Origin of the sequence: Serratia marcescens, from assembly GCF_006715005.1 — a bacterium.
In the GTDB taxonomy this organism is placed as follows: domain Bacteria; phylum Pseudomonadota; class Gammaproteobacteria; order Enterobacterales; family Enterobacteriaceae; genus Serratia; species Serratia montpellierensis.
Genome location: NZ_VFMJ01000001.1, coordinates 4,837,057 through 4,894,727, shown reverse-complemented (window position 1 = coordinate 4,894,727; position 57,671 = coordinate 4,837,057). Strand labels below are relative to the sequence as shown.

Sequence of the window (57,671 nt, the reverse complement as noted above, 5' to 3'; positions counted from 1 at the left end):
GTGCTGAAAACCGCTCAGCACGTCCGGGCGGATCCCCGGCCACTCATCGCGGGCGGCAAAACAGGGCGAAGAGGCCACGGTGATAAGCCCACTGACGCGCTGCGGCTGCATCAGCGCCGCCTGGCTGGCCACCAGCCCGCCGAGCGACCAGCCTAGCCACCAGGCCTGAGAGGGGGCAGCCGCCAGCACGATCTCCGTCATCTGCTCCAGCGAGAGAGCACCGAACCCCTGGCTGCGGCCGTATCCCGGCAGATCGACCAAATGCAGGCGAAAATGCGGCGCCAGTCGCGCCTGAATGCAACTCCACACTTCAGCGTTCAATCCCCAGCCGTGCAGCAGCACAAGATCGCGTTCGCCTTCACCTATTGTTTGCCAGTACAGCGCTGTCATTGGTTATTGTCCTTTCATGCTTACCCGTCTCGGAGTCTCTATGCTATCAATCCGCAGCCGCTGTTGGCTATGCCGACAGCCGTTGAGCCTGATGCGTCACGGCATCTGCAGCTGCTGCCTGCGCCATCTGCCGGCCAACCCACCGTGTTGCCCACGCTGCGGATTGCCCGCCGGGGAGACGCAAACGCCCTGCGGCCGCTGTCTGCAACGGCCGCCACCCTGGCAGCGGCTGGTGTTCGTCGGCGACTACGTAGCACCGCTCAGCCGGCTGGTAAGAAGGTTCAAGTTTCACCGCGCGCCCGAGCTGGCACCGACGCTGGCGCGCCTGATGCTGTTGCGCTGGCAGCAGGCGCGCAGAGAGCAGTATCTGAACAGACCCGACCTGATTTTAGCGGTACCCTTGCATGGCTCACGCTGCTGGCGCCGTGGCTATAACCAGAGCGATCTGCTGGCCCGGCCGCTGGCGCGCTGGCTGGGCTGTGCCTATCGGCCCGCCGCCTTGCGCCGGGTACGCAAGACCGCCCTGCAACAGCGGCTGAGCGCCGGAGCGCGCAGGCGCAATCTGCAGCGTGCGTTCGTCTGCACCGTCTCGGTCGCCAACCGGCATATCGCCCTGGTGGATGACGTGGTGACCACCGGCAGCACCGTCGCGGAGATCGCGGTGCTGCTGCGGCGGCAAGGCGCCGCCTCGGTGCAGATATGGTGCGTTTGCCGCACGTTGTAGTGCCACGGCAATGGGCGTATTATAACCGACTATAGAAGTCAACTATTGAGCTAATGCTATGATCCGTATAACAGATGCTGCACAGGAACACTTTGCCAAACTGCTGGCAAATCAAGAAGAAGGCACCCAAATCCGCGTATTCGTGATCAACCCGGGCACGCCGACGGCCGAATGCGGTGTCTCTTATTGTCCGCCGGACGCGGTAGAAGCGACGGATACCGAACTGAAGTTCGACAAACTGTCCGCCTATGTCGATGAGCTGAGCGCGCCGTATCTGGAAGACGCCGAAATCGACTTCGTGACCGACCAGCTGGGTTCCCAGCTGACGCTGAAGGCGCCGAACGCCAAAATGCGCAAGGTCGATGACAACGCGCCGCTGATGGAGCGCGTGGAATACGTGCTGCAGTCGCAGATCAACCCACAGCTGGCGGGCCACGGCGGCCGCGTGACGCTGATGGAGATCACCGACGACAACATGGCGATCCTGCAGTTTGGCGGCGGTTGCAACGGCTGTTCGATGGTCGACGTCACGCTGAAAGAAGGCATCGAGAAAGAGCTGCTGCAGAAATTCCCGGAGCTGAAGGGCGTGCGTGATTTGACCGAGCACCAACGCGGCGAGCACTCATACTACTAATCTCCGGCGCTCGCACCGCGGTAGAGAACACAATGCCGGAAGGGAAAACCCGTTCCGGCATTGTCGTTTTCACCCCACCGACACCTTGCGCCGCCGTTTGTCCAAATCCTTCAGTAAGCGGTTTATGTGCGGGTCGGCAAACATCTCCTCCAGCGTCTGAGTCAGCTTGCGCCGCCAGTTAGGATACTGATCGCTGGTACCGGGAATATTGACCGGATCGGCCATATCCAGCCAGTCTTCCGGCTGCAGGCCGAGCAAAGCACTGGCACTGTCGGCGACATAGCGCTGCAGGCCGCGGTTGAGCAGCGGGCTCATGCCGAGCAGCGCCGCCTTCTTGCCCACCTTCTGCGGCACGCAGCCATAGCGATGCAACCCATCCAGCAGCCCCTGCTTGGCGCGTTCCCGATCGGCAAACAGCGCCTGCAGGATCTCCGCGTCCGGGTAAAGACCCAGCCGGTTGCCCAGCGTCAGATCGTCGCTTTGCCAGTAGCCGCGCAGCGTCGGCAGATCGTGGGTGGTGATGGTCGCCATCGCCTGCACCGGATAGGCCTGCGGCGCGCGGAAATGGTGTTCGCCGTCGCTTTCGAAATACAGCACTTTGTAGGAATAGACGCCGCTGTCGCGCAGCTTGCCGACGATCTCCACCGGCACCGTGCCGAGATCTTCGCCGATCACCATGCAGCGGTGGCGCTGACTTTCCAGCGCCAGCACCGCCAGCAGATCGTCCACCGGGTATTTGACGTAGGCGCCGCGATCGGCGGTTTCGCCATAAGGGATCCACCACAGCCGCAGCAGCGCCATGACGTGATCGATACGCAGCGCGCCGCAGCTGGTCATGTTGGCGCGCAAAAGATCGATGAACGGCTGATAACCGCGCGCCGCCATCACATGCGGATCCATCGGCGGCAGGCCCCAGTTTTGCCCCAGCGGCCCCAGGATGTCCGGCGGCGCCCCGACCGACGCTTTCAGGCAGTACAGCTCGCGGTCGCACCAGGTTTCCGCCCCGCCTTCCGCCACCCCGACCGCCAGATCGCGATACAGGCCAATCGGCATCCGCTGCTGCCGGCTCTGCTCAAAACACTGCGCAAACTGCATGGCCGCCAGCCATTGCAGCCACAGGTAAAAGCGGACCGCGTCCTGATGTTCGGCGCAGAACAGCCGCACCGCTTCGCTCTGCCCCTGCCGATAGCGCTCTGGCCAGGCCGGCCAGCCCCACTGGTGGGCATCTTTGGCCGCCAGATGGGCATGCAGCGCGTCGAACGCCGCCTGCTGATACAGGCTGTCGCCGCCCTCAGTCACGAACTGTTCGAACGCCTGACGCTGCCCGTCGTTCGGCTTGCGCGCCTGAAACAGCGGAAACGCCAGCTTCAGCGCCGCCAGCTTCAGCTGCATCACGGCGGTGTAATCCACCCACTCCGCGGCGCGCGCCTTGGCCAGCTGCTTCTGCGTCGCCGGCTTCTGCCACCAGCGCTGTGCCGCGTCGCTGCGCTGAAAATCCTCCACCGCGTTGACGTCGATATACGCCAGATTCAGCCAGCGGCGCGACGAGGGGCTGTAAGGGCTGGCGCTCTCCGGGTTGGCCGGATACAGCGCATGGATCGGGTTGAGGCCGACGAAGGCGCCGCCGCGCTCCCCGACCTGCTCCACCATCAGGCGCAGATCGCCGAAATCGCCGATGCCCCAGTTGCGATCGGAACGCAGCGTATACAGCTGAACGCAGGCGCCCCACAGTTTCTTGCCGGTCAGCAAGGCGTCCGGCTCGAAGCAGCGCCTCGGCGCGACGATCACGCGGCATGGCCACTGCTGCGCGCCCTGGCTCAGCGTCAATTGGTGGTAACCCGCCGGCAGATCGCCGGGCAGCGTCAGGGTCTTGCGCGCCCCGACGCGCCCCTGCAGGCATTCGCCGTCTTCACGCTGCAGAGCCCACAGGTACTCGCCTTCGCCCGCCGGGGTCAGTGCCAGCGGCGCGCCCTGATAGAACACCTTGACCGCCGGTAACGGTGATGCGGCCCCTTCCTGCGCGGCATCGGCCCGGTTCATGGCCGCCAGCAGTTTGCGCTTGGTCTCCGGCTCAATCGCCTGCCGCTTGCCGTGGGCATTGATGAAATCGGCAGCGATCCCCGCCTGCGCTGCCGCCTGATCGATACGCTTACGATCCATTCGCTCTCCTTAACGTTTGGCTTGCCAGATGCGCTGCTGGTAATCGCGAATCGAGCGATCCGAGCTGAACATGCCGACGCGCGCAGTGTTAAGGATAGTCCGCCGCGTCCATTCGTCCCGATCGCGGTACAGTTCGTCGACCCGGCGCTGCGCCTGGCAGTACGAGGCGAAGTCCGCCAGTACCAGATAAGGATCGCCGCCTTCCAGCAGGCTGCGCAGCATCATGTCGAACGCGTGCTTGTCGCCGTGGCTGAACGCGCCGCTCGCCAGCTCGTCCAAAATCGCCTTCAGGTGCTTGTCTTTCTTGCGGTAGCTGAGCGGATCGTAGCCCTTCGCCAGTATCGCCTTCACCTGCTCCACGGTATTGCCGAAGATAAAGATATTGTCTTCGCCCACCTGCTCGGCGATTTCGACGTTGGCGCCGTCCAGCGTGCCGACCGTCAGCGCACCGTTCAGCGCCAGCTTCATGTTGCCGGTGCCGGAGGCCTCTTTACCGGCGGTGGAGATCTGCTCGGAGATATCCGCCGCCGGGATCATCAGTTCGGCCACCGACACGCGGTAGTCGGGAATGAACGCCACTTTCAGGCGATCTTTCACCAACGGATCGTTATTGATCTTCTCGGCCGCCTGGTTGATCGCGTAAATGATGTTTTTCGCCAGATAGTAGCCCGGCGCCGCCTTGGCGCCGAACAGGAAGACGCGCGGCACGATGTCCAGATTCGGGTTGTCGCGCAACTGGCGATACAGCGACAGGATGTGCAGCAGGTTCAGGTGCTGGCGTTTGTACTCGTGCAGACGCTTGATCTGCACGTCGAAAATCGCGTCCGGGTCGAGCGTCAACCCCATCACGCCGTGCACGTAATGGGCCAGCGCCACCTTGTTGTCGCGTTTGATCTGCTGATAACGCTGGCGGAACGCCGCGTCGTCGGCGAATTTTTCCAGCCCGCGCAACGCGTCGAGATCGTTCGCCCATTCCACCTTCAGCGTCTCGTCGATCAGGCCCGACAGCGCCGGGTTGCACTGTTTCAGCCAGCGGCGCGGCGTGATGCCGTTGGTGACGTTATGGAATTTGTTCGGCCACAGCTGGTGATATTCCGGGAACAGATCCTTCACCACCAGATCCGAGTGCAGCTGCGCCACACCGTTGACCGCAAAGCCGCTGACCACGCACAGGTTGGCCATGCGCACCTGCTTGTTGTAGTGCACCGCCAGTTTGGCCCACACCGCCTCGTCGCCCGGCCAGTGCTTATCCACCAATTTTTTAAACCTGGCGTTGATCTGTTTGATGATGGAGAAATGGCGCGGCAGCAGGCTGCGCACCAGTTTTTCATCCCAGCACTCCAGCGCTTCCGGCATCAGGGTGTGGTTGGTATAGGCGAAGGTATTGCTGGTGATCGACCAGGCCGCCTCCCACTCCAGCTGGTGTTCGTCCAGCAGAATGCGCAGCATTTCCGGAATGGCGATGGTCGGGTGGGTGTCGTTCAGCTGGATCACTTCGTACTTCGGCAGCTCTTCAATCTTGCGGCCGGCCTGATGGTGCTTGCGCAAAATGTCCGCCACCGAGCAGGCGCACTGGAAATACTGCTGCATCAGGCGCAGGCGCTTGCCGGCCTGATGGTTGTCGTTCGGGTAGAGCACCTTGGTCAGCTTGTCGGCTTCTACGCCCTGCTTCTCCGCCTGCAGGAATTTGCCGTCGTTGAAATCGCTCAGGTTGAACGGATGCTGATGGGTCGCCTGCCACAGGCGCAGCGGCTGCGCCACGCCGTTGCGATACCCCAGCACCGGCAGATCCCAGGCTTCGCCGCGCAGGGTGAAGGCCGGGCGCCACAGTTCACGGCCATCGGCCTGCTTTTCCAGCTTGCCGCCGATGCCCACGTCCACCGCCAGCGCGGCATTGTGGCGGAACCACGGGTAGCTCTCGCGCTGCCAGTTATCCGGCGCCTCTTGCTGCTGCCCGCCCTGGAACGACTGGCGGAACAGCCCGTACTGGTAGTTCAGCCCATAGCCGGTGGCCGGTTGCTCCACCGTCGCCATCGAGTCGAGGAAACAGGCCGCCAAGCGCCCCAGCCCGCCGTTGCCCAGCGCCGGATCGGTTTCCTGCTCCAGCAGATCCGCCAGCTTGACGTTCTGTTCGGCCAGCGCCTGCTCGACGGTGTCGTACCAGCCCAGGTTGATCAGGTTGTTCGCCGTCAGCCGGCCGATCAGAAACTCCATCGAGATGTAGTTCACGTGGCGCAGCGGTTTGGCGCTTTTGCGCGGCGCCGGCTGCGCGGCCAACTGCTCGGCCAGCGCCGCACTGACGGCTTCCCACCATTGATGCTGCGTCATCTGTTGTGCGGAACTGAGGCCGAACCGTTGCCACTGGCGGGCGAGCGCCGCCAGAAAAGCATCCTTCTTGAGCGTAGGCTGTGACATAAGGAAAACTCTCTATCCAGTAAGTGGGTCAAATTGCCGCTATCGTGCCGGTGAGAAAGCCTGACGGCATCATCCCGCCTGGGGATTAGCTGGGGAGGAGGATTGGGGCGTAGCTGGAATTGTGATCTCAGGCACTTTTTGACTCCCTTGCAACGATGCAAAAAAGCCCGCCAACGCGTGCGGCGAGCACTGAGAACGTTAACCATGACGTTAGCACAAGTATTCGCACTGCTGAAGTTTTGTCCATGGCCGGAAATGCGATCTGCAACCGCATCGCCGCGCACCGGCGCCAAACGTAAAAAAGTGTGATCGATAGCAACTTAACTCCAAGCCGATGCGGAAGCTTGTTGCAATACGTTTAGGGTTGGCAGAAGTTAGGGGGAGCTATTAATTACGAACCATAAAATAATTAGCGCCACTCCAATCCCGGCGGGAACCGCGATTTATACCCTGGAATACTATGCTGATCCCATCAAAACTGAGCCGCCCGGTACGGCTGCAAAATACCGTGATCCGCGATCGCCTGCTGGCCAAACTGGCCAGCGCGGGCAACTATCGCCTGACACTGGTCAATTGCCCGGCGGGATACGGGAAAACCACGCTGATCGCCCAATGGGCGGCCGGCAAGGCCGATCTGGGCTGGTATTCGCTGGATGAGAGCGACAACCAGCCGGAGCGCTTCGCCAGCTACCTGATCGCCGCGCTGCAGCAGGCCAGCGGTGGCCGCTGCGTCAAGAGCGAGGCGCTGAGCCAGAAGCATCAGTACGCCAGCCTGTCGGCGCTGTTCGCCCAGCTGTTTATCGAGCTGGCCGACTGGCATCAGCCGCTGTACCTGGTGATCGACGACTACCACCTGATCACCAACGACGCCATCCACGAAGCCATGCGCTTTTTCCTGCGCCATCAGCCGGAAAACCTGACGCTGATCCTGCTCTCGCGCACCCTGCCGCCGCTTGGCATCGCCAACCTGCGGGTGCGCGATCAGCTGCTGGAAATGGGCACGCAGCAGCTGGCGTTCACCCACCAGGAAGCCAAACAATTCTTCGACTGCCGCCTGGCGGCACCGATGGAACAACAGGACAGCAGCCGCCTGTGCGACGAAGTCGAAGGCTGGGCCACCGCGCTGCAGCTGATCGCGCTGTCGGCCCGCCAGTCCGCCTCGTCGGCCCAACTGTCGGCCAAGCGCCTGGCGGGGCTGAACGCCAGTCACCTGTCCGATTACCTGGTAGACGAAGTGCTGGATCACGTCGATGCCGATGCGCGCGCCTTCCTGCTGCGCTGTTCGGTGCTGCGCTCGATGAACGACGCGCTGATCGTGCGCCTGACCGGCGAAGATAACGGCCAGCAACGGCTGGAGGAACTGGAACGCCAGGGGCTGTTTATCCACCGCATGGACGACACCGGCGAATGGTTCAACTTCCACCCGCTGTTCGCCTCTTTCCTGCGCCAGCGTTGCCAGTGGGAACTGGCGCTGGAGCTGCCGGGATTGCACCGCGCCGCCGCCGAGGGCTGGCTGGCGCTGGGGTATCCGGCGGAGGCCATTCACCACGCGCTGGCGGCCAGCGACGTCAGCATGCTGCGCGATATCCTGCTGCAACACGCCTGGTCACTGTTCCACCACAGCGAGCTGGCCCTGCTGGAAGAGTGCCTCAACGCGCTGCCCTATGAGCGCCTGATCCAAAACCCCAAGCTGGCGCTGCTGCAGGCCTGGCTGGCGCAGAGCCAGCACCGCTACGGCGAGGTTAACACCCTGCTGGAGCGCGCCGAGCGCACCATGCGCGAACAGAAAATCGAGATAGACCAAACGCTGCACGCCGAGTTCGACGCCCTGCGCGCCCAGGTGGCGATCAACGCCGGCAAACCGGAAGAGGCCGAACGGCTGGCGACCGAAGCGTTGAAATTCCTGCCGCTGTCCAGCTATTACAGCCGCATCGTCGCCACCTCGGTGACCGGTGAAGTGCACCACTGCAAGGGCGAACTGGCGCGCGCGCTGCCGATGATGCAGCAAACCGAACAGATGGCGCGTCGCCATCAGGCCAATCATTACGCGCTCTGGGCGCTGCTGCAGCAGAGCGAAATCCTCATCGCCCAGGGCTTCCTGCAGGCCGCTTACGAAACCCAGGATAAGGCGTTCGAACTGATCCGCGAACAGCATCTGGAACAGCTGCCGATGCACGAGTTCCTGCTGCGCATTCGCGCGCAGATCCTGTGGTCGTGGTCGCGTCTGGACGAAGCGGAAGACGCGGCGCGCACCGGGCTGAAAATCCTGGCGAACTACCAACCGCAACAGCAACTGCAGTGCATCGCCATGCTGGCCAAATGCTCGCTGGCGCGCGGCGATCTGGACAACGCCAATACGCATCTGCAGCGCTGCGAAACCCTGCTGCACGGCGCTCACTATCATCGCGACTGGCTGACCAACACCGACAAATCGCGGGTGATCCAATGGCAGATGACCGGCGACACCGCCGCCGCCGCCCAGTGGCTGCGCCACACCGAAAAACCCGGCATGGCGGACAACCACTTCACGCAGGGCCAATGGCGCAACATCGCGCGGGTGCAGATCCTGCTCGGCCAGTATGACGAGGCCGGCGTGGTGCTGGATGAATTGAACGAAAATGCCCGTCGCCTGCGGCTGGTGAGCGATCTGAACCGCAATCTGCTGCTCAGCAACCAGCTGTACTGGCTGCAGGAGCGCAAGGGCGAAGCGCAGCAGGCGCTGATCGAAGCGCTGTCGCTGGCTAACCGCACCGGCTTTATCAGCCATTTCGTCATCGAAGGCGAAGCGATGGCACAGCAGCTGCGCCAGCTGATCCAGCTCAACACGCTGCCGGAGCTGGAGCAGCATCGCGCCCAGCGCATCCTGCGCGACATCAACCAGCATCATCGACACAAGTTCGCGCATTTTGACGAGAACTTTGTCGATAAGCTGCTGACCCACCCGCAGGTGCCGGAGCTGATCCGCACCAGCCCGCTCACCCAGCGCGAATGGCAGGTGCTGGGGCTGATCTATTCCGGCTACAGCAACGACCAGATCGCCGGCGAGCTGGACGTGGCGGCCACCACCATCAAGACGCACATCCGCAACCTGTACCAGAAGCTCGGCGTGGCCCATCGCCAGGAGGCGGTGCAGCAGGCGCAGCAGCTGCTGAAGATGATGGGGTACGGCGCCTGAGAGTCAGCGCTGGCCGTAATAGGCGCCGGCACCATGTTTGCGGCAGAAATGCTTCGCTAACAGGTGCTCATCGATCCGCCTCAGGCCGGGGTTAATACCCCGGCTAATCCACGCCATTTTCGCCACCTCCTCCAGCACCACGGCGTTATGCACCGCCTCATCCGGCGAGCAGCCCCAACTGAACGGACCATGCTGATACGCCAGAATACCGGGAACGTGCAACGGTTCACGTCCTTTCAAGGTTTCGATAATCACCCGACCGGTGTTCAGTTCATATTCCCGCGCCACCTCTTCCGCCGTCAGCGCGCGGGTACAAGGAATGTCGCCGGAAAAATAATCGGCGTGGGTGGTGCCGAACGCCGGTATCGCCTCCCCCGCCTGGGCCCAAGCAGTGGCATGGGTGGAATGCGTATGCACGACACCACCGAGCTGAGGAAATGCCCGGTATAGCGCCAAATGCGTCGGCGTATCGGATGAAGGCCGCAGCTGCCCCTCAACAACCTCTCCTCGCAGATTCACCACCACCATATCCTCAGCCTGCATCGTTTCATAAGGTACGCCGCTGGGTTTGATCACCATCAGCTTGCTGGCCCGATCGATGCCGCTGACATTGCCCCAGGTATAAGTCACCAGCCCGTGTTCAGGCAACGCCATATTGGCTTTGTAGACCTGCAATTTCAGTTGCTCCAGCATGCTCCCCCCCTATTTCCAACCCGGCCTCAGCCATACGTGCAACCACCCAAGCGCGTGCCTCCCGTACCGCTTGCAGAGGATCGGGTGCTTTCTCGCTCCACATTTCGAGCAGATAGGGGCCGCGATAGCCGCTCGCAAGCAACGTTTCGAAGCAGCGCGTGAAATCGACCACGCCTTCGCCGAACGGCACATTCTTAAACTCCCCCGGCCGCGTATCCTTAACGTGTACCGCCACGATATGTCCGCGCCCGGCCATGAGCTCCATCGGCACATCGTTGTCCCAGGCAGACAAGTTGCCGATATCCGGGTACAGCTGAAACCACGGGTTATTCAGGTAGTGGGCATAGCCCAGCGCCTTGCTGATCGAGTTCATCAGCGGATAGTCCATGATTTCCATCGCCAGCATGACCTGTGCACGGCTGGCCATCTCTACCGCCTGTACCAATCCGGCGCGGAACCGGGCGCGGGTCTGCGCAGTAGACTGCTGGTAATAAACGTCATACCCGGCCAGTTGGATCACCCGGATGCCGGTATCCTGCGCCAGCCGAATAGCTTTTCGCACGATCTCCAGTCCCCGGTCGCGCGTCGTGTCGTCTTCACTGCCCAACGGAAAACGCCGGTGGGCGCTGAGGCATAAAGAAGGGACGCGCACACCGCTGGCGGCAACGGCGCCGATCAGCGCCAGTCGCTGCTCGCTGTTCCAATCCAGCCGCGCCAGGCGGCCGTCGCTTTCATCGATCGACATTTCAACGAAATCGAATCCCAACTCACCCGCCAGTTGCAGGCGCGTCAGCCAATCCTCGCCCGGCGGCAACGCTTTCTCATAGATGCCCAACGGCACGGATTTGTGCAACATAACCGCTCCTCAGCCCCACCGCTGGGCGATGACACGTTTAAATTCCCGCGCCGCCGCGACCGGATCGGCGGCATCGCGAATGCTGCGTCCGGCGATAAAGACATGGATGGGGATCCCCTGGAACAGAGGCAAATCCTCCAGCGCCAGTCCGCCGGTGACCGTCACCTTAAAACCCATCTCGCTCAGGCGACGAACCGCGCGGATATCGTCATCGCTCCAGGATATCCCCGCCGCCTGCGCGTCACGGCTGCGGTGATACACCACCTGACCAATTCCCGCTTCACGCCACGCCTGCGCCTGTTCCCAGGTCCAGAACCCCGTCAGTTCTATCTGCACGTCACCACCGAACTCATGCGCCACCTGCAGGGCTCCCTTGGCCGTATTGATATCGGCACAGCAGATCACCGTGATCCAATCGGCATTCGCCTCGAAGCACATGCGCGCCAAAATTTGACCCGCATCGGCGATTTTTGCGTCCGCCAACACGATGCGATCCGGATACAGCGCTTTTAAATCGCGTACGGCTCGCACGCCTTCCGCCACGCACAAAATAGTGCCGACTTCGATGATGTCGACTTCGGCCGCGATCAGGCGAGTCGTGTCGTAAGCCGCAGCCATGGACAGATTATCCAGCGCCACCTGCAACATCGGTAAATGCGTGTTCATTGTTTGTCTCCTTCAATTCGCCGCCGCCGTAGACGTTTTGTCGATCAACGCCAATACCTCGCTCGCGTGGCGACAGGCCCGCAAGCGATCGAAATTCGCCTCTTCTTCAAACAGGTTCACCACTTGCATGATCCCCACCTCCTGATGCGTTTTGGCGTCCACCGCCGCCATAGTGATCAAGATATCTATCGGATCGTTGTCCTCATCGCCGAAGCACACCGGCGTTTTCAAGGTGACCAAGGCGAAGCCGGTTTTCAGCACCCCTTCCTCCGGCCGACCATGCGGCATCGCCAGGCCGGGCGCCAACACGAAGTAAGGGCCGTGCCGTTCGACGCCGGCCAGAATGGCGTCGAAATAGCGAGGCTCCACCACGCCGGCGGCCACCAGCAGATCGACCCCCAGCCGCACCGCCTGACGCCAGTCGGCAGCCTCCGCCTGCAGGTGAATAGCGTTGTTCTGCGCCAACGAATCGCTCAGCTTCATGACTCGCTCCTCACTGCTTCAAATCTTGCGGAAAATGCGCGCCGATGACGTCCATCAGCTTCGGACCGAAGTCCGCCGCCGAGAGCATATTGCGTACCCCGACCACGTATTTGTTGCCGCTGACGACGATTTCATCCGCGACATGGGTGGAAGCGATGATGATGTCAGCCCCATTCAGCTCGGATTTGTATTCCCCCACCGCACAGCTGTTGACCGAATGATCCACGCCTTGCTGCGTTAAAAATTGGTCGACTTTCATTTTCATGATCATGGAGCTGCCTTGTCCGCAACCGCACACCGCCAGGATTCGTACCGTCATAATCTGCACTCCTATTAACGTGACGCCGATTCAACCGATTGTTTTTCAGCATCTTCTTCCGCACGCAAGGTGCGTCCGGCGAAGAACATGTACAGCAGGGCGATAACGATCACCACGCCCATAAACCACAGGCCCAGACTCAGCCCTTGCATCAGCGGCGGCGCCAGAATCGACCAGTCCGCCATGCCCATCCAGGCGCTTAGCCCAGTCAGTTTGATGGCCCACACGCAGCCGAAGATCTCTATCATTCCCATCACCAGACAGATCTTCATCGCCGCACGCCAGCCACCAAAGTGGTTAGCGAATACGCCGATGGTGGCGTTAGAAAAGAACATGGGAATGAAACCGGGAATAATCATGATGGAAGAGCCGAGCGCTAACAGTATGCCGACGGCGATCAGTTGGCCGATGGTGCCCCACATAAAGCCCCATACCACGGCGTTGGGCGCGAAGCTATAAATGGCGGCACAGTCGATGGCCAGTACCGCGCCGGGGATCAGACGTTGGGAAATGCCGTTAAAGGCCTCGGTCAATTCGGCGACGAACATGCGCACGCCTTGCACGATGATGAAAATCGCCACCGCGAACATCAGCCCGGTTTGCAGGATATAGATGCTCCAGTGGGTTTTACCGGCCATCGCCTGCAGAGTGTCCAAGCCGAACGAGCACAGAATGATGCCGAAAAACAGCGTCATCACGATGGCGGTAGACACGATGTTGTCATGGAAAATGTTCAGCCACCCGGGCAGCTTCAGATCTTCCACGCTGTCCTCTTTTTTACCGAGATACGGTGCGGCCTTATACGCCAGCCACGAAGCGAACTGCTGTTGGTGCCCGATCGAGAAACCGCTGTTTTCCGTTACCGCCTGCGTCGGTTTGAACATCATGTTGGAGGTGATGCCCCAGTACAGTGAAGCCAAGAGCGCACTGCACAATACCGTCGTCCACATGCCGTAACCCAGAATGTAGAAAAATACCGCGATCAGCCCAACCTGCTGAAACATGATGTGGCCGGTGAGCATAATGGTACGAATACCGGTAATACGCCGCAGCAGTACGTAGAGAATGTTCAGCGCCAATGCCAGCAATACCGCGTAGCCGACCCAGCTGTAGGCGTCCCCCATACGTTCGATGGTGGCCATCATCGAAGCATAGGTGTCCGAAATCGCCCCGTTGATGCCGTATACCTCAGACAACTTCGCCACAACGGGTTTGAACGTGCCGGTCAGGATGCCGGAACCGGCTTGCAGCAACATGAAACCGATAATGGTTTTGATCGTGCCTTTGATAATGACCGCCGCGCTTTTGCGCAGCAACGTGTAACCCAGCAGCGTAACCAGCCCCAACAGCAGCGGCGCATTGGTCATCACCTGGTTAAAAAAGACAGTGAAGATGGTGTAAAGAGTTTCCATACGGCTCTCCCGAAAAGGTTGGCATGCAGGTAACGCCTTCACCATACCAATCACAAGAAATCACAAAAAGATCATTAATGATTATTTGTGAACAACCTCGCAAGTTAAAAATCAATTCCACTAACATTCAATGAATTAGACAGCTTACATTTCATTACTCATTGAATTTAATAGCAGTTAATCAAACAAAAAGGAGATAGAAGGACGGCGCAGCACGTAAATCCGGCGGTGTTAACGTGTATTTCGATCGTTGTCAGTTGAAAAAAACGGTGCTAGATTCGATCAAAACAAATCACATAAAATCTTTAAATGATTATTTGTGATTGCATTATCACCGCCAACGAGGAACGACCCATGAGTAAAGTCAACGACATCACCCGCGAATCCTGGATATTGAACACCTTTCCCGAATGGGGCACCTGGCTGAACGAAGAGATAGAGCAGGAGAACGTCGCGCCCGGCACTTTCGCCATGTGGTGGCTGGGCTGTACCGGCATCTGGCTCAAGTCTGAAGAAGGCGCCAACCTGTGCGTCGATTTTTGGTGCGGCACCGGCAAGCAAAGTCACGGCAACCCACTGATGAAAACCGGCCATCAAATGCAGCGAATGGCAGGGGTGCGCAAGCTGCAGCCTAACCTGCGCACTACCCCATTCGTACTGGATCCCTTCGCAATTACCCAGCTCGACGCCATCTTGGCCACGCACGACCACAACGATCACATCGATGTGAACGTCGCCGCGGCGGTGTTGAAAAATTGCGCCGCCACCGTTCCGTTTATCGGACCGCAAAGCTGCGTGGATATCTGGATTGGCTGGGGTGTGCCGCCTGAGCGCTGCATCACCGTCAAACCTGGCGACGTGATAAAAATCAAAGACATTGAAATTCATGCGCTGGACGCCTTCGATCGAACGGCGCTCATCACACTGCCGGTGGAACAAAAAGCGGCGGGCGTCCTGCCGGACGGCATGGACCTGCGGGCGGTCAACTACCTGTTCAAAACGCCGGGCGGCAACCTTTATCACAGCGGCGATTCCCACTACTCCAACTATTACGCCAAGCACGGCAACGATCATCAGATCGATGTCGCCCTCGGTTCCTACGGCGAGAACCCGCGCGGCATTACCGACAAGATGACCAGCGCCGACATCTTGCGCATGGCGGAATCGCTGAACGCCAAGGTCGTTATCCCCTTCCACCATGACATATGGTCGAATTTCCAGGCGGATCCGCAGGAAATTCGCGTGCTGTGGGAAATGAAGAAAGACCGGCTCAAATACGGTTTTAAACCGTTTATCTGGCAGGTTGGCGGCAAGTTCATCTGGCCGCAGGATAAAGACAATCTGGAGTACCACTACCCGCGCGGTTTCGATGATTGCTTCACCCTCGAACCCGATCTGCCCTTCAAGTCTTTCTTGTAATCCACCGGTGTTGCATACGGATGCGCGCTTTTGAACGGGAATGATTCAAATCGTCAAACGGCGCGCATATAATCATAGGCAACGACGTTTTCTCTCTCCGACGGAGCCCGCATGACAGAGTCCCAACGCCACAACGCCATTCTCGATCTCTTGCAGCGCAAGGGGCAAATCTCCGTGGCGGACGTCATCGCGGCGTTTGACATCTCTCCGGCCACCGCGCGCCGGGACATCAACAAGCTGAATGAAATCGGCAAATTGCGCAAAGTACGCAACGGCGCCGAAGCCACACAAACTCCGCGTCCGGCCTGGACGCCACTCAATATCCACCAAACCCAGCACCTCGATGAAAAAATGCGCATTGCGGCGGCCGCGGCACAGCTCTGTCAGCCGGGTGAAAGCGTGGTGATCAACTGCGGCTCCACCGCATTTCTGTTGGGCCGTGAAATTTGCGGCAAGCCGGTTCAGGTGATCACCAATTATCTGCCGCTGGCCAATTACCTGATCGCTCAGGAACACGACAGCGTGGTGATCATGGGAGGCCAGTACAACAAAACCCAGTCGATTACTCTGGCGCCTCAGGAAGGCGACGCAACCCTGTACGCCGGGCACTGGATGTTCACCAGCGGTATCGGCCTCACCGCTGACGGTCTGTATAAAACCGATATGCTGACCGCGATGGCAGAACAGAAGATGCTCAACTACGTCGGTAAACTGGTGGTACTGGTCGACAGCAGCAAAGTCGGCCAACGGGCCGGCATGCTGTTCAGCCGCACCGAGCAAATTGCCATGGTGATCACTGGCCGGGCCGCCGATCCCGCCATCGTTGAGCAACTGCGTCAGCAAGGCGTTGAAGTGCTGCTGGTGTGACAAAACCACAACCTTACTCTGGTCTTAAACGCCGCCGAGTTGGTTACAATAGCGGCGTCCCCCAATTACGAGGCAGTCAGCAGTATGGAACAGTTCGAAGCGATCAACGTTGAGCAGGCGTACACCCGCTGGAAAGAGGGCAGCGCCGCCCTGGTCGACATCCGCGATCCGCAAAGTTTTGAAGCCGGGCATACGCCGGGCGCCTTTCACCTCACCAACGCCACCTTGTCGGCCTTTATGCAGCAAAACGACTTCGAGCGGCCGGTGATGGTGATGTGCTACCACGGCAACAGCAGCCGCAGCGCGGCGCAATACCTGCTGCACCAGGGGTTCGACGCGGTCTACAGCATCGACGGCGGTTTCGAAGCCTGGGCCCGCCAGTACCCGCAAGACGTGGAAACCTCTGCCTGATCCCCGCCGCCCGCTGCGCATCGGCGGGCTTTCCCTTCGATTTTATGCGCGTTTTCGCGGGTTTTTCGCAGATCCGTTTGCCAGCGCTCAGGATTTCGACGTTATAATCGGCCGTCAGGGTCATCGGCGAGCAAGCCGCGGCCAAAATCATTCACTTACGACGGAAGAGCAATGGTTAGAGTAATCGCCATATCCAACCCGCGCCTGGCGCTGGCCTTTGTCGACTATATGGCGACCCAGGGCATCCGGCTTGAGCTGCGCAACAGCGGCGAGGCGGCGGAAATCTGGCTGGCCGACGACAGCCACCTCGAGCAGGTGCAACACGAGCTGCAGCAGTTTCTGGTCGATCCGCTCAACCGCCGTTATCAGGCCGCCAGTTGGCAGACCGGCCATACCGACGCCGGCCTGCACTATCAGAGCGAATCCTACCTGCACACCCTACGCAGCAAGGCCGGGCCGCTGACGCTCGGCGTGATGGTACTGTGCATCGCGGTCTACATCCTGATGCAGGCGCTGGGTGACGATACCGTGATGTACTGGCTCTCCTGGCCGCAAGACAGCAGCCAATACACGCAGCTGTGGCGCTGGGTCAGCCATGCGTTCCTGCATTTCTCCCTGCTGCATATTCTGTTTAACCTGATGTGGTGGTGGTATCTCGGCGGCCAGATGGAAAAACGCCTCGGCGCCGGCAAGCTGTTCGTGCTGGCGGTAGTGTCGGCCTTCTTCAGCGGCTGGGCACAGTCGCTGTTCAGCGGCGCGCTGTTCGGCGGGCTTTCCGGCGTGGTCTATGCGCTGATGGGCTATGTGTGGCTGACGGGGGAACGGGCGCCGGAGCGCGGCCTGATGCTGCCGCGCGGCCTGATGGTGTTCTCGGTGCTGTGGCTGGTGGCCGGATATTTCGATATTTTAGGAATGTCGATCGCCAACGCGGCACACGTAGCTGGTTTAGTGTTAGGGTTATTGATGGCATTTTGGGATACGCGTCATCGCGCGCACAACGAACAATAACAGCCGGGAGCTGTGTCCAGCGGGCATAGCGGGCGTTTTAGGGGATTATCGTGAAGCAAACACAGCGTCATGACGCAATTATCGAACTGGTGCGCCTGCAGGGTTACGTCAGCACGGAAGAGCTGGTCGAACATTTTGACGTCAGCCCGCAAACGATTCGCCGCGATTTGAATGACCTGGCCGACCAGAACAAGATCCAGCGTCACCACGGCGGCGCGGCGCTGCCTTCCAGCTCGGTCAACGCTGCCTATAACGATCGCAAGGTAATGTGGTCGGAAGAGAAAGCCCGCATCGCGCAGCGCGTCGCCAGCCAGATCCCGGACGGCGCCACGCTGTTCATCGATATTGGCACCACGCCGGAAGCGGTGGCCCATGCGCTGATGAACCACAAGAACCTGCGCGTGGTCACCAACAACCTCAACGTCGCCACCCTGCTGACCGCCAAGGAAGACTTCCGCCTGATCCTGGCCGGCGGCGAAGTGCGCACCCGCGACGGCGGCATCATGGGCGAAGCCACCCTGGACTTCATCTCTCAATTCCGTCTCGATTACGGCATTCTCGGCATCAGCGGCATCGATATGGACGGCTCGCTGCTCGAATTCGACTATCACGAAGTGCGCACCAAACGCGCGATTATCGAAAATTCCCGCTGTGTGATGCTGGTGACCGACCACTCCAAATTCGGCCGCAACGCCATGGTCAACCTGGGCAACATGAATCTGATCGACTACCTGTTTACCGATCAGTTACCGCCGCCGAGCGTGATGAAAATCATCGAACAGTACGACGTGCAGCTGGAACTGTGCTGATCCGCTGTTAACCTGCGGGGCGCGCCGCCGCCCCGTTTCCTGCCCGTGCCCCCCTTATCGACAGCCGTTTGCGCGCTCGCGCCATATCCATATCATTTATGTGACTATCATCACCAAACTGTTACCTCTATCACGCCTAAATGTTTTTGTTTGGTTAAGTCTTGGCTTGCCTGTTGGTTTTTGATTACAATCATGAGCGAAAACGAACATGAAAGAGCTATTTCGAACATCTGGAGGAAGATGACGTGGAAACCAAAGACTTGATCGTTATCGGTGGCGGCATCAACGGTGCCGGCATCGCGGCGGATGCTGCCGGGCGCGGGCTGTCGGTACTGCTACTGGAAGCGCAAGACTTGGCCTGTGCTACGTCTTCCGCCAGTTCCAAACTGATCCACGGTGGCCTGCGCTACCTGGAACACTACGAATTTCGTCTGGTGAGCGAAGCGCTGGCCGAGCGTGAAGTGCTGCTGAAGCTGGCGCCACACATCGCGTTCCCGATGCGTTTCCGCCTGCCGCACCAGCCGCACCTGCGTCCGGCCTGGATGATCCGTATCGGCCTGTTCCTGTACGATCACCTGGGCAAACGCACCAGCCTGCCGGGCAGCAAGGGTTTGCGCTTTGGACCAGAGTCGGTGCTTAAGCCAGAACTGAAGCGCGGTTTCGAATATTCCGACTGCTGGGTTGACGATGCTCGCCTGGTCGTGCTGAACGCGCAGGAAGTGGAAAAACGCGGCGGCGAAGTGCGCACCCGCACCAAAGTGACCCGCGCATGGCGTGAAAACGGCCTGTGGATGGTGGAAGCGGTCGATATCGACAGCGGCAAAACCTTCACCTGGCGCGCCAAAGGCCTGGTGAACGCCACCGGCCCGTGGGTGAAAAACTTCTTCGACGACGGCCTGAAGCTGAAATCGCCTTACGGCATCCGTCTGATTAAAGGCAGCCACATTGTGGTGCCGCGCGTGCACGATCAGCCGCAGTCTTACATTCTGCAGAACGAAGACCACCGCATCGTGTTCGTGATCCCGTGGAATGACGAGTTCTCCATCATCGGTACCACCGACGTGGAGTACAAAGGCGATCCGAAGGACGTGAAGATCGACGAGAACGAAATCGCTTATCTGCTGAAAGTGTACAACGATCACTTCAAGAAGCAGCTGGGCCGCGACGACATCGTCTGGACTTACTCCGGCGTGCGTCCGCTGTGCGACGACGAATCCGATTCACCGCAGGCGATCACCCGCGATTACACGCTGGACGTGCACGACGAACAAGGCAAGGCGCCGCTGCTGTCGGTCTTCGGCGGCAAGCTGACCACCTACCGCAAGCTGGCCGAGCATGCGATGGAAAAACTGGCCCACTACTACCCAGGCTGCGGCCCGGCGTGGACCAAAAACGCCACGCTGCCGGGCGGTGACATCGAAGGCGACCGCGACAGCTACGCGGCCAAACTGCGCCGTGCGCACGGCTGGCTGCCGGAAGCCCTGGCGCGCCGCTATGCCCGCACCTACGGCAGCCAGAGCGAGCTGATCCTGGCCGGCGCCAACGGCCTCGCCGATCTGGGCGAAGATTTCGGCCACGGTCTGTATGAAGCCGAGCTGCGCTACCTGACCGAGAAAGAGTGGGTCGTAGAGCTGGCCGACGCCATCTGGCGCCGCACCAAGCTGGGTATGTGGCTGGACGAAGCGCAGCAGGCGCGAGTGAAAGCCTGGCTGGCAGAACACGCGAAAACGAAAGCGCTGTCTCTGGCTTCCTGAGCCGCAGCGTAACGAAAAAGGGCCGGTTATCCGGCCCTTTTCTTTGCTTTTCCCCGCACGTTTACAGCTTCACCGGCTTAATGTGCCAGATTTCATCCGCGTATTCCTGAATGGTGCGATCGGATGAGAAGTAGCCCATGTTGGCGATATTCAGCACCGCGCGCCGCGTCCATTCGTCCTGATTGAGATAGACCTCGTCCACCTTATCCTGCGTGTCCACATAGCTGCGGTAATCCGCCAACAGCTGATAGTGGTCGCCGAGGTTGACCAGCGAGTCGAACAAATTGCCATAGCGTTTCGGCTCTTCCGGGCTGAACACGCCGGTGGCGATCTGCGTCAGCGCCTGATGCAACTCTGGGTCTTGCTCATAGTACTGGCGCGGGTTATAACCGTTGCGGCGCAGCTCCTCGACCTGCTCGGCGGTATTGCCGAAGATAAAGATGTTCTCCTCCCCCACGTGCTCGCGCATCTCGACGTTGGCGCCGTCCAGCGTGCCGATGGTCAGCGCGCCGTTCAGCGCGAACTTCATATTGCTGGTGCCCGAGGCCTCGGTGCCCGCCAGCGAGATCTGCTCCGACAGATCCGCCGCCGGGATAATGATCTGCGCCAGGCTGACGCCGTAGTTCGGAATGAACACCACCTTCAGCTGGGTATGCACACGCGGATCATTGTTGATCACTTTGGCCACGTCGTTGATCAAGCGAATGATCTGCTTGGCGGCATAGTAGGCCGAGGCCGCCTTGCCGGCGAAGATCACCACCCGCGGCACGCGCTCGATCTCCGGATCGTCCAGCAAACGGTTATACAGCGTGATGACGTGCAGCACGTTGAGCAGCTGCCGTTTGTACTCGTGGATGCGCTTGATCTGCACGTCGAACAACGCGTCCGGGTTGACCACCACGTTGAGCGTTTTAGCGATGTACAACGCCAGCCGCTCCTTGTTCTGCCGCTTGGCGCGCTGTACCGCCTGCAGGAAGCTCGGGTAATCGATATTGGCCTGGATCTCGCTCAGCTGGCTGAGATCGGTGCGCCAGGTTTGGCCGATGCAGTCGTCCAGCACCGCCGCCAGCGGCGGGTTGGCCAACGCCAACCAACGACGCGGCGTCACTCCATTGGTTTTGTTGCAAAAACGATTGGGGAACAGCCGGGCGAAGTCGGCAAACAGCGACTGCACCATCAGTTCGGAATGCAGGGCGGAAACGCCGTTGACCTTGTGGCTGGCCACCACCGCCAGCCACGCCATGCGCACCCGGCGGCCGTTGGTTTCGTCGATAATCGAGACCCGCGCCAGCAGGTCGTTGTCGCCCGGCGCCACTTCCTGCACCATCTTGAGGAAGTGATCGTTGATTTCGAAAATCAGCTGCAAATGGCGCGGCAAGATGCGGCCTATCATGTCCAGCGGCCAGGTTTCCAGCGCCTCGCTCATCAGCGTGTGGTTGGTGTAAGAGAACACCTGCTCCACCACTTCCCAGGCATCGAGCCACTTGAATTTGTGCTCGTCGATCAGCCGGTGCATCAGTTCGGGAATCGACAGCACCGGGTGAGTGTCATTGAGGTGAATGGCGATCTTGTCCGCCAGGTTGTCGAAGGTTTTGTGCATCAGCCAATGGCGGTTGAGGATGTCCTGCACCGTGGCCGACACCAGGAAATACTCCTGCCGCAGCCGCAGCTCGCGCCCGGAGGAGGTCGAGTCGTCCGGATACAACACGCGCGACACGTTCTCCGAGTGGTTTTTATCCTCCACCGCGGCGAAGTAATCGCCCTGGTTGAACTTACCGAGGTTGATCTCATTACTGGCCTGCGCACTCCACAACCGCAGGGTGTTGGTGGCGTCGGTGTCGAAGCCGGGGATCACCTGATCGTAAGCGATGGCCACGACCTCCTCGGTCTCCAGCCAGCGCGCCTTGGCACCCTCCTGCTGCACGCGGCCGCCGAAGCGCACCTTGTAGCGGGTGTTATGGCGCGGAAACTCCCACGGATTGCCATACTCCAGCCAGTAGTCCGGCGACTCCATCTGTTGGCCGTTGACGATGTTCTGCTTGAACATGCCGTATTCATAGCGAATACCGTAGCCGCGCCCCGGCAGCGCCAGCGTGGCCAGCGAGTCGAGGAAGCAGGCCGCCAGCCGGCCCAGACCGCCGTTGCCGAGGCCGGGGTCGTTCTCCTCCTCCAGCAGCTCCGCCAGGTTCAGCCCCATCTCGTTGAGCGCGTTGTCGATATCCTGATAGATGCCCATCGACAGCAGCGCGTTCGACAGGGTGCGGCCGATCAGGAACTCCATCGACAGGTAATACACCTGCCGCACGTCCTGCGACAGCTGGGCGCGGTTGGAGCGCAGCCAGCGCTCCACCATGCGATCGCGCACCGCGAACAGCACGGCGTTCAGCCAATCGTGCCGGTTGGCGATGGCCGGATCCTTGCCGACGATAAACATCAGCTTATAGGCGATGGAGTGTTTCAGCGCTTCCACACTGACCGTAGGTGAGGTGTAACTAAACGGTGAAGTCATGGCTTTTTAATCCCTTGTAGGGAGCCCCGCCATTCGCCGCGGAATAGCGGGCTCCGCTGAACATGGACGCGGTACGCCGCGCCCCGACAATCTACCCTTACGGCTGCCCGCCGTGCGTCAACCCGAGACGCGAAACGCGGGCTACAAACGTTGATAAAGCGACAGATACTCTTTCGCCGCCACCGGCCAGCCAAAGTCCACGCTCATGGCGTGACGCTGAACGTGGCGCCAGTGTTTCGGCCGGCTCCACAGCACCATGGCGCGGCGGATGGCGTTGCCCAGCGCAACGGCGTCGCAATCGTCGAACACGAATCCGCTGGCGGTGCCGTCGGCCAGGTTCTCCAGCGCGCAGTCCACCACCGTGTCCGCCAGCCCGCCGGTGCGGCGCACCAGCGGCAGCGTGCCGTACTTCAGGCCGTAGAGCTGCGTCAGGCCGCAGGGCTCGAAGCGGCTCGGCACCAGAATCACGTCGGCGCCGCCGATGATGCGGTGGGAGAAGGATTCGTGGTAACCGATCTGCACCCCAACCTGTTCGGGATAATCGGCTGCGGCGGCCAGAAACGCCTGTTGCAGCACCGCGTCGCCGGCGCCCAGCAGCGCCAGCTGCCCGCCCTGCGCCAGCAGTTCAGGCAACGCCTGCAGCACCAGGTCCAGGCCTTTTTGGCTAGTCAACCGGCTCACCACCGCGAACACCGGCAGCGATTCGTCCACCTTCAGCCCCATGGCCTTTTGCAAATGCAGCTTATTTTTGACCTTGCTTTTCAGATCGTCGGCGTCGTAGCGGGTACTCAGCCGCGGGTCGTGGGCCGGATCCCAAATCTTGTCGTCCACCCCGTTGAGGATGCCGCTCAGCCTCCCCTGCCGCTGCCGTTCCTGCAGCAGCCCCTCCATGCCGTAGCCGAACTCCGGCCGGGTGATCTCGCGCGCATAGGTCGGGCTGACGGCGGTCACATGGTCGGCATAAAACAGCCCGGCCTTGAGGAACGACATCTGGCCGTAGAACTCCAGGCCGTAGACATCGTAAAACGACGCCGGCAGCCACAGCTCGGTCACGTGATGGCCGGAGAACAGCCCCTGATAGGCCAGGTTGTGTACGGTGAACACCGAACGCGCCGGGTGGCCGTTGGCGGCCAGATAGGCGCAGCTCAGGCCGGCGTGCCAGTCGTGGGCGTGCACCAGCTGCGGGCGCCAGTAGCGATCCAGCCCCTTGGCCAGCTCGCAGGCCATCCAGCCCAACAGCGCAAAGCGTCGGTGATTGTCGGGGTAGGCGTACATGGATTGGTCGTGGTACGGGCTGCCCGGCCGGTCATACAGCCAGGGCGCATCGATCAGGTAAATGCCCACGCCATGATAGGTGCCGTAACGCAGGCCCACCCGGCCGGCGAACGAATCGATTTCCGCCACCAGCACGGTGTCCGGAATGCCGTTGCGTACGTCAGGGAAGGCGGGTAAGAGCACCCGAACATCGGCGCCTTCGGCGATTTGCGCCGCCGGCAGTGCGCCAACCACGTCTGCGAGTCCGCCCGTTTTCAGCAGGGGGAACATTTCAGAACATACGTGTAAGACCTGCATTATCACTCCTGAAAGTCGGCCGAAGGCCTCTGGATAAGAAATAAAGCAGGCTTGCCGCTGTTATGTTTGCCGCGTTGCGCAAGCCATCGAACCGTTCATCAGGCGGCAGGCTATCGTTCTGCCGCCCACGTTAACTCACAATTTTGACAACATTTCGCGCGTCACCAGCACGATGCCGCCTTCCGAGCGATAAAAACGCTTGCTGTCCTCATCGGCGTTTTCCCCGATCACCATGCCCTCCGGAATGTGGCAGGCGCGGTCGATGATGCAGCGCCGCAGGCGGCAGGAACGGCCGACGTTCACGTCCGGCAACAATACGGTAGAGTCGATGGTGCAAAACGAGTTCACTCGCACGCGCGGGAACAGCACCGAATGCACCACCACCGAGCCCGAGACGATACAGCCGCCGGACACCAGCGAGTTCATGGTCATGCCGTGGCTGCCGGAGCGATCCTGCACGAACTTGGCCGGCGGCAGCGGCTCCATGTGGGTGCGGATCGGCCAGGCGCGGTCGTACATGTCCAGCTCCGGCGTTACCGACGCCAGATCGAGGTTGGCGCGCCAGTAGGCGTCCAGCGTGCCCACGTCGCGCCAGTACGGCGGCAGATCGGGGTTGGACGTCACGCAGGATAAGGTAAACGGATGCGCCCACGCCGCCTGCTGCGCGGTGATTTTCGGGATCAGATCCTTGCCGAAGTCGTGGCTGGAGCCAGGGGTCGACATATCCTCTTCCAATAGCTGGAACAGGTAGGCGGCATTGAAAATATAGATGCCCATGCTGGCCAGCGACATATCCGGGTTGCCCGGCATCGCCGGCGGATCGGCGGGTTTCTCCAGGAACTCGATGATGCGGTCGCTTTCATCCACCTTCATCACGCCGAATTCACCGGCCTCGCTGCGCGGTACCGGCAGGCAGGCCACGGTGCACTGAGCGCCCTTCTCGACGTGGTCGATCAGCATGCGCGAGTAATCCATCTTGTAGATATGGTCACCCGCCAGGATCACCACGTATTCGGCCTCATAGCGGCGGATGATGTCCAGGTTCTGGTACACCGCATCGGCGGTGCCTTTGTACCAATGTTCGGTGCTGAGTCGCTGCTGGGCCGGCAGCAGGTCGACGAACTCGTTCATTTCCTCGTTGAGAAACGACCAGCCGCGCTGGATGTGCTGCACCAGCGTGTGCGACTGGTATTGGGTGATCACGCCGATGCGGCGGATGCCGGAGTTCAGGCAGTTCGACAGGGCGAAATCGATGATGCGGAACTTGCCGCCAAAGTGGACGGCGGGCTTGGCGCGGGTGGAGGTCAAATCTTTCAGGCGCGAGCCGCGGCCGCCGGCCAGGATCAGCGCTACGGATTTAATCGGCAGCTGGCGCGCCAACATCAGGGGGTCTTTATTTTCAAACCTAACCATAGCGGACTCCTTTTATTATTTCCGTACCAGTACGCAAAGCGAGCGCGCGGCCTGGTGCCAGGCGGGCAATACCGCCCGTGAGTCTTCCTGAGTGAACGGGGCGACAACCTGCCAATCGCCTTCCGGCAACCTCATCTCCACCGCTTGCGGCGTGGCGTTGACCAGCAGCAGCCAGCGCTGCGACAGCAGGATCTGCATGCGCAGCTCGCCCTGTTCCCACTGCTGCGCGTCGAGCGCCTGCCCTTGCGCGTTCAGCCACTGCACGCTGCCGTCGTCCTGCTGCCACCAGCGGTCCTGTTGCAATGCGGGGATCTGGCGGCGCAGCGCGATCAGCGCCGCGACGTAATCGGTCAGCGCGTCGTCCGCCGTGGCCCAGTCGAGCCAGGTGGTGGCGTTGTCCTGACAATAGGCGTTGTTGTTCCCCTGCTGGCTGTGTCCCTGTTCATCGCCGGCCAGCAGCATCGGCGTTCCCTGGGACAGCAACAGCGTAGCGAGCATCGCCCGCTGGCTGGCCCTGCGGCGTTGCACAATGGCGTCGTCGGCGACCAGGCCTTCCACGCCGTGGTTGTTGCTGAAATTGCGATCGCTGCCGTCGCGGTTGCCTTCGCCGTTCGGCTGATTGTGTTTCTCGTTGAAGCTGACCACGTCCTGCAGGGTAAAACCGTCATGAGCAGTCAGCATGTTGACGGTGGCGTAAGGCGCCCGCCCGCGCTGGTTGTACACATCGCTGGAGGCGGCAAAACGCCGGGCGAACTGGCCGAGCGACACGCCGCTCTGCAGCCAGAAACGGCGCATGTCGTCGCGATAATGGTCGTTCCATTCGGCGAAGCGGCCGGGGAACGCCCCCACCTGATAGCCGCCGGGGCCAACGTCCCAGGGTTCGGCGATCAGCTTGCAGCGCGACAGCACATCGTCCGCCAGCATCGCCTGGAACAGCGGCGCATCACGATCGAACCCCGGCGTGCGGCCGAGCACGCTGCCCAGATCGAAACGGAAGCCGTCGACGTGGCACTCCCGCACCCAAAAACGCAGGCAATCCATCACCCAAGCCACGCCCTGCGGCTGATCCAATCGCAGGGTATTGCCGCAGCCGGTGTCGTTGACGTAGTCCCCTTCGGGCGTCAGCCAGTAGTAGCTCAGGTTATCGATGCCGCTCAGCGACAGCATCGGTCCGTCCCTGTCCAGCTCGGCGCTGTGGTTAAACACCACGTCGAGGATCACCTCGATGCCGGCTTGGTGCAGCGCCTTGACCGCATCGCGAAATTCGTTCAGCGGCGTGCCCTCGGTGCTCAGGCTGGCGTAGCGGTTGTCCGGCGCATAGGGCGCCAGCACGTTATAGCCCCAGTAGTTGATCAGCCCCAGCCGCTGCAGGCGCGGTTCGGAGGTATGTTGCTGCACCGGCAGCAGTTCCAGCGCGGTGATGCCGAGGCGTTTGAAGTGGGCGATCATCGCCGGGTGCCCCAATGCGGCGAAGCTGCCGCGCAGCGCCGGCGGGATCTTCGGGTGCAGCAGCGTCAGGCCGCGCACGTGCGCTTCGTAAATCACCGTCTGCCCCCAGGGCGTGGCAGGCGGGCGATCGTCCTGCCAGTCGTACCGTTCGTCCACCACCACACATTTCGGCATCAGCTCGGCGCTGTCGTGCGGGTCCGGCTGCTCGTAACCGCCGTGCAGATGCGGGTGGTCCCCCACCGGCCCTTCCACCGCGCGCGCGGCCGGATCGAGCGCCAGCTTGTTGGGGTTGAAACGCTGCCCGTTCGCCGGGTCGAACGGGCCATAGACCCGGTAACCGTAACGTTGTCCCGGCTTGCCGCCCGGCAAATAGCCATGCCAGATATCGCCGCTGCGCGCCGGCAGCGGCAGGCGCACCTCACGCTGCTGGCCGTCGAACAGACACAGCTCCACCCGCTCGGCGTGCGCCGAGTACAGGGTAAAGTTGATGCCTTCGCCGTCGTAATGCGCGCCCAGCGGCGCGGCGAGGCCGGCTGTCAGCTCCGTCATGACGCCTCCCGCAGCAAATAAATGGTCGCCAGCGGCGGCAGCGTCACGCAGATGGAAAAGTCGCGGCCGTGGCTGCCGACCGCTTCGGAAGAGACCTGCCCCTGATTGCCGGCGTTGCTGCCGTGATAGTGGTGCGAATCGGTATTGAGGATCTCGCGGTAGTCGCCGGCGCGCGAGAGGCCGATGCGGTAGCGGTAGCGCGGCACCGGGGTAAAGTTGCTGATGGCGATCAGCTCATTGCCCTGCGAATCATAGCGCGCGAAAGCGAACACCGAGTTGTCGTGATCGTCGACCACCAGCCACTCGAAGCCATCCGGGCGATAGTCCCGCTCGTACAGCGGCGCCTGCTGCCGGTAGCAATGGTTCAGATCGCGCACCAGCCGCTGCACGCCGTTGTGCCAGTTATCCAGCCCTTCCAGCAAATGCCAATCGAGGCTGGTATCGAAATTCCACTCGCGCCCCTGCGCGAACTCGCAGCCCATAAACAGCAGCTTTTTGCCTGGATGCGCCCACATAAACCCGTAATAGGCGCGCAGGTTGGCGAACTTTTGCCAGGCGTCGCCTGGCATGCGGTCGAGGACCGATTTTTTGCCGTGCACCACTTCATCGTGCGAGATAGGCAACACGAAGTTCTCGGTATAGGCATACAGCATGCCGAAGGTCATCTGGTTGTGGTGATACTTGCGGTGCACCGGATCGCACTTCATGTAATTGAGCGTGTCGTGCATCCAGCCGAGGTTCCATTTGTAGTGGAACCCAAGACCGTTGGCGTCCGGCGGCAGGGTGACGCCGGGATAGTCGGTGGACTCTTCCGCCAGCGTCACCGCGCCCGGCTGCGCCTGGCCAATAGTCTGGTTGGTATAACGCAGGAAGGCGATCGCCTCCAGGTTCTCGTTGCCGCCGTAGTAATTCGGCACCCACTCGCCGTCGGCGCGGCTGTAGTCGCGATAGATCATCGACGCCACCGCATCGACCCGCAGCGCATCGATACCGAAACGCTCCAGCCAATACAGCGCGTTGCCCGCCAGGTAGTTGCGCACCTCGTGACGGCCATAGTTGTAGATCAGCGTATTCCAGTCCTGATGATAGCCCTCGCGCGGATCGGCGTATTCGTACAGCGCGGTGCCGTCGAAATTCGCCAGGCCGTAGGCGTCGCTCGGGAAGTGCCCCGGCACCCAGTCGAGGATCACGTTGATGCCCGCCTCATGCGCCGCCGCCACGAACGCCCTGAAATCGGCCGGCGTGCCGAAGCGCCGGGTCGGCGCATACAGCCCCAGCGGCTGATAGCCCCAACTGCCGTCGAACGGGTGCTCGTTGATCGGCAGCAGCTCGATATGGGTGAATCCCATGTCCTTCACATAGTCGATAAGCTGCACCGCCAGCTCGCCGTAGCTGAGCCAGAAGTGGTTGTCGGTGTGGCGACGCCACGAGCCGAGATGCACCTCGTAGATGGCGATCGGCTGGTCAAAATCGTTGGCACGGCAGCGCGCCTGCGTCGACGGCACTCTCTCAGGCAGCGGCGCCACCAGCGAGGCGGTGTCCGGGCGCATCTGCGCCTCGAAGGCGTAAGGATCGGCTTTCAGCTGGGTATTACCGTAGCAATCGACGATTTCATATTTATACAGCTGGCCGGCCCGCACACCGGGCAGGAACAGCTCCCAGATGCCGTTTTCACGCCGCAGACGCATCGGATGGCGGCGGCCGTCCCAGAAGTTGAACTCCCCCACCACCGAGACGCGCTGGGCATTGGGCGCCCAGACGGCAAAACTGACGCCGTCGACGTCATCCAGCGTGGCGAGGTGGGCACCCAGGCGTTCATAGGGGCGCAGGTGCGTGCCCTCGGCCAGCAGCCAGCTGTCGATATCCTGCAGCAGCGGGCCAAACCGGTAGGGATCGTCAACGATCTGTTGATGATCGCGCCAGCTGACCTGCAGCTGATAGCGGAAAGGATTTTTTCGCCGCGGCACCACGGCGCTGAAGAAACCGCGCGGATCGTCGCAGTTCAGCTGAACCAGCCGCCGGCCGGTTTGCTGTTCTACCAGCCAGACTGCGCCGGCGTCCGGCAACAGCGCACGCACCTGCAGGCCGTTATCGGTCGCATGCATACCAAGCAGAGCAAAGGGATCGGCGTAATGGCCGGAGATGATCTGATCAATCACGTCACGATCGGGAAGTACAGGCATAGTCTTCTTCCTTAGATTAACAGCATGATCTAAGCACGGCTTGTTGGTTATTCCTTGGCCGTTTTGGTCATCATGCAATGCATTCGGACTCTAAAGCGTGATTGCGGTCGGTTATTGACCAATCTTTACTCTGCCGACCTGAATTTCGCTCTTTATGCTTATTTTTTGAAATATTTCAGTCATGGTGAAAAATTGTCCACCCATGCGTTAAGCATAGCCAATGTCTGTTAAAAACTGCTCAGCATTGCTCAGGAAAATTCTTCATTAAGAAAACTGCCAGCCCGGCGGCGTCTGAATGCGGCGGCCGACGAGGCGATATGCGGGGTGGAGCCCAGTGAAACGAGGCTTGCGGTGACGTTGCCCGACGCGGTGCGCGGCGAACAAAAAGGCGGAAAATAAGGCTTTAGGGGGCTGAAATCAGCCAGCCCCCAGGAAGTACGGGTTTACAACAGGATGCGCAGCATGCGGCGCAGCGGCTCGGCCGCGCCCCACAGCAGCTGGTCGCCCACGGTGAACGCCGACAGGTACTCCGGCCCCATGTTCAGCTTGCGCAGACGGCCAACCGGCGTATTCAGCGTACCGGTCACCGCCGCCGGCGTCAGTTCGCGCATGGTCAGCTCGCGGTCGTTCGGGATCACGCGCACCCAGTCGTTGTGCGTCGCCAGCATCTGCTCGATGTCCGGTAGCGACACGTCTTTTTTCAGCTTCAGGGTGAACGCCTGGCTGTGGCAGCGCAGCGCGCCGACGCGCACGCACAGGCCATCGACCGGGATCACGCTGCCGGTATTCAGAATCTTGTTGGTTTCCGCCTGACCTTTCCACTCTTCACGGCTCTGGCCGTTGTCGAGCTGCTTGTCGATCCACGGGATCAGGCTGCCGGCCAGCGGCACGCCGAAGTTATCGGTCGGCAGTTTGCCGCTGCGGGTGGCTTCAGTAACCTTGCGCTCGATATCCAGAATGGCGGAAGCCGGGTCCTGCAGCTCTTTCGCCACGTCGGCATGCAGCATGCCCATTTGAGTCAGCAGTTCGCGCATGTGGCGCGCGCCGCCGCCGGAGGCCGCCTGGTAGGTGGCGACCGACGCCCATTCCACCAGATCGTTGGCGAACAGGCCGCCGAGCGACATCAGCATCAGGCTGACGGTGCAGTTGCCGCCAACGAAGGTTTTGATGCCCTTGTCCAGGCCCTGCTGAATCACCGCGTGGTTGACCGGATCCAGGATGATGATGGCGTCGTCCTGCATGCGCAGCGACGAGGCCGCGTCGATCCAGTAACCCTGCCAACCGCTCGCGCGCAGCTTAGGATACACTTCGTTGGTATAATCGCCGCCCTGACAGGTAATAATGATATCGAGCGCGCTCAGTGCGTCGATGTCATACGCATCCTGCAGCGTGCCTTGCTGGCCGCCGAAGGCCGGCGCGGCGGAACCGTGCTGCGAGGTGGAGAAAAAGACCGGGCGAATGGCGTCGAAATCGCGCTCTTCCGTCATGCGTTGCATGAGAACCGAGCCGACCATTCCGCGCCAACCGATGAAACCAACGTTTTTCATAATATCTGTGTCCCGCCCGGATAAGGGCTTATGTAGGTGATAACGAGTTGTGTGCAATATCTCCTCACCTTACAAAATGTCGGCGCGGGCGCAAAGTGAATTTATTCGATGGCTGAGGATTTCTCAGCAATCCTTCTTATAGGCAAGGACGCGGCCGGAAAGGCCGAGGCGTTTTCCCGATCACGAGGTCACCATGACAGAGATGATTTCCGCTACGGTATTGCTGTTTTTAATTATGGATCCGCTGGGCAATCTGCCGATTTTCATGTCGGTGCTCAAGCATCTGGAGCCGCGCCGCCGCCGGGTGGTGCTGATCCGCGAGCTGCTGATCGCCCTGCTGCTGATGCTGATCTTCCTGTTCGCCGGCGAGAAAATTCTGGCGTTCCTCAACCTGCGTACCGAAACCGTCTCCATTTCCGGCGGCATCATTCTGTTTCTGATCGCCATCAAGATGATTTTCCCCACGCAGGAGGGGAACAGCTCCGGGCTGTCCGCCGGCGAGGAGCCATTCCTGGTACCGCTGGCGATCCCGCTGGTGGCCGGGCCGTCGATTCTGGCGGCGCTGATGCTGCTGTCGCACCAGTATCCGCATCAGCTCCCCCATCTGGTGGCGGCGCTGTTGATCGCCTGGGGCCTCTCTGCGGCCATTTTGCTGATGTCGAACCTGTTCCTGCGCCTGCTGGGCAGCAAAGGCGTCAGCGCGCTGGAACGGTTGATGGGGCTGATTCTGGTGATGCTGTCGACCCAGATGTTCCTGGATGGCGTGCGGGCTTACATGAAGCTGTAGGCGCCTGGCGGCGCCGACAACGGCCCGCGCTTAGCGGGCGGTCACGCGGCGAATATAGGCGAGCGTATCGGCGACCACGCCGTCCAGCGGCTGGTTGATGTCGATCGCTTGCACGTCCGGCTCTTGCTCGCCCGGCTCTTCCAACGTGGCGAATTGCGAAACCAGCATCTGCGGTTTGAAGAAGTGACCTTTCCGCTGCTTCAGGCGTTCCTCGATCACCGTCTTGTCGCCTTTCAGGTAGAGGAAATGCAGGTTGCTATTTCCTTCGCGCAGGCGGTCGCGATAGCTTTTTTTCAGCGCCGAGCAGACCAGCAGCGACACGGGATTGGTGCGTTGCATGGCGAAGATGGCGTCGTTCAAGGCCGCCAGCCACGGGGCGCGATCGTTGTCGTCCAGCGCATGCCCGGCAGCCATTTTGTTGATGTTGGCGCGCGGATGCAGGTAATCGCCGTCCAGCATGGCGGCCTCGGCCTCGTGGGCGACGGCGCTGGCCACGGCGGATTTGCCGCTGCCGGATACGCCCATCAGGATAAATACGTGATTCTGCGGATTGCTCATTGTGTCATGCCCTTATGGGAACTGGCGCGAGCGCCAAATGCGTCCCAACTGATAAAGATACTCTGGAACGCCGACGCCCCGCAGGGCGTCGGATAAAGATTATACGACCGTCGCCAGCAGCAGGCAGCCCACCAGGCCGCACACCGAGATGATGGTTTCCAGCACCGACCAGGATTTGATGGTTTCCATGATGCTCAGGTTGAAGTACTCCTTGAACAGCCAGAAGCCCGGATCGTTAACGTGCGAGAAGATAACGCTGCCGGAACCGACCGCAATCACCATCAGCTCAGGGCTGACGCCGGTGGTGGCGATCAGCGGCGCGACGATGCCGCCGGCGGTGATTGCCGCCACGGTGGCGGACCCCAGCGCCAGACGCAGCGCGGCGGCGATTGACCAGGCCATCAGAATCGGCGAAACGTTGCTGCCTTCCATCAGGCCGGCGATGTACTGCTCGACGCCGCTGTCCACCAGCACCTGCTTGAAGGCGCCGCCGCCGCCGATGATCAACAGCATCATGGCGATGATTTTAATCGAGTCGGTGATGGTGCCCATCACTTCATCCATGGTGCGGCCGCGGTTCAGGCCAAAGGTGAAGATGGCAATCAGCACGGCGATCAGGGTCGCCATCACCGGGTCGCCGAAGAACTCGGCGAAGCGCAGCAGGCTGTGGCCCTTCGGCAACACCATTTCAGCCACCGCGCGCAGCGCCATCAGGATCACCGGCACCAGCGACGTGGCAACGCTGACGCCAAAGCTCGGCATCTCCGCGTCGGTAAAGGTTTTCGGGTTGTACAGGCCTTCCGGCACCGGCTTGTCGATGCCTTTCAGGAAACGGGCATAGACCGGGCCGGCCAGGATCACCGTCGGGATCGCCAGCAGCGTGCCGTACAACAGGGTTTTACCCATATCGGCATGGAAGATGGTGGCGATGGCGGTCGGGCCTGGGTGCGGTGGCAGGAAGCCGTGGGTCACCGACAGCGCGGCGGCCATCGGCACGCCGACGTACAGCAGCGGAATGCGTGCGGAGGCGGCGATGGTGAACACCAGCGGCAGCAACAGCACGAAGCCCACTTCGTAGAACAGCGCGAAGCCGACGGTGAAACCGGTCAGCACCACCGCCCATTGAATGTGTTTTCTACCGAACTTGTCGATCAGCGTGGTGGCGATGCGCTGCGCGCCGCCGCAGTCCGCCAGCAGCTTGCCGAGCATGGCGCCGAAGCCCATGATCAGCGCCAGGCTGCCCAGCGTGCCGCCCACGCCGGCCTTGATGGAGCCGATGACCTTATCGACCGGCATACCCTGCGCAATCCCGACCGCCAGGGCAACCAGCACCAGAGAGATAAAGCCGTTCAGCTTGAAGCGGATCATCAGCAGCAGCAGCAGCGCTACGCCGCCTGCAACAATCACTAATGGCATAGTTTTTCTCCAACCTTTTATCGCGACTCTCTTTACGATAGGCGTAAAGCGTGCGGTTGTTTTATTTTTAGGCTCTTTCCCGGTGTTTAAGAAGAGCTGTAGGTGTTGTTGAATCAGAGGTTCAGTCTTGCAGCAAGATGACCGCACACTCGTTGTTACCGGTATCATGATACCGGTAACAACATGAGCGCCGGAACCGGGTAAGCGGCTAAAATTCGCGTTCTGGGACAGAGATCAAACTTATGTCAGCAACGAGCAGAGGGCTTACAGGCGGGATAACCCGCGCGCCTCAGGGCGCGCTGCAAAAAGAAAGGGTGTTAAAACAGAACGTTAAAATGGCTCAGATACTGCCGCCGGGGATCACGGTGAAACCGACGTCCACCATGCGCGGGCACACCGTTTCGCCGCGCAGCCGGGCCAGCAAGCGCTCGGCGCCGATCTGCCCCATGCGTTCACGCGGCGTCAGCACGCTGGCCAGCTTCGGCACCATCACCTGGCCGATGTCATGGCCGTGGAAGCCGGCGATCGCCATATCCTGCGGGATCGACAGCCCCTGCCGCTGGCACTCGAAGGCCGCGCCGATCGCCAGGTCATCGTTGGTGCAGAAGATACTGTCGATCTGCGGATAGTCGCGCTGCGCCACGCGCAGCAGTTCACCGCCGGCGGAATAGGAGGAAGATCGCGCGGTCATGATGCTGTGCGGCTCCAGACCGGATTCACGCATCGCCTGCTCATACCCCTGCTGCTTGATGAGGGTACGTTCATCCTGGCGGGCGCCGAAATAGACCACGTGACGGTGGCCGTGCGCGATGATCTGCTGGGTCATCTGGCGCGCCGCCTCGAAGTTGTTGAAGCCCACCGCCAGATCGATGCACGGCGAGACGCAGTCCATCAGCTCTACCACCGGAATGCCCGCCACCTCGATCATTTTCAGGGTGCGCGGCGTGTGATGGCGCTCAGACAGGATCAGGCCGTCGATATTGTAAGACAGCAGCGAGGTCAGACGCTCTTCTTCACGCTCCGGCAGGTAGCCATAGTGCGCCAGCATGGTCTGGTAGTTGTGCGCGTCGGTCACGCTTTCGATGCCGCGCAGCACTTCGGCGAACACCTGGTTGGTCAACGACGGCAACAGCACGCCAATCGCCCGGCTGGTGGCGTTGGAGAGGATGTCCGGCGCGCGGTTGGGGATGTAGCCCAGCTCATCCAGCGCGACGGCGATTTTTTGCTGCAGGGCGGCGGAAACCTGGTCGGGATTGCGCAGATAACGGCTCACCGTCATCTTGGTCACGCCCACCTTGTCCGCCACATCCTGGAGTACCGGCCGTTTTTTCTTCATTATCAATGAACTGACTAACCGTGAATGGGCAGTCATTTTAGCAAAAAAAACGGCGGGCCGATATTGTCGGTTATGCGACGGCCAACGCAAAAAGGGCTCACACCGTGAGCCCTTCATACGCAGACAAAGGGGAAAAAGCGTGGTTTTTCCCCTTTGTGATTGTCAGCCGAAAATCAATAAATTGATTTTCCTTGTTTTTATATGTTTTGCCGGCGTTAAGTCAGGCAGCGTCATCAGGCTTGTCGTTAACCTCAAGGGCTCACACCGTGAGCCCTTGATATTTACCGCTTAATCACACCGGCGGCAGATCGAACAGCAGGATTTCGCTCTCTTCGTCGGCCTGAATCGTCAGCGCAGATTCATCCCACACCGCGAACGCGTCGCTGATGCCGGCGGTCTGGCCGTTGACCGAGACCTTACCGCGCACCACCTGGATCCAAACGCGACGGCCGGCGGCGATCGGGCATTCCCCCTGCTCGCCTTTATTCAGCGCCCAACGCGACAGCGTCATATCCTGGAACACCTTCAGCGAGCCGTCACGCGCATCCGGCGACAGCACCAGCTGACGGCCCTGCGGCGCGTCGAACATGCGCTGCTCGTAGCGTGGCTCAAGCCCGACCTGATCCGGGATGATCCAAATCTGGTACAGGTGCAACGGACGCTCCTGATTGGCATTGTACTCAGAGTGACGCACTCCGGTGCCCGCACTCATGATCTGGAATTCGCCGGCCTGGATCTGCTCCTTGTTGCCCATGCTGTCCTGATGTTCCACCGTGCCGCTCAGCACATAGGTCAGGATTTCCATGTCTTTATGCGGGTGGGTACCGAAACCCTGCCCTGCGTCGATCACATCTTCGTTGATCACCCGCAGCGCCGAGAACCCCATAAAGTTCGGATCGTAGTAATCGGCAAATGAGAAGGTGTGCCAGCTATCCAGCCAGCCATGATTGGCGTGGCCGCGGTCTTCCGCTTTACGTACATAAATCATATTCAACTCTCCTCAATGTTTTTTTACAGTCTATTCCTGCCAGCAGAATAAGAAAGCGTAAAAAACTCATGCCTCTGTTCAAAAATTTCGATGGAATGAAACAGCGGATGGGCAGCGGATTTGTTGAAGGCGGAAACGGCTGAAAAACGGCAAAAAAAAAGCCAGCACCCGAGCTGGCTAAGTAAACACTGGAAGCAATGTGAGCAATGTCGTGCCTTCGCAGCGAGAGTATCAAGGGTTGATGCCCTCCCCGGAACGCATCGCAATAATAATCATTATCATTCGCACCTGTAAAGCGTTTTTTTTTGACCCGTTCAAATAATATTGACTCAAGGCAGTAAACGGATAAATTCAGAGGTTATTCAACCGGTAAGCAAAAGGAGCAGCGACATGAGCGAGATCGTGATACGCCACGTGGAAACAACGGATGCGCAAGCCCTGCATCATCTTTATTCGCAGACGCCCGTCTATCGCGATACGCTGCAGCTCCCGCTACCGTCCGTCGAGTCCTGGCAGAAGCGCCTCGCCAATCCCGAACCGGGCACGCATAACCTGGCGGCCATCATCGACGAGCAGCTTGCCGGCCAGTTGGTTGTGATGCTGAATCAGCGCGTTCGCCGCCGCCACGTCGCCACCTTCGGCATCGGCGTCGATCCGCGCTACCACGGCAAAGGCGTCGGCAGCCGCCTGATGCAGGCGATGATCGACCTGTGTGACAACTGGGCGGCCATTGAGCGCATCGAACTGACGGTGTTCACCGACAACCCGGCGGCCATCGCGCTATACCGCAAATTCGGTTTCGAGATAGAGGGCACCAGCCGCGCCTATGCCATGCGCGACGGCGTGCTGGTCGACGCCTACCATATGGCGCGTTTGCGCTCCGGGCAGCCGTACGGCGATGCGTAATATTCCCCACCCGCAGGGGCCGCTGTGCCGGCCCCTGCATATCAACCGCCGAACCTTTTTACAAGCGCTGGCCGGCCTGACCGCCGCCGTCGGCATATTCTCTCCTCTCACCCCATTAGGTGCCGCTATGCCAACTCCCGCCGCCGGGCGCCCAGGCGCTCGCAACCTGATTACCGATGTGCCGGGCCTGAAGGTCGGCGTGGCGCAGGACAGCCGGGTGCGCACCGGCGCGACGGTTATCCTGCCGGACAGCCCGGCGATTGCTGCCGTGGACGTGCGCGGCGGCGGCCCCGCCACACGGGAAACCGACGCGCTGGGTGAGGACAATTTGGTACAGACCGTCGATGCGCTGACGTTCAGCGGCGGCTCGGTTTACGGCCTGGCGGCGGCGGATGGCGTCGCGGCCTGGCTGGGGCAACAGGGCCGAGGCTACGCGCTGCGCCCGGCACCCGGCGTGCCGGTCTCCCCTATCGTGCCCACCGCCTGCCTGTACGATCTGGCCAACGGCGGCGACAAAAACTGGCAGCTCACGCCGCCGTATCGCCAGTTGGGCATCGAGGCGGTCGGCAAAGCCGGCCTGGATTTTCCGCTGGGCACCGTCGGCGCCGGCTACGGCGCCATGACCGGCATGGGTAAGCTGAAAGGCGGCCTCGGCTCGGCATCTATCATTGCCGCCAATGGCGCTACCGTCGGCGCCCTGGTGGCGGTCAACAGTTTGGGTGCGGTGGTCGCACCCGGCACCCGCGCCTTCTGGGCGACGCCTTATGAAATTAACGGTGAATTTGGCAACGGCGGCGCGGCGGCGCTGGCGCAACTGCATGCGCAGGGTGAAGACTGGATGGTGCAAGAGCCGCAGGGCGGCAGAAAGAACACCACCCTGGCCTGCATCGCCACCGACCTGGCGCTGACGCGAGTGGAGTTGAAACGGGTGGCCATCATGGCGCAAGACGGTATGGCGCGCGCTATTCGCCCACTGCACAGCCCGTTTGACGGCGACGTGGTGTTCGCCCTGTCCACCGGGCTGCGCGAGGTTCAGGGCAGCCGTGAACTGGCGGTACTGCAAATCGGCGCGCTGGCGGCAGATACCCTCGCTCGGGCGATCGCCCGTGGTGTGCATACCGCCACACCGTGGCCAGCCAGCCAGGTCGCAACCTGGCAAACGCTCGGCGGCTAACGCGCCGCTATCAAAAAAGGGGCGCCGCCGGCGCCCCTCGATCTTTATTGCCCCTCCCCGTTTAAATACCGGCGGTTTCCCGAATATAGCGACGCGCTTTCACCGCATACTCGAACGGGTTGGCCAGCGCCGGATCCTGCTCGGCCTCCACCACCATCCACCCTTTGTAACCGCGCTCGTCCAGCAGCTTGAACACCGGCCTGAAGTCGATCACGCCATCACCCGGCACGGTGAAGGTGCCCTTCTTCACGCCGTCGAGGAAGCTCAGCTTGTTGGCCTTCACTTCCGCCACCACCTCATCGCGCACATCCTTCAGATGGACGTGGTTGATGCGCGGCAGATACTTCTCCAGGATCGCCATCATCGCCTGCTGGCTGCCTTCCGAATAGTAGGCGTGCCCGGTATCGAACAGCAGGTAGACGTCGTCGTTGACCATGCTCATGTAGCGATCGATTTCGGCCGTGGTCTGAATGCCAGTGCCCATGTGGTGGTGCAAACACACCTGCATGCCTTTGTCGGCGGCGATCTTCGCCAACTCGTTGTAACCGTCGGCCACCCGCTGCCACTCTTCATCGCTGAAATACGGCTTCTCTTCGAACACGCCTTTGGTGGTGCCCTGAATACTCTTGCTCTGCTCGGAGCAGCCGATCACCCTGGCGCCCATGGCATGCAGGAAATTCATGTGGTTGATAAACTCATCGATGGTTTTGTCTTTCTGACCGTCGGCGAAAAAGGTGCTGAACCAGGCGTTGCAGATCTGGATGCCGCGAATATCCAGCATCGGTTTCAGCACCGCCGGATCGCGCGGGTATTTGCTGCCCACTTCACTGCCGGTGAAACCGGCCAGCGCCATTTCGCTGACGCACTGCTGGAAGGTGTTTTCCTTGCCCAGATCGGGCATGTCGTCGTTGGTCCAGCCGATCGGCGCGATGGCCAATTTCACGTTGTCTTTATTCATGGTCTGCCTCGGTCCTTGGAAGGCCGCCGGTGCAAACGCCGCCGGCGAGCCGAATAAGATTATTTGCCCAACAGCTCTCTTTCGATGCGCTCTCTGGTCGCCACCGCCTGGCTCGGCATCTTTTCCGGGTAGCCGAACAGCGAGGTGCAGATGATCGATTCGCCGCCGGCCTTGAAGCTGCGGTTGGCAAATTCCATGTCGCGCAGCGTCTGGAACAGGGCGTCGAAATTCACCTCGCCTTCGCCGATGCCGACGTGCTGATGCACCGCGGCGTCAACGCCTGGCGGATTGACGATATAACGGCAATGCTTGGTGTGATTCATGGTGTCGGCGATCAGCACGTGGGAAAGATCGTCCCCGGCGTACTGCAGCATGCCGGCCACGTCACCCTGCCCTTTGTCGTAGTAGAAGGTGTGCGGCACGCTGTAGAGGTATTTGACGTGGTCGCTGCGCAGCGACTTCACCAGATCGGCGGTTTCGTTACTCAGCTCGCAGAAGTCCCACGGGTGCGACTGGATCTCCATACGGATACCCTCGCGCTCAACGATCGGCAGCAGCTCCTCCATCGAGCGATACCACAGCTCCTCGCAGATCTCCGGTTCGTTGGGGTTGCCCGCCAGTTCGGTGTTGATCACCTGCACGCCCATTTCCACCGCGATTTCGATCATCCGCCGCCAGTTTTTGACCGCCGCCTGGCGGCGATCTTCCCCCGGCCCGGACCAGCGATACACCACGATAAATGAGGAGATCTCCACGCCGGTCGCTTTCAGGGCGTTTTTATACTCCGTCATGATTTCGCGGCTGGCCTTCGGATGCTTGTAAAACGGGTTGATCTGCGGGTGCGGCGACTGCTCGATGTATTTGTAGCCCCAGTCCGCCACCTGCTGCACCATTTTAGTCACGCCCAAATCCCGGATAACGTCGACATCAAAAGCGATCTTCATGGTCACTCCTCTACAATCGTAGGTATGGGGGACAAGCCGATTACTTGTTGTAAAACGCCGGGCGCGCCGGCAGGGTCACCGGCACGATCTCGCCGCTGAGCTGGGCCGCCACGCAGGCGTCGGCGGTCACCGCGGCGGCGTAGCCGTCCCAGGCGGAAGGCCCGGTCAGCTTGCCCGCGGCCACGTCGTTGATGAACCCCTGCAGCTCGACGTCATAGGCGTCGATAAAGCGATCTTTCCAGTCGGTCAGGATTTCGGTCGACAGGCGGGCGCCGCTGCGCATCTGCACCGAGGACGGCTCCGGCAGTTTGGCGATGCCGGTTTCCCCCACCACTTCACACTGAATGTCGTAGCCGTACTGGCAGTTGACGAAAATTTCGACGTCGATACGCGTACCCTTGGCGGTTTCGAACAGCACAATCTGCGGATCTTTCAGATGCGGGGACGCCTTCGGGCTCTTGCGCGGAAACACCACCTGCACCGACACGTAGTCGTCGTCGAGCAGCCAGCGCAGCACGTCGATTTCGTGGATCAGGGTGTCGGTGATCGCCATATCGGTGGTGTAAGCCTCGCCGACCGTCGGGTTGCGGTGCGCGCAGTGCAACATCAGCGGTTCGCCGATCTGGCCGCTGGTCAGCACCTGTTTCAACGCGCGATAGCCCTGGTCATAGGGGCGCATAAAGCCGACCTGCACCAGCCGCTTGCCGTGCTTCGCTTCGGCATCGACGATGTTTTTGCAGCCCTGCGCGGTCACCGCCAGCGGCTTCTCGCAGAACACCGGTTTGCCGGCGGCGATGGCCGCCAGCACGAATTCTTCGTGGCTCGGCCCCCAGGAGGTGACCAGCACCGCCTGCACGTCGGCGGCCTTGATCAGATCGTGACCGTTGCCATACACCCGCGCATCCAGCTGCAGATCGCTCACCACCTTGGCGGCGTTGTCGCGATTGATATCGTTCACCGCCACGACGCGGGCGCCCTGCAACACTTTGCTGCAGCGACGGATATGATCGCGGCCGATGGCGCCGGTGCCGATAACCCCAATGTTCAATGTCATTTTCGCTACCCTCGAGATTTATGTATGAAAACGAATCAGTAATCGCGCGCCTTATCGATGTTTTCCTGCAGCTTGCGCGCCACTGCGACGATTTTCTCGCTGTCGGCCACCTGAGCACCGCCCACGCGCCACCAGCTGAGATACTTGTGCACCATGGTCTTCGGCAGCACCTTGATGTCCAGCAGCGTGGACACGGTTTGCCTGCGGGCGTCGGCCAGCGCGTCGAGCAGCTGCTGCTCGGTGGTGACGCGATAGGTTTTACAGCCGTAAGCCGCCGCCAGCATGGCGAAATCGACCGGCACCAGTTTGCCGTCGAGCTTGCCGCCCTCTGGATTGCGGAAGCGGAATTCGGTGGTGTAGCTGTCCATGCCGTGCTCCATCTGCAGGTTGTTGATGCAGCCGTTGGTCATGTTGTCGAACAGCACCACGTTGATCTTGCAGCCTTCCTGAATCGAGGTGACCAGTTCGGAATGCAGCATCATGAAGGCGCCGTCGCCCACCATCGCGTACACCTCGCGCTGCGGCTCGGCCAGCTTGACCCCCAGCGCAGCGTTCACCTCGTACCCCATGCAGGAGTAACCGTATTCCACGTGATAACCGTGCTCGTCGCGGTTGTGCCACACCCGCTGCAGATCGCCCGGCAGGCTGCCGGCAGCGGCGACGATCACGCTGTCCGGCGGCAGCTCGCGGTTCAGCACCCCCAGCACCCGGCTCTGGGTCAGCACGGAATCGGTCTGGGCGATAAATTCGGCGAACACCCGCTCGCGATCGAGGTGATCGTCTATCTCCGGTACAAAACCCGCGCCGCCGTATTCCACCGCGTAAACCCGCTCGGTCTCTTCACGCTGGGCAGCGCGCGCCGCGGCGATGGCGTCGCCCCAGCCGGCGCGGTAGTCAGCCTGCGCCAGCAGCGCGCCCAATGCGTTCAGGGCCTCGCGGGCGTCCGCCAGCACCTGCACGCCGTCGAGCTTGCCGGCGTCAAAGGCACTGACGTTGATATTGAGGAAGTTAACGTCCGGGTGTTGGAACAGCCATTTGGACGAGGTGGTGAAATCGGTGTAACGGGTGCCGACGCCAATCACCAAATCGGCCTGACGGGCCAACGTGTTGGCCGCCAGGCAGCCGGTTTCGCCGATGCCGCCGAGATTGAATTCATGGTCGCTCGGCACCGTGCCTTTGCCGGCCTGAGTCTCGGCGAACGGAATGCCGAAGCGCTCGGCGAATTCGCGCAGCGCCCGCCCGGCCTGCGAGTACTTCACGCCGCCGCCGCACACCAGCAGCGGTTTGCGCTTGGCGGCCAGCAGCGCCAGCGCGTCCGCCAACATGCCGTCGGTCGCTGGTCGGCGATCGAGCCGGTGCACGCGTTTTTGGAAGAAATAGTCGGGATAGTCGTAGGCTTCCCCCTGCACGTCCTGCGGCAGACACAGCGTCACCGCGCCGGTATCCGCCGGATCGGTCAGCACGCGCATCGCGTTGATGCAGGCACTCATCAGCTGTTCCGGCCGCACGATGCGGTCCCAGTATTTGCTCACCGCGCGGAACGCGTCGTTGGTGCTGATGCTGAGATCGTAAGACTGTTCGATTTGCTGCAGCACCGGGTCCGGCTGGCGGGAAGCGTAAACGTCGCCCGGCAGCAGCAATAAAGGTATGCGGTTGGCGGTGGCGGTGGCGGCGGCGGTGATCATATTGGCGGCGCCGGGGCCGACTGATGAAGTGCAGGCGTAGATCTGCCGGCGCAGCTTCTGTTTGGCGAAGCCGATCGCCGCGTGGGCCATCCCCTGCTCATTGCGGCCCTGATGCACCCGCAGATCGCCGCTATCCTGTTCCAGCGCTTGCCCCAGCCCCAGCACGTTGCCGTGGCCGAAAATCGCGAAAATGCCCGCGACGAATTTGGTTTCCACCCCGTCGGCCAGCAGATACTGGTTATCGAGAAATCTGACGAGCGCCTGCGCCATGGTTAGCCTGATCTTGCCCATTTACTCACCCTTTAGATTGAGGGCCGCCCCGGAAAGGACTCGCGCCGAGCCGACAATCCCGTGTTTGTATTACGCGGCGGCAGCTATTATCTTGAGCAGGCGATGCCCGCTGCTCACGAAGTCGACAACCTGAAACGTGAAGCGATTATAAACAAATATATTTTTCATAAAATCACATTACAGAAGAAACATTTCATTTTGCGATAAAGATCGCATATTACATGAAAAGCCCGTTTCATCTCGTGATTCAGCCTTCACGGGCTGCGCGCCGCGCACTGGCCGATTGAAGCCGTTACCACACGGGCTGACAGCCTTTTATCCTGATCTAATCCCTTTTTCTGCGCGCGCCCGGTCGCCGTCTTATGGCCGCTTCATCGGCTTTTCCCGTTCCCCTGCCGATGTTTTAAATGCATCACATTTTCGGGGTGTAAATTTCATTCTATATTGAAATTGAAATTTTCATTCCCCATACTGACCACATGCTTCCTGCAGGGCGCCACGCTCGGGCCACCGCCGGGGTTTTGCTTAAACAGAAGGAAACGGGTATGGCTACACAAGAAAAACAGCTTGATGTCATTTGTCTCGGGCGCATCGCCGTCGATTTCTATGCTCAGCAGATCGGCGCGCGGCTGGAAGACGCCGGCACATTCGCCAAGTACCTCGGCGGCTCTTCCGGCAACGTGGCCTACGGCACCGCCATTCAGGGGTTAAAATCCGGCATGTTGGCGCGCGTCGGCGACGAGCACATGGGCCGCTTTCTGCGCGAAGAGCTGCAGCGCGTCGGGGCCGATACCCGCTGCCTCATCACCGACAAACGTCGGTTAACCGGCCTGGTGATCCTCGGCATCAAGGATCAGGAAACCTTCCCGCTGATCTTCTACCGCGAAAACTGCGCGGACATGGCGCTGACGCCGGACGACATCGACGAGGCCTACATCGCTTCCTCGCGCGCACTGGCCATCACCGGCACGCACCTGTCGCACCCGAACACCCGCGCCGCGGTACTGAAGGCGCTGGAATACGCGCGCCGCCACGGCCTGCGCACCGCGCTGGACATCGATTACCGCCCGGTGCTGTGGGGGCTGACGTCGCTGGGCGACGGCGAAACCCGCTTTGTGGAATCGGATCAGGTCACGCGCGAGCTGCAAGAGGTGCTGCACCATTTCGATCTGATCGTCGGCACCGAAGAGGAATTTCATATCGCCGGCGGCAGCACCGACACGCTGACGGCGCTGAAAAACGTACGCCGGGCCACGGCGGCCACGCTGGTGTGCAAGCGCGGCGCGCAGGGCTGCTCGGTGTTCGAAGGCGAAATCGCCGACGATTGGGCGCAGGTGAAGCTGCACGCCGGCGTGCGGGTTGAAGTGCTGAACGTACTGGGAGCCGGCGATGCCTTTATGTCCGGCCTGCTGCGCGGCTACCTGAACGATGAGGGCTGGGATCAGGCCTGCCGCTACGCCAACGCCTGCGGCGCATTGGTGGTGTCGCGCCACGGCTGCGCGCCGGCCATGCCGACCAAACGGGAGCTGGACGACTATCTGCTGCGCGAACGGCAGGTTACGCGCCCGGACCGCGACGCGCGTCTGAACCACCTGCATCGGGTCACCACCCGCAAACAGCAGTGGCCGGAACTGTGCGTGTTCGCCTTCGATCACCGCAAGCAGTTGGCGGACATGGCGCGCGAAGCCGGCGTCGGCGAAGAGCGCATTCCACGCCTGAAAACCCTGCTGTTAACGGCGGCGCAACAGGCTGCCGCGCAGGCCGGCCTCAACGGCAACAGCGGCATTCTGGCCGACACCACCTACGGGCAGGCGGCGCTGAACGAAATCACCGGTCAGGGATGGTGGATTGGCCGGCCGGTGGAGCTGCCCAGCTCGCGCCCGCTGCGCCTGGAGCACGGCAATATCGGTTCGCAATTGATCGACTGGCCGCAGGAGCACGTGGTGAAGTGCCTGGTGTTTTATCATCCGCACGACGCGGCAGAACTGCGCCGCGAACAGGATGAGCTGATCGCCGACGTCTACCGCGGCTGCTGCAAATCCGGCCATGAGCTGCTGCTGGAAGTGATCCTGCCGGACGGCAACGCCGACAAGGACGAGCGCTATTACCTGGAGATGATTGAGCACTTCTACCGGTTGGGCATTCAGCCGGACTGGTGGAAACTGCCGCCGCTGAGCGCGGAAAACTGGCAGCGGGTCGGCACGCTGATCGACACCTACGATCCCGACTGCCGCGGCGTGCTGATCCTGGGGCTCGACTCCCCGGAGGCGGTGCTGAAGGCGGGCTTTGCCGCCGCCGCGGATGCGCGCTGGGTAAAAGGTTTCGCCGTCGGCCGCACCATCTTCGGCCAGCCTTCGCGCCGCTGGCTGCAGGGGGAAATCGACGATACGGCCCTGATCGAGCAGGTGAAACAAAAATACCTGACGTTGATCGGTTTCTGGCGCCAGTACCGTCCGCAGGCGGGCAGCACGCACTGACAGCGAGAGCAGGTTCACGTCCCCTTAAGGCCATTTCGCCGCTTTAAGGGGATTTTTTTGCCCCTTTTCTGTGAAGTCGCGCAATGTGCGATCGAATAAATCGCTTTTTGAGGAAATGAAATTTCCGCTCCGTCTGTTAAAATACCCTGTCAATATTTCAGGCGTCAGGCCAATGCGCCTTCACCCCACTGCGAGCCGAATGGATGAACAACCCAACTCAACTTTCGCTGTTACAGGACGAGATCCGCCACCGTTATGAAACGCTGAGTAAGCGTTTGAAGCAGGTGGCGCGCTATATTTTGGATAACAGTAACAGCATCGCTTTCGATACCGTTGCCTCCATCGCCGCACAGGCCAGCGTGCCGCCTTCCACCCTGATCCGTTTCGCCAACGCCTTCGGCTTCAGCGGCTTCAACGAAATGAAGCAGGTGTTCCGTCAGCATCTGATGGAAGAGACGGTGAACTATACCGAGCGCGCGCGCCTGTTCCGCCAAACCTCCACCGACGACAACGTCGCGCCGGAGAAACCGGCGGAAATTCTCAACGTATTTACCATGGTCAACGCGCAGGCGCTGCAGCAGCTGGCGATGCAGATCGCCCCCGAGCAGTTGGATCGCGCCGTCGAGCTGCTCAACAACGCCGAAAACATCTACGTGATCGGCCTGCGCCGCTCGTTCAGCGTCGCTTCCTACCTCACCTATGCACTGCGCCATCTGGAGCGCCGCGCGTTTCTGATCGATGGCCTGGGCGGGATGTTCACCGAACAGCTGAGCATGGTGAAACCGAAGGACGTGGTGATCGCCATCAGCTATTCGCCGTACGCCCGCGAGGCGGTGGAACTGGTGGAACTGGGCGCCAAGCGCGGCGCGCAGCAGATCGCCATCACCGACAGCCAGGTCAGCCCGCTGGCCGCCTTCAGCGACGTCTGTTTCGTGGTGCGCGAAGCGCAGGTGGACGGGTTCCGCTCGCAGGTGGCTTCGATGTGCCTGGCGCAGACGCTGGCGGTCTCGCTGGCGCTGAATAACGCCCGGGACGAGTAAGGCTGGGGTGAACGCGCCCGACAGGCTCGGGCGCGGCGGGATTATTGCAGCAACAAATAGCGGTAGAGCGCACTTTCCAGATCCTGCTTCATGCTGATGAAAAGCAGAATCTCCACCGTCTGGCCGTCGTAGTCATAGATGACGCGGTATTCGCTATCGGGATCCAATCGCTCGTGCAACCGTACCCCCATGCCCGCCAGCACGGCGTTGAAGCGGTAGCGGGCAGGATCGTCGGCAATTGCCGCAAGGGACGATAACAACAGATTGTCCACGAACACCCCGGCTGCGGCGGCCCCTATCGTTCCGCTCTTGTAAGACTCGATGTCTTTCAGGCTCCATTCCGCCGCCGGCGCGACGGTAAAACGTATTTCCTTGGGCATCCTGCACCTCGGGCCTATTTCCGCGCGTCGCGCAGCCGCTGCAACGTTTCTTCGGGCGACAGACCACGCTGATTTTTAATCTCTTGCTTCGCCATCATAGTCAGTTTCAGCAACGCGTTGGACTGGCGCTCCAGATTGCGTTCCCGAATTTCGGCCTCTCTCTCAGCCGCCGTTTGCACAAACAGCTCAGCAACACCATTTTTTGTGACGTAAACCCCGCCTTCAAACAGATCGGGCGAACCTAATCCTTCTCGCGCCGCTTTTTGGGACATGGTAGTCGTCATGGTTTTTCCTCCTGCGCATAGGCAATCACGCTGTATCACAGCGGTTCTTTGGATTCACTCAGCCGGGGAGCGATCGTATGCGGACAGGTTATCATTTGAACAAGATGGAGGGCAAATTTAGGTCAAATTTATACCCTGATAAAAAGAAAGCCCGGCAAGCCGGGCCTCAAGCGCTTATTGCGCGGCGGGATAGGCGTCGCCGTTAATCCAGGCGTGGTCTTTTTCCCAGGTGAATTTCCACTGCCGCACCGGCCCGGCCATCACGTTGAGGTAATAGTTGTCGTAACCCGCCAGGGTCGCCACCGGGTGATAACCGCGCGGTACTTTCACCACGTCGCGATTGTAGACCGGCATGCACTCGTCGAGCGTGCGATCGTCGGTATAGACACGCTGCATGCAGAACCCCTGCTCCGGCTGAATGCGGTGATAATACGTCTCTTCGAGATAGGTTTCGTCCGGCGAGTCTTCCCGATCGTGCTTGTGGCTTGGGTAGGAGCTGGTATTGCCCTCGTCGGTGTAAACCTCCACCACCAGCAGGCTGTCGGCCGGCTCGCTGTCCGGCAGAATGTTGTGCACCAACCGCTGGTTACGCCCCTTGCCGCGCCGCTCCACGCCGACATCCGCCGGCGTAATCAGCCGTGAAGGCAGGTGGCCGCTGCCGGGCGCGCTGCACACCGCCAGCTCCAGATCGGTTTCTGCCCGCACGTCGATGCGATCGTGGTGCGGCACATACACCGCATAAGGCGGCGTACGTTCGAACGGGCTCATGCGCTTGCCGATATGCGGGTATTCGGCGCGCAGCGTGGCGACGGAGGCGATACCGGCCACCAGCACCAGGCACAGTTCCTGGTCGCCGCACTCAAGCTGCAGCGACTGCCCGGCGGCCAGGCGGTAAACGTCAAAGCCGACATAGCGCCAACCGGCATTTTCCGGCGTCACGTGCTGGATGCGCCCTTCGGCGTTCGGCGTCTGACATTTGGCAAGCAGTGAAGACATCTCGATTCTCCTGTTAACTCCCCGTGCAAAGGCCGCTGCCCCAAAGGAGCAACGGCCCGCTCATGCTCTGCGATCGCTTAACCCAGCGTCGGCATGCTGAATTCGGACACTGTCTGCTGCCCGGCCGGCCAGCGCGCGGTGGCGGTCTTCATACGCGTGTAGAAGCGCACGCCATCGGTGCCGTGCACGTTCAGCGCACCGAATACCGAGCGCTTCCAGCCGCCGAAGCTGTGGAACGCCATCGGCACCGGTACCGGCACGTTGACGCCGACCATCCCGGCCTGCACTTCTTGCACGAACTGGCGCGCGTAGTGGCCGCTGCCGGTAAAGATGGCGCTGCCGTTGCCGAACTCGTGGCCGTTCACCGTGTCGATGGCGGCACGGTAGTCCGGCACCCGCACGATGCCCAGCACCGGCCCGAAGATCTCTTCGCGGTAGATGCGCATATTCGGTTTCACATGGTCGAACAGCGTGCCGCCGACGTAGTAACCCTCAGCATAGCCCGGCACCTGATAATTGCGGCCGTCGGCCACCAGGGTGGCGCCTTCTTCCACGCCCAGATCGATGTAGCCCAGCACCTTTTTCTGGTGGGCGGACGACACCAGCGGCCCCATTTCATTCTCTTCACCGCCCTGCTGTAAGCCCGGCCCGACGCGCAGCTGCGCGATCAGCGGCTTCAGCTTGGCGATCAGTTTATCGGCGGTGTCGTCACCGACCACCACGGCGATCGGCAGCGCCATGCAGCGCTCACCGGCGGAGCCGAACGCCCCCCCCATCAACGCGTTGACCGTGGCGTCCAGATCGGCGTCCGGCATGACGATCGCCTGGTTCTTCGCCGCGCCGAAGGCCTGCACCCGCTTGCCGTGTGCGCTGGCGGTGGTATAGATATGTTCCGCCACGGTAGAGGAGCCGACGAAGCTCACCGCCTGAATGCGCGGATCGGTGCACAGCTGCGCCGCGTCTTCATTGGCGCAGTGCACCACGTTGAAAACGCCGTCCGGCAGGCCGGCTTCTTTCAGCAGCTCCGCCAGACGCACCGAGGCGGAAGGCACCAGCGCCGGCGGCTTGAGGATGAAGGTGTTGCCGCAGGCCAGCGCGATAGGAAACATCCACATCGGCACCATCGCCGGGAAGTTGAAGGGGGTAATGCCCGCCACCACGCCCAGCGGCTGCATCAGCGAGAAGCTGTCGACGCCGCTGCCGACGTCAGATGAGTATTCGCCCTTGATCAGATGCGGGATGCCGCAGGCGAATTCGACCACTTCCATGCCGCGCGTCAGTTCGCCCAGCGCATCCGAATACACTTTGCCGTGCTCGCTGACGATAAGCTCGGCCAGCTCGTCGCGGTGCTGTTCCAGCAACACCTTGAAATTGAACATGATGCGCGCGCGGCGCAGCGGCGTGGTGCGCGACCAGTCGGCGAACGCCCGATGCGCCACGTCGATGGCCTGTTTGACTTCGGCGGCGGTGCTCTGCGTGACGCGCCGCTCAACCTGCCCGCTGGCCGGGTTGTGCACGTCGACGGTTTGATTACTGCTGCTCAGGCACACCTGCCCGCCAATAAAGTTACCCACGGTTTTCATGTCACGCCCTCTTTTCAAGTCCGCTGTCGCCTGGCCACACGCCGGCGGCGCGGCGTTAATCGTCCCGCTCGCCAAACCCCGTCGGCAAGCCGGCTAAATCCTGACCGGATGCAGCAAACTCTATTTCATTGAAAAAAAAGTTTCAAATAAATTGTTTTGAAAAATTTGTTTTTAGTGCGTGAGGTCGCAATTTTGCGGTGTCGATCGGATTAGCGCTTTCATTACCGTGCCAGGGAAAGCGCAACGGCGGTGGAGAAAACAGGGGTAATACACACTGACTTTGCTACAGAAAACCCGCACTGTGCCTGCTCTGTCGCCGTTACCGCCGGCCCCCGCTCGCCCAAGGTGCCCGAATCGCTCGCGACGGTTTTTTTTGAACTGGATCTAAAAATCAATATTCCATTATTCACTAATTATGAAATAAATGTTCTTGTTTGTTCCAGCATTTATCGACGACATCGCCTTGATGACAGGCACGGTTCACACCCTTCCGCTCGCCCTCTTCCCGACAACCCAACCGTGCGGACGGAAGCCAGGATAAAAATCGGAGCAACACATGTCATATCAGCGTAAGCACAATACCGGCTACATATTGCGAATTTGCGGCATCGCCGCCCTGGGCGGCATTCTGTTCGGTTACGATACCGCCGTGATTTCCGGCGCGATTGAAGCGTTGAAAACCTATTTCAGTCTCAGCCCGGCCGAAACCGGCTGGGCGGTCTCCAACGTGGTGATCGGCTGCGTGGTCGGCGCCTTCGCCGCCGGGCCGCTGGCGGCGCGCTGGGGCCGTAAAAAGGCGCTGATGCTGGCGGCGCTGCTGTTCACCGTGTCCGCCGTGGGCGCGGCCTTGGCCCCGACCTTCACCTGGTTCGTCATCTACCGCATCATCGGCGGGCTGGCGGTCGGCATTGCCGCTACCGTGTCGCCGATGTACATGTCGGAAGTGTCGCCAAAAGACATGCGCGGGCGCGCGCTCAGCATGCAGCAGTTCGCCATCGTCTTCGGTCAGATCGTGATTTTCTACGTCAACTTCAAAATCGCCAGCCTCGCCAGCGAAGCCTGGCTGGTGGAAATGGGCTGGCGCTGGATGTTCGCCTCGGGCGTGATCCCCTGCATTCTGTTCTGCATCCTGGTGTTCGTCATTCCCGAATCGCCGCGCTGGAACGTGATGATGGGCCGTGACGATCAGGCGCTGGCGATGTTGACCAAGGTCTCCAACGCCGCCCACGCGCAGAATCTGCTGAAAGAAATCAAAGACTCGCTGCAGCAGGATCAACAGCAGCAGCACCGAAAGCTGAACTACGGCGATGTGCGAGTGCGCTTCATCCTGTTCGTCGGCTGCATGATCGCCATGCTGCAGCAGGTGACCGGCGTCAACGTAATGATGTATTACGCGCCGGTGGTGCTGAAAACCGTGACCGAAAACGCGCAGGAAGCGCTGTTCCAGACCATCTGGATCGGCGTGCTGCAGCTGGTCGGTTCGGTCATCGGCGCCATGCTGATGGATCGCATGGGCCGCATTCCCTTGATGCGTTACGGCACGCTGGGCGCCATCGCCGGCCTGCTGCTCACCTCGTACGCGCTCTACACGCAGGCCACCGGCTATTTCGCGCTGTTCGGTATGCTGTTCTTCATGGTGTTTTATGCGCTCTCCTGGGGTGTCGGTGCCTGGGTGCTGGTGTCGGAAATCTTCCCGAACCGCATGCGCGCGCAGGGAATGAGCATCGCCGTCGGCTGCATGTGGGTCGCCAACTTCGCGGTGTCGCAGTCGTTCCCGATGATCAACGACCACCCTTACCTGTTCTCGCATTTCCACGGCGCCTTCCCGATGTGGATCTTCGCCGCCTGCTGTCTGTTCAGCTACTGGTTCATCGGCCGCTACATTCCGGAAACCAAAGGCGTCTCACTGGAAAAAATGGAGCAGCTGGTGCTGGCCAAACGCCACCGTCACCCCCTGCCCGACGGCAAGCCGCTGCCGCTGGAAAACGGCAAATCCTGATCTCTCAACCCTGACCGCTGGAGTAATGCCTCATGACCCTTGCGCTGGACCGCTTCTGCATTAACCGCAAGATTGCGCCGAATCTCGATCTGGACAGTTTTTTCCGCCTGGTGAAACGCTGCGGGCTCAGCAAAGTTGAGCTGCGCAACGACATGCCCAGCGGCAAGGTAACTGACGATCTGAGCGACGCGCAGCTCAACGCGCTCGCTGCGCAATACGGCATCGAGGTCGTCACGATCAACGCCCTTGGCATGTTCAATCGGGTAGACGACCCCGCTGCGCTGCAGCAACGCGCCGAAGCGTTGCTGGCGCAGGCGCAGGCCATCCATAGCCGGGCGCTGGTGCTGTGCCCGCACTGCAGCGCCGACGACAGGCGCAGCGAGCAGCAAAAACGCGATGACACCCTTACCGCGCTGCGGCTGCTGGCGCCGCTGTTTGCGCGCTATGGCGTGCAGGGGTACGTCGAGCCGCTGGGCTTCGGCATCAGTTCGCTGCGATCGTCGCTGCTGACCCAGGCGCTCATCCGCGATTCGGGCGCGCCGTACCGCATCGTGCTCGATACTTTCCACCACTATCTGAGCGATGTGACGCAGGCCGACTTCGACGCGCAGATCCAGGTGGCGCAGATCGGCCTGGTGCATCTGTCCGGCGTGGAAGACGGGCGGGATAAAGGCGCGCTGAGCGACGAAGAACGCATTATGCTGAGCGCGGGCGATCGGCTGGAGAGCCGCCGCCAGGTGCAGAACCTGGAACGCCTGGGCTACACCGGCGTCTATGCCTTCGAGCCCTTCTCTTCGCAGCTGGACAGCTGGAGCGAGGCGGATATCGAACGGGAAATCCGCCACAGCATTGCCCTGCTGCAAGGGTAAAAAAAAACGGCCTCCGCGGAGGCCGTTTTTCATGGCGTTACTTCAGGTTGCCGACCACCAGCTGGTGGCGCTCGTTGTAAAACTTACGGTAGGCCAGATAGCAGGCGATGATGGTCGACAGGCTGGCGGTAGAAAGCAGCATGAAGGTCACCATAATCTGGTATTTGATCGCTTTCACCGGGTCGATGCCGGCGAAGATCAGCCCGGACATCATGCCCGGCAGGCTAACCAGCCCAACGGTTTTCGCCGAGTCCACGGTCGGGATCAGCGAAGCGCGGATGCTGTCGCGGATCAGCGCCGCCGAAGCGAACTTGGGCGTCGCCCCCAGGCTGAGCATCTCCTGAATCTTCTGCTGTTCGCTTTTGAAACGCTGGCCGAGGTTGGTGTAGCACAGCCCCACCGCCACCATGGCGTTACCGGCGATCATCCCGGAGATGGGGATCACCTGCATCGGCGTAAATTCGATGGAGCCGGTCAAGACCAGTACCGCCAGCGTCAGCACCGCGCCGGTGGTGATGGCGATAAACGACGTCACGAACGCGTGTTCGACGTACTTGCTGCGCTTCTTGGCGTTGTAGGCCGCGTTAAAGCAGATGAACAGCACCATCAACACGGTGAGCAGCGCGTTATCCAGGTCGAAAATATACTTCAGCACGTAGCCGACGATGATCAGCTGCACCACCGCGCGGCAGATGCTCCAGATAATGTCCTTTTCCAGCGCCAGCTTTTCCCGGTGGCTGATCAGGATGGCGACCACCACCAGGATCATCGACAAGCCCAAGGATTCGTTGGTGATGTTATGCTGATTCATGCTGTTGCTCCTGTTGCTCGGCGCCGTGCGCGCGCAGGGTGATCACCTCATCCGCATGCGCTATCTCTTCGGTATCGTGCGTCACCCACAGCACCGCCAGCCGGTGCTCCGCCACCAGCTGATGCACTATCTCATTGACGTTGCGTTTGTTTTCCTCGTCCAGCGCGCTGGTGATCTCATCGAGCAGCAGCACCCGGGGCATAAACTGCAGATTGCGGATCAGGGAGACGCGCTGCTTCTCCCCGCCGGACAGTTCATTGATGCTTTTCGTCAGCATCGCCTCCGGCAGCCCGAAACGCGCCAGATCGGCCTTCATTTTTCGCTCGGCCGGCGGCTGTTGGCGGATCTGGTAGGGCAGCGCCAGATTGTCGTAAACCGTATTGCCGAACAGCGACGGCGTTTGGAAGCAGTAAGAGACCTGCTTGCGATACGCCTCCGGCGACATCTCGGCGATCGCTTGACCGTCGAAATAGAGGTTTCCGCTGGTCGGATCCATTAAGGAAGAGATGATTTTCAACAACGTGCTTTTCCCGCAGCCGGAAGGCCCGGTGATCAGTTTGAACTCGCCTTCACCCAGCGTGAATGAGACGGAGTCCAGGATCACCTGGTCGTCTATTTGATAATGAATATCATCCAATCTCAGTATGTCTTTCTTTTCCTTCATTACGATGCCGGCTCCCTACACCTGTTCCCGTCTGAGCGATAAGTATATGGCCGCAAAAAACATCTTAGCAATGCCTGCGCGGGTGGCAGAGAGTGGAGAGGAGGATTGGCGGAGCGAAACGCCCCGCCAAAATGATAAGATTAATTAATGATTAGCTGTAGGAATAGTCAAAAGCGACCGCCAGGGTCGAATCACTCTTTTTTTATCGCTGCCTGTTCGTCGCCGCTGTACCAGCGGAGAGAGTTATTGATGCTGCGGTGGGTGCAATGAACCTTGCCCTCCTTTTCCAGCGCCAGCAGCAGGGTGCGGGTGGTATAAATATTTTCGCCGCATTTATCCGCCAGCTCGCGCGTCTTCGGCCACTGCTCCGGCGGGGGATGATGGCCCCCAGACCCTTCCACGCGATCCCTGCACAATCCTTGCAACACATTCAGCATCAGCGATTTTCTGCTTTCAAACGTTTTCGGCGCCTTGGCCATAGCATTCCTCCTGAGTGGTTACTGCTGAGCACCCTGCTCACGACTGCACGTCAGCAATGCGCAGGGTGTAAATCATGGTGGCGTCCGGGGGGATTGCCGGCGGGCTGCCCTGCTTGCCGTACGCCAGCGCCGGCGGCACCACCAGCGTGATCGAACCGTGGCGCTGCAGCTTCTCGATAGCGGCGCGAAACAGCGGCGGATAGCGCGTCAACGGCTGCGAAATCACCGTTCCCGCCAGCTCCATATCTTTGACCACCCGGCCGTCGGTCAGGCTTTCGCGCACCACGATATCCACCCGATCGTCGGCGCCGATCGCGCCGCTGCCGGCATAGTCCACCCGGTAGTAGAAACCGAGTGCATCCCGCTTTACCCCTTCCTGGCGGGCGAAATCGGCCAGATAGGCCTTGTCGTCCCGCGGTGGCGGTGGCGCCTGCGTCTGCTGCAAACGTTGCTGCGCCGTGCGCAGCGCGCTGTCGATGGCGGCCTCATCCAGCCGCAACCGCCCGGCCAGGGTATCGGCGATGCCGGCCAGCAAAAGCTGCCGGTCTGCCTCCAGCCCCGCGCGACGGTTCTCCTGCTGCAAGTGCACAATGTCGCGCCCCAGAGACACGCCGGCGGCATACGCCTGTTTGTCCGCCTCGCTGGCCAGCAAGGGCGGTTCGGTGGCCTGCTGCCGCTCGGCCAGCAAGGTGTCGATCCGCTGCTGCTGCTGCGCCAACTGCGCCGCCAACCTTGCGCTGCGCTGTTCGGCCTGCGTGAGCGAAGCGGCCAGTGCGCCCACCTCAGGCACCGGCGCAACGGCTTGCCGCAATCCCTTCAGGGCATCGGCCAGCGGCCGAATGTCGACGACGGCCCGCTCCCGTTTCGGCGCCGCCGCGGCCTGAGCCGCCGCTAACTGCCGCTCCAACTGACGAATTTTCTCCGCCTGCTGTTGCAAAGACTGCTTCAGTGAAGTTAAACGAACGCCGTCTGCCCCGGCGATGGCAGCCGATTTGGCGGCCGGTGCGGGTGCCGGTTTACGCGCGGCTTCTTCCTTGAGCTCGGCCGGCGGTGCCTGCCGTTGTTCGGCAAACTTCAACAGGGCGGGAATGCCGTCGTCGGCGGCGCAAGCGGCCCCGTTCGCCGCCAACAGCAAAAAGCCCATCGCCCATCCTTGCGCGCATCGCTTCATGGCTACAGATTCTCAACCCGGCTGGACAGATCGGACATCAGCTCATGCTCGACGTCGGCGCAGAATTTCTCGGTTTTATATTGATAAAGAGCATCAATCGCTTTACGGGTACTCTCATCCACGTTGCCGCGCACCCCGGCATATCCCGAGGCGTTGGAAAGCAGGCCGTTAAAATAGGCAATGCGCTTTTGGTAACTTTGTGGATTAATATTTTTTAACGAATTAACCCGTTGTTGGCAAAGCGCGATGCGTTGTTCATCGGATTTATCATTAGGATTGTTCTGTGAAAGTTTTTTCACAGAATTCAGTTTTGTCTTGCTACCGTCCGCACAGCCCGATAGCACCATAAAAGACAGCAAAAATATAGCCAATCCCACCTTGCGGCGTCCGCCGCAAGCATTAATCATCGTTATCATTCCGTTTATAATCCTTTAATTGTCACTTAGGTCATCATTATGTGGCGAACGGCAGCGGCACATGCCTTAATTTGATTAATCAAAAGGGGTTAGACAGCGAAAAATCCCTATACCGCAATGCGATAGAATAATTCACTACCGGTGTAATTGTTATTCAATTGTTAATTAATCAGATCTAAACGCGGGTTAAACGCGAATAAGAAACCCAATCACTCGTGAACAGAAAACCATGAAACAACAATAAAAACAATGAATTATGTTTTATATTTTGTTTCTAAAGAGAAATGCATCATCTGCTGCCTAAGGGCGATATTAGCAAAACAATATTGTGAATTGTAGGTGCACCCCTATTTCCCCCGATCTAATATCTCGCATATCGTTATTTATATAGTGATTTATACTGGATAATATTTGTATACGATCTATTGATTTTAAAGCAAATATATTTCTTTTTCCTTTTGGTTTTATATTCTGAATTTGACTTAATTTAATAAAATCTATTTCCAAGCAATACTATTATTTGCAAGAATATTCCCAGCAACACGCCACACATAAAACTCGTATTTTATTTACCAGAAAATCCATTGTCGATTTTCCAAATCTCGTTATTTCTCATAAATAACGGATGTTGGCGTATTGCCCAGAGCAAAAGGATCTGGCTCCAACCGCACGGCCGGCGACATGGCGTTGCCGCCGCTGCGGGGGATTTAGATGTGCTGTTCTTTTTATTTAAAAACTCTCTACAGGAACCTGAGAAATGAAACTGAATAAATTAATGCTGGCAACCGTGATTGCTTTCGCTTCCGCATCTGTTGCGCATGCAGCACCTAATCAGGGCAGCGGTAAAGTCACCTTTACCGGCGAAATTATCGATGCGCCATGCAGCGTCGCGCCGGAATCCGTTGATCAGACCGTGCCAATGGGCCAGATCAGCAGCCGCATCCTGGCTAATCAGGGTAAATCCAGCATGCAGCCTTTCAACATCGAG

49 protein-coding genes (2 of these 49 only partly in view) are annotated in these 57,671 nt (G+C 60.5%); 17 read left to right on the top strand and 32 right to left on the bottom strand.

Going from position 1 to position 57,671, the window contains the following annotated elements; all coding sequences use genetic code 11:
* Positions 1-390, bottom strand: partial view of a pimeloyl-ACP methyl ester esterase BioH gene (gene bioH, locus FHU12_RS23610; protein ID WP_141972125.1) — the 5' portion only. It extends 381 nt beyond the left edge of the window; 390 of the gene's 771 nt are visible here — the first part of the coding sequence; the start codon lies at positions 388-390; the stop codon falls past the left edge of the window.
* 40 nt (positions 391-430) lie between these two features.
* Here bioH and gntX point away from each other — a divergent pair, with 40 nt between their 5' ends.
* Positions 431-1,114: a DNA utilization protein GntX gene (gene gntX, locus FHU12_RS23605; RefSeq protein WP_141972123.1), complete on the top strand. Its 684-nt coding sequence runs from the start codon at positions 431-433 to the stop codon at positions 1,112-1,114.
* A 58-nt stretch (positions 1,115-1,172) separates the two neighbouring features.
* Complete coding sequence (nfuA, locus tag FHU12_RS23600) at positions 1,173-1,748, top strand: Fe-S biogenesis protein NfuA (RefSeq protein WP_033631902.1); 576 nt, start codon at positions 1,173-1,175, stop codon at positions 1,746-1,748.
* A 69-nt stretch (positions 1,749-1,817) separates the two neighbouring features.
* Here nfuA and malQ read toward each other — a convergent pair whose 3' ends face one another.
* Together malQ and malP are read right to left on the bottom strand one after the other, a co-directional pair.
* Positions 1,818-3,908 carry a 4-alpha-glucanotransferase gene (gene malQ / locus FHU12_RS23595; RefSeq protein ID WP_141972121.1) on the bottom strand — a complete coding sequence of 697 codons (2,091 nt, stop codon included), beginning with the start codon at positions 3,906-3,908 and terminating at the stop codon, positions 1,818-1,820.
* 9 nt (positions 3,909-3,917) lie between these two features.
* Positions 3,918-6,323 carry a maltodextrin phosphorylase gene (gene malP, locus FHU12_RS23590; RefSeq protein ID WP_141972118.1) on the bottom strand — a complete coding sequence of 802 codons (2,406 nt, stop codon included), beginning with the start codon at positions 6,321-6,323 and terminating at the stop codon, positions 3,918-3,920.
* 460 nt (positions 6,324-6,783) lie between these two features.
* Between malP and malT the strand changes: the two genes are divergently transcribed.
* Complete coding sequence (gene malT, locus FHU12_RS23585) at positions 6,784-9,498, top strand: HTH-type transcriptional regulator MalT (RefSeq protein WP_141972116.1); 2,715 nt, start codon at positions 6,784-6,786, stop codon at positions 9,496-9,498.
* A gap of 3 nt (positions 9,499-9,501) precedes the next feature.
* On the opposite strand, the gene FHU12_RS23580 is transcribed toward malT, so the two are convergent.
* The 6 genes from FHU12_RS23580 to ulaA are packed head-to-tail and all read right to left on the bottom strand — an operon-like array spanning position 9,502 to position 13,927.
* A complete protein-coding gene (locus FHU12_RS23580) occupies positions 9,502-10,188 on the bottom strand; it encodes an L-ribulose-5-phosphate 4-epimerase (RefSeq protein WP_141973075.1) in 687 nt (228 codons plus the stop codon).
* On the bottom strand, positions 10,139-11,047 hold the full coding sequence (locus FHU12_RS23575) for an L-ribulose-5-phosphate 3-epimerase (protein ID WP_141972114.1): 909 nt from the start codon (positions 11,045-11,047) through the stop codon (positions 10,139-10,141). Before FHU12_RS23575 ends, FHU12_RS23580 begins: the two co-directional genes overlap by 50 nt.
* Before the next feature lie 9 nt (positions 11,048-11,056).
* Complete coding sequence (locus FHU12_RS23570) at positions 11,057-11,713, bottom strand: 3-keto-L-gulonate-6-phosphate decarboxylase UlaD (protein WP_055316951.1); 657 nt, start codon at positions 11,711-11,713, stop codon at positions 11,057-11,059.
* Positions 11,714-11,725: 12 nt separating this feature from the next.
* The gene (ulaC, locus tag FHU12_RS23565) at positions 11,726-12,196 is read right to left on the bottom strand and encodes a PTS ascorbate transporter subunit IIA (protein WP_141972111.1); all 471 of its coding nucleotides are present in this window, start codon (positions 12,194-12,196) and stop codon (positions 11,726-11,728) included.
* Between the two features lie 10 nt (positions 12,197-12,206).
* Positions 12,207-12,515, bottom strand: a complete 309-nt coding sequence (gene ulaB / locus FHU12_RS23560; RefSeq protein WP_047729673.1) for a PTS ascorbate transporter subunit IIB — start codon at positions 12,513-12,515, stop codon at positions 12,207-12,209.
* Between the two features lie 14 nt (positions 12,516-12,529).
* Positions 12,530-13,927: a PTS ascorbate transporter subunit IIC gene (ulaA, locus tag FHU12_RS23555; protein WP_060424498.1), complete on the bottom strand. Its 1,398-nt coding sequence runs from the start codon at positions 13,925-13,927 to the stop codon at positions 12,530-12,532.
* Positions 13,928-14,281: 354 nt separating this feature from the next.
* On the opposite strand from ulaA, the gene ulaG reads away from it, so the two are divergent.
* The 6 genes from ulaG to glpD all read left to right on the top strand — a co-directional run bounded on the left by ulaG (position 14,282) and on the right by glpD (position 20,195).
* The gene (gene ulaG, locus FHU12_RS23550; protein ID WP_089196335.1) at positions 14,282-15,346 is read left to right on the top strand and encodes an L-ascorbate 6-phosphate lactonase; all 1,065 of its coding nucleotides are present in this window, start codon (positions 14,282-14,284) and stop codon (positions 15,344-15,346) included.
* 111 nt (positions 15,347-15,457) lie between these two features.
* Positions 15,458-16,213 carry an HTH-type transcriptional regulator UlaR gene (gene ulaR / locus FHU12_RS23545; protein WP_141972109.1) on the top strand — a complete coding sequence of 252 codons (756 nt, stop codon included), beginning with the start codon at positions 15,458-15,460 and terminating at the stop codon, positions 16,211-16,213.
* Between the two features lie 84 nt (positions 16,214-16,297).
* On the top strand, positions 16,298-16,624 hold the full coding sequence (gene glpE / locus FHU12_RS23540; protein ID WP_004930790.1) for a thiosulfate sulfurtransferase GlpE: 327 nt from the start codon (positions 16,298-16,300) through the stop codon (positions 16,622-16,624).
* A 171-nt stretch (positions 16,625-16,795) separates the two neighbouring features.
* Positions 16,796-17,632, top strand: a complete 837-nt coding sequence (gene glpG, locus FHU12_RS23535; RefSeq protein WP_141972107.1) for a rhomboid family intramembrane serine protease GlpG — start codon at positions 16,796-16,798, stop codon at positions 17,630-17,632.
* A gap of 50 nt (positions 17,633-17,682) precedes the next feature.
* Positions 17,683-18,441: a DeoR/GlpR family transcriptional regulator gene (locus FHU12_RS23530; RefSeq protein WP_004930797.1), complete on the top strand. Its 759-nt coding sequence runs from the start codon at positions 17,683-17,685 to the stop codon at positions 18,439-18,441.
* A 245-nt stretch (positions 18,442-18,686) separates the two neighbouring features.
* Positions 18,687-20,195, top strand: coding sequence for a glycerol-3-phosphate dehydrogenase (gene glpD / locus FHU12_RS23525; RefSeq protein ID WP_141972105.1), 1,509 nt, complete (start codon positions 18,687-18,689; stop codon positions 20,193-20,195).
* Between the two features lie 61 nt (positions 20,196-20,256).
* Here the strand turns inward: glpD and glgP are convergent, their stop codons facing one another.
* The 6 genes from glgP to asd form a co-directional block, all read right to left on the bottom strand.
* Positions 20,257-22,704: a glycogen phosphorylase gene (gene glgP / locus FHU12_RS23520; RefSeq protein ID WP_141972103.1), complete on the bottom strand. Its 2,448-nt coding sequence runs from the start codon at positions 22,702-22,704 to the stop codon at positions 20,257-20,259.
* A 141-nt stretch (positions 22,705-22,845) separates the two neighbouring features.
* Complete coding sequence (gene glgA, locus FHU12_RS23515) at positions 22,846-24,276, bottom strand: glycogen synthase GlgA (protein ID WP_141972101.1); 1,431 nt, start codon at positions 24,274-24,276, stop codon at positions 22,846-22,848.
* A 135-nt stretch (positions 24,277-24,411) separates the two neighbouring features.
* Positions 24,412-25,689, bottom strand: a complete 1,278-nt coding sequence (gene glgC, locus FHU12_RS23510) for a glucose-1-phosphate adenylyltransferase (protein ID WP_004930810.1) — start codon at positions 25,687-25,689, stop codon at positions 24,412-24,414.
* 15 nt (positions 25,690-25,704) lie between these two features.
* The gene (gene glgX / locus FHU12_RS23505; protein ID WP_141972099.1) at positions 25,705-27,687 is read right to left on the bottom strand and encodes a glycogen debranching protein GlgX; all 1,983 of its coding nucleotides are present in this window, start codon (positions 27,685-27,687) and stop codon (positions 25,705-25,707) included.
* Positions 27,684-29,870, bottom strand: coding sequence for a 1,4-alpha-glucan branching protein GlgB (glgB, locus tag FHU12_RS23500; protein ID WP_141972097.1), 2,187 nt, complete (start codon positions 29,868-29,870; stop codon positions 27,684-27,686). The genes glgX and glgB overlap by 4 nt, the downstream gene beginning before the upstream one ends.
* Before the next feature lie 443 nt (positions 29,871-30,313).
* Positions 30,314-31,417 (bottom strand): aspartate-semialdehyde dehydrogenase, encoded by a 1,104-nt coding sequence (asd, locus tag FHU12_RS23495; protein ID WP_049205578.1) that lies wholly within the window; start codon positions 31,415-31,417, stop codon positions 30,314-30,316.
* 193 nt (positions 31,418-31,610) lie between these two features.
* On the opposite strand from asd, the gene FHU12_RS23490 reads away from it, so the two are divergent.
* The gene (locus tag FHU12_RS23490; RefSeq protein ID WP_004930825.1) at positions 31,611-32,204 is read left to right on the top strand and encodes a YhgN family NAAT transporter; all 594 of its coding nucleotides are present in this window, start codon (positions 31,611-31,613) and stop codon (positions 32,202-32,204) included.
* A gap of 30 nt (positions 32,205-32,234) precedes the next feature.
* Here the strand turns inward: FHU12_RS23490 and gntK are convergent, their stop codons facing one another.
* The 4 genes from gntK to FHU12_RS23470 form a co-directional block, all read right to left on the bottom strand.
* The gene (gntK, locus tag FHU12_RS23485) at positions 32,235-32,762 is read right to left on the bottom strand and encodes a gluconokinase (protein ID WP_141972095.1); all 528 of its coding nucleotides are present in this window, start codon (positions 32,760-32,762) and stop codon (positions 32,235-32,237) included.
* Between the two features lie 99 nt (positions 32,763-32,861).
* Complete coding sequence (gntT, locus tag FHU12_RS23480) at positions 32,862-34,178, bottom strand: gluconate transporter (RefSeq protein WP_016930400.1); 1,317 nt, start codon at positions 34,176-34,178, stop codon at positions 32,862-32,864.
* Between the two features lie 340 nt (positions 34,179-34,518).
* The gene (gene gntR / locus FHU12_RS23475; RefSeq protein WP_089197530.1) at positions 34,519-35,514 is read right to left on the bottom strand and encodes a gluconate operon transcriptional repressor GntR; all 996 of its coding nucleotides are present in this window, start codon (positions 35,512-35,514) and stop codon (positions 34,519-34,521) included.
* 292 nt (positions 35,515-35,806) lie between these two features.
* Positions 35,807-36,502 (bottom strand): pirin family protein, encoded by a 696-nt coding sequence (locus FHU12_RS23470; RefSeq protein ID WP_141972093.1) that lies wholly within the window; start codon positions 36,500-36,502, stop codon positions 35,807-35,809.
* 390 nt (positions 36,503-36,892) lie between these two features.
* On the opposite strand from FHU12_RS23470, the gene FHU12_RS23465 reads away from it, so the two are divergent.
* Together FHU12_RS23465 and FHU12_RS23460 are read left to right on the top strand one after the other, a co-directional pair.
* Positions 36,893-37,408 carry a GNAT family N-acetyltransferase gene (locus FHU12_RS23465; RefSeq protein ID WP_141972091.1) on the top strand — a complete coding sequence of 172 codons (516 nt, stop codon included), beginning with the start codon at positions 36,893-36,895 and terminating at the stop codon, positions 37,406-37,408.
* Positions 37,401-38,582, top strand: coding sequence for a P1 family peptidase (locus FHU12_RS23460; RefSeq protein WP_141972089.1), 1,182 nt, complete (start codon positions 37,401-37,403; stop codon positions 38,580-38,582). The genes FHU12_RS23465 and FHU12_RS23460 overlap by 8 nt, the downstream gene beginning before the upstream one ends.
* A gap of 61 nt (positions 38,583-38,643) precedes the next feature.
* Here the strand turns inward: FHU12_RS23460 and iolE are convergent, their stop codons facing one another.
* The 4 genes from iolE to iolD are packed head-to-tail and all read right to left on the bottom strand — an operon-like array spanning position 38,644 to position 43,514.
* Positions 38,644-39,540 (bottom strand): myo-inosose-2 dehydratase, encoded by an 897-nt coding sequence (gene iolE / locus FHU12_RS23455; protein ID WP_015379329.1) that lies wholly within the window; start codon positions 39,538-39,540, stop codon positions 38,644-38,646.
* Positions 39,541-39,599: 59 nt separating this feature from the next.
* Positions 39,600-40,484, bottom strand: coding sequence for a sugar phosphate isomerase/epimerase family protein (locus tag FHU12_RS23450; protein WP_141972087.1), 885 nt, complete (start codon positions 40,482-40,484; stop codon positions 39,600-39,602).
* A gap of 40 nt (positions 40,485-40,524) precedes the next feature.
* Positions 40,525-41,538: a bifunctional inositol 2-dehydrogenase/D-chiro-inositol 1-dehydrogenase gene (iolG, locus tag FHU12_RS23445; protein WP_141972085.1), complete on the bottom strand. Its 1,014-nt coding sequence runs from the start codon at positions 41,536-41,538 to the stop codon at positions 40,525-40,527.
* A gap of 35 nt (positions 41,539-41,573) precedes the next feature.
* The gene (gene iolD, locus FHU12_RS23440; protein WP_141972083.1) at positions 41,574-43,514 is read right to left on the bottom strand and encodes a 3D-(3,5/4)-trihydroxycyclohexane-1,2-dione acylhydrolase (decyclizing); all 1,941 of its coding nucleotides are present in this window, start codon (positions 43,512-43,514) and stop codon (positions 41,574-41,576) included.
* Positions 43,515-44,059: 545 nt separating this feature from the next.
* On the opposite strand from iolD, the gene FHU12_RS23435 reads away from it, so the two are divergent.
* On the top strand, positions 44,060-45,991 hold the full coding sequence (locus FHU12_RS23435) for a bifunctional 5-dehydro-2-deoxygluconokinase/5-dehydro-2-deoxyphosphogluconate aldolase (RefSeq protein ID WP_141972081.1): 1,932 nt from the start codon (positions 44,060-44,062) through the stop codon (positions 45,989-45,991).
* A gap of 203 nt (positions 45,992-46,194) precedes the next feature.
* Positions 46,195-47,031 carry a MurR/RpiR family transcriptional regulator gene (locus FHU12_RS23430; protein ID WP_004930856.1) on the top strand — a complete coding sequence of 279 codons (837 nt, stop codon included), beginning with the start codon at positions 46,195-46,197 and terminating at the stop codon, positions 47,029-47,031.
* A gap of 41 nt (positions 47,032-47,072) precedes the next feature.
* Here FHU12_RS23430 and FHU12_RS23425 read toward each other — a convergent pair whose 3' ends face one another.
* The 4 genes from FHU12_RS23425 to FHU12_RS23410 all read right to left on the bottom strand — a co-directional run bounded on the left by FHU12_RS23425 (position 47,073) and on the right by FHU12_RS23410 (position 50,274).
* The gene (locus FHU12_RS23425) at positions 47,073-47,411 is read right to left on the bottom strand and encodes a type II toxin-antitoxin system RelE/ParE family toxin (protein WP_049202849.1); all 339 of its coding nucleotides are present in this window, start codon (positions 47,409-47,411) and stop codon (positions 47,073-47,075) included.
* 14 nt (positions 47,412-47,425) lie between these two features.
* Positions 47,426-47,695 (bottom strand): hypothetical protein, encoded by a 270-nt coding sequence (locus FHU12_RS23420; RefSeq protein WP_004930864.1) that lies wholly within the window; start codon positions 47,693-47,695, stop codon positions 47,426-47,428.
* A gap of 174 nt (positions 47,696-47,869) precedes the next feature.
* On the bottom strand, positions 47,870-48,691 hold the full coding sequence (gene iolB, locus FHU12_RS23415; protein WP_141972078.1) for a 5-deoxy-glucuronate isomerase: 822 nt from the start codon (positions 48,689-48,691) through the stop codon (positions 47,870-47,872).
* A 77-nt stretch (positions 48,692-48,768) separates the two neighbouring features.
* Positions 48,769-50,274, bottom strand: coding sequence for a CoA-acylating methylmalonate-semialdehyde dehydrogenase (locus tag FHU12_RS23410; RefSeq protein ID WP_141972076.1), 1,506 nt, complete (start codon positions 50,272-50,274; stop codon positions 48,769-48,771).
* 556 nt (positions 50,275-50,830) lie between these two features.
* Between FHU12_RS23410 and FHU12_RS23405 the strand changes: the two genes are divergently transcribed.
* Together FHU12_RS23405 and FHU12_RS23400 are read left to right on the top strand one after the other, a co-directional pair.
* Complete coding sequence (locus tag FHU12_RS23405) at positions 50,831-52,273, top strand: sugar porter family MFS transporter (RefSeq protein WP_141972074.1); 1,443 nt, start codon at positions 50,831-50,833, stop codon at positions 52,271-52,273.
* A gap of 32 nt (positions 52,274-52,305) precedes the next feature.
* On the top strand, positions 52,306-53,142 hold the full coding sequence (locus FHU12_RS23400) for a TIM barrel protein (RefSeq protein WP_141972072.1): 837 nt from the start codon (positions 52,306-52,308) through the stop codon (positions 53,140-53,142).
* Between the two features lie 37 nt (positions 53,143-53,179).
* On the opposite strand, the gene fetB is transcribed toward FHU12_RS23400, so the two are convergent.
* The 5 genes from fetB to FHU12_RS23375 all read right to left on the bottom strand — a co-directional run bounded on the left by fetB (position 53,180) and on the right by FHU12_RS23375 (position 56,683).
* The gene (gene fetB / locus FHU12_RS23395; RefSeq protein ID WP_060441406.1) at positions 53,180-53,953 is read right to left on the bottom strand and encodes an iron efflux ABC transporter permease subunit FetB; all 774 of its coding nucleotides are present in this window, start codon (positions 53,951-53,953) and stop codon (positions 53,180-53,182) included.
* A complete protein-coding gene (gene fetA / locus FHU12_RS23390) occupies positions 53,940-54,617 on the bottom strand; it encodes an iron efflux ABC transporter ATP-binding subunit FetA (protein WP_141972070.1) in 678 nt (225 codons plus the stop codon). Before fetA ends, fetB begins: the two co-directional genes overlap by 14 nt.
* A 191-nt stretch (positions 54,618-54,808) precedes the next feature.
* On the bottom strand, positions 54,809-55,096 hold the full coding sequence (locus tag FHU12_RS23385; RefSeq protein WP_141972068.1) for a FaeA/PapI family transcriptional regulator: 288 nt from the start codon (positions 55,094-55,096) through the stop codon (positions 54,809-54,811).
* Positions 55,097-55,133: 37 nt separating this feature from the next.
* On the bottom strand, positions 55,134-56,240 hold the full coding sequence (locus FHU12_RS23380; RefSeq protein WP_260440755.1) for an FKBP-type peptidyl-prolyl cis-trans isomerase N-terminal domain-containing protein: 1,107 nt from the start codon (positions 56,238-56,240) through the stop codon (positions 55,134-55,136).
* Positions 56,241-56,269: 29 nt separating this feature from the next.
* Positions 56,270-56,683 (bottom strand): YuaE family lipoprotein, encoded by a 414-nt coding sequence (locus tag FHU12_RS23375; RefSeq protein ID WP_038871468.1) that lies wholly within the window; start codon positions 56,681-56,683, stop codon positions 56,270-56,272.
* A 757-nt stretch (positions 56,684-57,440) separates the two neighbouring features.
* Between FHU12_RS23375 and FHU12_RS23370 the strand changes: the two genes are divergently transcribed.
* Positions 57,441-57,671: the start of a fimbrial protein gene (locus FHU12_RS23370; protein WP_141972064.1), read on the top strand. It continues 300 nt past the right edge of the window; 231 of the gene's 531 nt are visible here — the first part of the coding sequence; its start codon is at positions 57,441-57,443; the stop codon falls past the right edge of the window.

Coding starts and splice junctions, on each gene's coding strand:
- gntX (WP_141972123.1), top strand. CDS start 431: ATGCTATCAATCCGCAGCCGCTGTTGGCTATGCCGACAGCCGTTGAGC.
- nfuA (WP_033631902.1), top strand. CDS start 1,173: ATGATCCGTATAACAGATGCTGCACAGGAACACTTTGCCAAACTGCTG.
- malQ (WP_141972121.1), bottom strand. CDS start 3,908: ATGGATCGTAAGCGTATCGATCAGGCGGCAGCGCAGGCGGGGATCGCT.
- malP (WP_141972118.1), bottom strand. CDS start 6,323: ATGTCACAGCCTACGCTCAAGAAGGATGCTTTTCTGGCGGCGCTCGCC.
- malT (WP_141972116.1), top strand. CDS start 6,784: ATGCTGATCCCATCAAAACTGAGCCGCCCGGTACGGCTGCAAAATACC.
- FHU12_RS23575 (WP_141972114.1), bottom strand. CDS start 11,047: ATGTTGCACAAATCCGTGCCGTTGGGCATCTATGAGAAAGCGTTGCCG.
- FHU12_RS23570 (WP_055316951.1), bottom strand. CDS start 11,713: ATGAACACGCATTTACCGATGTTGCAGGTGGCGCTGGATAATCTGTCC.
- ulaC (WP_141972111.1), bottom strand. CDS start 12,196: ATGAAGCTGAGCGATTCGTTGGCGCAGAACAACGCTATTCACCTGCAG.
- ulaB (WP_047729673.1), bottom strand. CDS start 12,515: ATGACGGTACGAATCCTGGCGGTGTGCGGTTGCGGACAAGGCAGCTCC.
- ulaA (WP_060424498.1), bottom strand. CDS start 13,927: ATGGAAACTCTTTACACCATCTTCACTGTCTTTTTTAACCAGGTGATG.
- ulaG (WP_089196335.1), top strand. CDS start 14,282: ATGAGTAAAGTCAACGACATCACCCGCGAATCCTGGATATTGAACACC.
- ulaR (WP_141972109.1), top strand. CDS start 15,458: ATGACAGAGTCCCAACGCCACAACGCCATTCTCGATCTCTTGCAGCGC.
- glpE (WP_004930790.1), top strand. CDS start 16,298: ATGGAACAGTTCGAAGCGATCAACGTTGAGCAGGCGTACACCCGCTGG.
- glpG (WP_141972107.1), top strand. CDS start 16,796: ATGGTTAGAGTAATCGCCATATCCAACCCGCGCCTGGCGCTGGCCTTT.
- glgP (WP_141972103.1), bottom strand. CDS start 22,704: ATGACTTCACCGTTTAGTTACACCTCACCTACGGTCAGTGTGGAAGCG.
- glgA (WP_141972101.1), bottom strand. CDS start 24,276: ATGCAGGTCTTACACGTATGTTCTGAAATGTTCCCCCTGCTGAAAACG.
- glgC (WP_004930810.1), bottom strand. CDS start 25,689: ATGGTTAGGTTTGAAAATAAAGACCCCCTGATGTTGGCGCGCCAGCTG.
- glgX (WP_141972099.1), bottom strand. CDS start 27,687: ATGACGGAGCTGACAGCCGGCCTCGCCGCGCCGCTGGGCGCGCATTAC.
- glgB (WP_141972097.1), bottom strand. CDS start 29,870: ATGCCTGTACTTCCCGATCGTGACGTGATTGATCAGATCATCTCCGGC.
- asd (WP_049205578.1), bottom strand. CDS start 31,417: ATGAAAAACGTTGGTTTCATCGGTTGGCGCGGAATGGTCGGCTCGGTT.
- FHU12_RS23490 (WP_004930825.1), top strand. CDS start 31,611: ATGACAGAGATGATTTCCGCTACGGTATTGCTGTTTTTAATTATGGAT.
- gntK (WP_141972095.1), bottom strand. CDS start 32,762: ATGAGCAATCCGCAGAATCACGTATTTATCCTGATGGGCGTATCCGGC.
- gntT (WP_016930400.1), bottom strand. CDS start 34,178: ATGCCATTAGTGATTGTTGCAGGCGGCGTAGCGCTGCTGCTGCTGCTG.
- gntR (WP_089197530.1), bottom strand. CDS start 35,514: ATGAAGAAAAAACGGCCGGTACTCCAGGATGTGGCGGACAAGGTGGGC.
- FHU12_RS23470 (WP_141972093.1), bottom strand. CDS start 36,502: ATGATTTATGTACGTAAAGCGGAAGACCGCGGCCACGCCAATCATGGC.
- FHU12_RS23465 (WP_141972091.1), top strand. CDS start 36,893: ATGAGCGAGATCGTGATACGCCACGTGGAAACAACGGATGCGCAAGCC.
- FHU12_RS23460 (WP_141972089.1), top strand. CDS start 37,401: ATGCGTAATATTCCCCACCCGCAGGGGCCGCTGTGCCGGCCCCTGCAT.
- iolE (WP_015379329.1), bottom strand. CDS start 39,540: ATGAATAAAGACAACGTGAAATTGGCCATCGCGCCGATCGGCTGGACC.
- FHU12_RS23450 (WP_141972087.1), bottom strand. CDS start 40,484: ATGAAGATCGCTTTTGATGTCGACGTTATCCGGGATTTGGGCGTGACT.
- iolG (WP_141972085.1), bottom strand. CDS start 41,538: ATGACATTGAACATTGGGGTTATCGGCACCGGCGCCATCGGCCGCGAT.
- iolD (WP_141972083.1), bottom strand. CDS start 43,514: ATGGGCAAGATCAGGCTAACCATGGCGCAGGCGCTCGTCAGATTTCTC.
- FHU12_RS23435 (WP_141972081.1), top strand. CDS start 44,060: ATGGCTACACAAGAAAAACAGCTTGATGTCATTTGTCTCGGGCGCATC.
- FHU12_RS23430 (WP_004930856.1), top strand. CDS start 46,195: ATGAACAACCCAACTCAACTTTCGCTGTTACAGGACGAGATCCGCCAC.
- FHU12_RS23425 (WP_049202849.1), bottom strand. CDS start 47,411: ATGCCCAAGGAAATACGTTTTACCGTCGCGCCGGCGGCGGAATGGAGC.
- FHU12_RS23420 (WP_004930864.1), bottom strand. CDS start 47,695: ATGACGACTACCATGTCCCAAAAAGCGGCGCGAGAAGGATTAGGTTCG.
- iolB (WP_141972078.1), bottom strand. CDS start 48,691: ATGTCTTCACTGCTTGCCAAATGTCAGACGCCGAACGCCGAAGGGCGC.
- FHU12_RS23410 (WP_141972076.1), bottom strand. CDS start 50,274: ATGAAAACCGTGGGTAACTTTATTGGCGGGCAGGTGTGCCTGAGCAGC.
- FHU12_RS23405 (WP_141972074.1), top strand. CDS start 50,831: ATGTCATATCAGCGTAAGCACAATACCGGCTACATATTGCGAATTTGC.
- FHU12_RS23400 (WP_141972072.1), top strand. CDS start 52,306: ATGACCCTTGCGCTGGACCGCTTCTGCATTAACCGCAAGATTGCGCCG.
- fetB (WP_060441406.1), bottom strand. CDS start 53,953: ATGAATCAGCATAACATCACCAACGAATCCTTGGGCTTGTCGATGATC.
- fetA (WP_141972070.1), bottom strand. CDS start 54,617: ATGAAGGAAAAGAAAGACATACTGAGATTGGATGATATTCATTATCAA.
- FHU12_RS23385 (WP_141972068.1), bottom strand. CDS start 55,096: ATGGCCAAGGCGCCGAAAACGTTTGAAAGCAGAAAATCGCTGATGCTG.
- FHU12_RS23380 (WP_260440755.1), bottom strand. CDS start 56,240: ATGGGCTTTTTGCTGTTGGCGGCGAACGGGGCCGCTTGCGCCGCCGAC.
- FHU12_RS23375 (WP_038871468.1), bottom strand. CDS start 56,683: ATGATAACGATGATTAATGCTTGCGGCGGACGCCGCAAGGTGGGATTG.